The organism is Streptomyces sp. NBC_00557 (assembly GCF_036345995.1).
Lineage (GTDB): Bacteria > Actinomycetota > Actinomycetes > Streptomycetales > Streptomycetaceae > Streptomyces.
The window spans coordinates 1,486,248-1,543,918 of record NZ_CP107796.1 but is presented as its reverse complement, the minus strand read 5'-3'; the positions used below and the strand labels follow the sequence as shown (position 1 = coordinate 1,543,918).

The 57,671-nt window shown below is 71.7% G+C and carries 42 protein-coding genes, 1 tRNA gene and 2 pseudogenes (2 of these 45 cut by a window edge); 19 read left to right on the top strand and 26 right to left on the bottom strand.

Annotated features, from left to right (window positions below):
- Window positions 1-273: the end of a glycoside hydrolase family 6 protein gene (locus OG956_RS06070; RefSeq protein WP_330336905.1), read on the top strand. 1,473 nt of this gene lie to the left of the window's left edge; the window shows 273 of its 1,746 coding nt (coding positions 1,474-1,746); its start codon lies beyond the left edge, outside the window; its stop codon occupies window positions 271-273.
- A gap of 38 nt (window positions 274-311) precedes the next feature.
- Here OG956_RS06070 and OG956_RS06065 read toward each other — a convergent pair whose 3' ends face one another.
- The gene (locus tag OG956_RS06065; RefSeq protein ID WP_330336904.1) at window positions 312-1,076 is read right to left on the bottom strand and encodes a phytanoyl-CoA dioxygenase family protein; all 765 of its coding nucleotides are present in this window, start codon (window positions 1,074-1,076) and stop codon (window positions 312-314) included.
- 144 nt (window positions 1,077-1,220) lie between these two features.
- Between OG956_RS06065 and OG956_RS06060 the strand changes: the two genes are divergently transcribed.
- Both OG956_RS06060 and OG956_RS06055 read left to right on the top strand, forming a co-directional pair.
- On the top strand, window positions 1,221-2,123 hold the full coding sequence (locus OG956_RS06060) for a class I SAM-dependent methyltransferase (RefSeq protein WP_330336903.1): 903 nt from the start codon (window positions 1,221-1,223) through the stop codon (window positions 2,121-2,123).
- Between the two features lie 109 nt (window positions 2,124-2,232).
- A complete protein-coding gene (locus OG956_RS06055) occupies window positions 2,233-2,934 on the top strand; it encodes an SDR family oxidoreductase (protein WP_330336902.1) in 702 nt (233 codons plus the stop codon).
- A 13-nt stretch (window positions 2,935-2,947) separates the two neighbouring features.
- Here OG956_RS06055 and OG956_RS06050 read toward each other — a convergent pair whose 3' ends face one another.
- Window positions 2,948-3,655, bottom strand: a complete 708-nt coding sequence (locus OG956_RS06050) for a glycoside hydrolase family 75 protein (protein WP_330336901.1) — start codon at window positions 3,653-3,655, stop codon at window positions 2,948-2,950.
- Between the two features lie 210 nt (window positions 3,656-3,865).
- On the opposite strand from OG956_RS06050, the gene OG956_RS06045 reads away from it, so the two are divergent.
- Window positions 3,866-4,477, top strand: a complete 612-nt coding sequence (locus OG956_RS06045) for a hypothetical protein (RefSeq protein ID WP_330336900.1) — start codon at window positions 3,866-3,868, stop codon at window positions 4,475-4,477.
- Window positions 4,478-4,552: 75 nt separating this feature from the next.
- Here OG956_RS06045 and OG956_RS06040 read toward each other — a convergent pair whose 3' ends face one another.
- The 3 genes from OG956_RS06040 to OG956_RS06030 all read right to left on the bottom strand — a co-directional run bounded on the left by OG956_RS06040 (window position 4,553) and on the right by OG956_RS06030 (window position 9,573).
- Window positions 4,553-5,389: an aldo/keto reductase gene (locus tag OG956_RS06040; RefSeq protein WP_330336899.1), complete on the bottom strand. Its 837-nt coding sequence runs from the start codon at window positions 5,387-5,389 to the stop codon at window positions 4,553-4,555.
- A 91-nt stretch (window positions 5,390-5,480) separates the two neighbouring features.
- Window positions 5,481-7,307, bottom strand: a complete 1,827-nt coding sequence (locus OG956_RS06035) for an AMP-dependent synthetase/ligase (RefSeq protein WP_330336898.1) — start codon at window positions 7,305-7,307, stop codon at window positions 5,481-5,483.
- Between the two features lie 748 nt (window positions 7,308-8,055).
- Window positions 8,056-9,573, bottom strand: coding sequence for an MFS transporter (locus OG956_RS06030; protein ID WP_330336897.1), 1,518 nt, complete (start codon window positions 9,571-9,573; stop codon window positions 8,056-8,058).
- Window positions 9,574-9,696: 123 nt separating this feature from the next.
- On the opposite strand from OG956_RS06030, the gene OG956_RS06025 reads away from it, so the two are divergent.
- Window positions 9,697-10,668, top strand: a complete 972-nt coding sequence (locus tag OG956_RS06025) for an Lrp/AsnC family transcriptional regulator (protein ID WP_330336896.1) — start codon at window positions 9,697-9,699, stop codon at window positions 10,666-10,668.
- A gap of 101 nt (window positions 10,669-10,769) precedes the next feature.
- Here the strand turns inward: OG956_RS06025 and OG956_RS06020 are convergent, their stop codons facing one another.
- Window positions 10,770-11,639 (bottom strand): LysR substrate-binding domain-containing protein, encoded by an 870-nt coding sequence (locus tag OG956_RS06020; protein WP_330336895.1) that lies wholly within the window; start codon window positions 11,637-11,639, stop codon window positions 10,770-10,772.
- 140 nt (window positions 11,640-11,779) lie between these two features.
- On the opposite strand from OG956_RS06020, the gene OG956_RS06015 reads away from it, so the two are divergent.
- Entirely contained in the window at window positions 11,780-12,823 is a 1,044-nt protein-coding gene (locus OG956_RS06015) for a bile acid:sodium symporter family protein (RefSeq protein ID WP_330336894.1), read from the top strand.
- On the opposite strand, the gene OG956_RS06010 is transcribed toward OG956_RS06015, so the two are convergent.
- The gene (locus tag OG956_RS06010) at window positions 12,773-14,650 is read right to left on the bottom strand and encodes a sialidase family protein (protein WP_330336893.1); all 1,878 of its coding nucleotides are present in this window, start codon (window positions 14,648-14,650) and stop codon (window positions 12,773-12,775) included. The two genes, OG956_RS06015 and OG956_RS06010, sit on opposite strands and share 51 nt — an antisense overlap.
- A gap of 134 nt (window positions 14,651-14,784) precedes the next feature.
- Complete coding sequence (locus OG956_RS06005) at window positions 14,785-15,702, bottom strand: quinone oxidoreductase family protein (protein ID WP_330336892.1); 918 nt, start codon at window positions 15,700-15,702, stop codon at window positions 14,785-14,787.
- Window positions 15,703-15,829: 127 nt separating this feature from the next.
- Between OG956_RS06005 and OG956_RS06000 the strand changes: the two genes are divergently transcribed.
- Both OG956_RS06000 and OG956_RS05995 read left to right on the top strand, forming a co-directional pair.
- On the top strand, window positions 15,830-16,267 hold the full coding sequence (locus tag OG956_RS06000; protein WP_330336891.1) for a MarR family winged helix-turn-helix transcriptional regulator: 438 nt from the start codon (window positions 15,830-15,832) through the stop codon (window positions 16,265-16,267).
- Between the two features lie 19 nt (window positions 16,268-16,286).
- Complete coding sequence (locus tag OG956_RS05995; protein ID WP_330336890.1) at window positions 16,287-16,808, top strand: isochorismatase family protein; 522 nt, start codon at window positions 16,287-16,289, stop codon at window positions 16,806-16,808.
- A 284-nt stretch (window positions 16,809-17,092) separates the two neighbouring features.
- Here OG956_RS05995 and fdhD read toward each other — a convergent pair whose 3' ends face one another.
- The 5 genes from fdhD to OG956_RS05970 are packed head-to-tail and all read right to left on the bottom strand — an operon-like array spanning window position 17,093 to window position 23,543.
- Window positions 17,093-17,941, bottom strand: a complete 849-nt coding sequence (fdhD, locus tag OG956_RS05990; protein WP_330336889.1) for a formate dehydrogenase accessory sulfurtransferase FdhD — start codon at window positions 17,939-17,941, stop codon at window positions 17,093-17,095.
- Window positions 17,942-17,948: 7 nt separating this feature from the next.
- Window positions 17,949-18,809 carry a 2Fe-2S iron-sulfur cluster-binding protein gene (locus OG956_RS05985; RefSeq protein ID WP_330336888.1) on the bottom strand — a complete coding sequence of 287 codons (861 nt, stop codon included), beginning with the start codon at window positions 18,807-18,809 and terminating at the stop codon, window positions 17,949-17,951.
- Window positions 18,806-20,623 (bottom strand): NADH-ubiquinone oxidoreductase-F iron-sulfur binding region domain-containing protein, encoded by a 1,818-nt coding sequence (locus OG956_RS05980; RefSeq protein ID WP_330342753.1) that lies wholly within the window; start codon window positions 20,621-20,623, stop codon window positions 18,806-18,808. Before OG956_RS05980 ends, OG956_RS05985 begins: the two co-directional genes overlap by 4 nt.
- 5 nt (window positions 20,624-20,628) lie before the next feature.
- Window positions 20,629-22,548: a molybdopterin oxidoreductase family protein gene (locus OG956_RS05975; RefSeq protein WP_330342752.1), complete on the bottom strand. Its 1,920-nt coding sequence runs from the start codon at window positions 22,546-22,548 to the stop codon at window positions 20,629-20,631.
- A 23-nt stretch (window positions 22,549-22,571) separates the two neighbouring features.
- Window positions 22,572-23,543 (bottom strand): 2-dehydropantoate 2-reductase, encoded by a 972-nt coding sequence (locus tag OG956_RS05970; protein WP_330336887.1) that lies wholly within the window; start codon window positions 23,541-23,543, stop codon window positions 22,572-22,574.
- 293 nt (window positions 23,544-23,836) lie between these two features.
- Between OG956_RS05970 and OG956_RS05965 the strand changes: the two genes are divergently transcribed.
- On the top strand, window positions 23,837-24,784 hold the full coding sequence (locus OG956_RS05965; protein ID WP_330336886.1) for a beta-ketoacyl-ACP synthase III: 948 nt from the start codon (window positions 23,837-23,839) through the stop codon (window positions 24,782-24,784).
- A 115-nt stretch (window positions 24,785-24,899) separates the two neighbouring features.
- Window positions 24,900-25,577, top strand: a complete 678-nt coding sequence (locus tag OG956_RS05960; protein WP_330336885.1) for a GntR family transcriptional regulator — start codon at window positions 24,900-24,902, stop codon at window positions 25,575-25,577.
- A gap of 113 nt (window positions 25,578-25,690) precedes the next feature.
- On the opposite strand, the gene OG956_RS05955 is transcribed toward OG956_RS05960, so the two are convergent.
- The 5 genes from OG956_RS05955 to OG956_RS05935 all read right to left on the bottom strand — a co-directional run bounded on the left by OG956_RS05955 (window position 25,691) and on the right by OG956_RS05935 (window position 33,769).
- Window positions 25,691-27,103, bottom strand: coding sequence for an OFA family MFS transporter (locus OG956_RS05955; RefSeq protein WP_330336884.1), 1,413 nt, complete (start codon window positions 27,101-27,103; stop codon window positions 25,691-25,693).
- A 1-nt stretch (window position 27,104) separates the two neighbouring features.
- A complete protein-coding gene (locus tag OG956_RS05950; RefSeq protein WP_330336883.1) occupies window positions 27,105-28,469 on the bottom strand; it encodes an MFS transporter in 1,365 nt (454 codons plus the stop codon).
- 238 nt (window positions 28,470-28,707) lie between these two features.
- A complete protein-coding gene (locus tag OG956_RS05945; protein ID WP_330336882.1) occupies window positions 28,708-30,840 on the bottom strand; it encodes an acetate--CoA ligase family protein in 2,133 nt (710 codons plus the stop codon).
- A 4-nt stretch (window positions 30,841-30,844) separates the two neighbouring features.
- Window positions 30,845-32,074, bottom strand: a complete 1,230-nt coding sequence (gene frc / locus OG956_RS05940) for a formyl-CoA transferase (RefSeq protein ID WP_330336881.1) — start codon at window positions 32,072-32,074, stop codon at window positions 30,845-30,847.
- Window positions 32,075-32,086: 12 nt separating this feature from the next.
- The gene (locus OG956_RS05935) at window positions 32,087-33,769 is read right to left on the bottom strand and encodes a thiamine pyrophosphate-binding protein (RefSeq protein WP_330336880.1); all 1,683 of its coding nucleotides are present in this window, start codon (window positions 33,767-33,769) and stop codon (window positions 32,087-32,089) included.
- A gap of 291 nt (window positions 33,770-34,060) precedes the next feature.
- Here OG956_RS05935 and sucC point away from each other — a divergent pair, with 291 nt between their 5' ends.
- The 5 genes and pseudogenes from sucC to OG956_RS40200 form a co-directional block, all read left to right on the top strand.
- The gene (gene sucC, locus OG956_RS05930; RefSeq protein WP_330336879.1) at window positions 34,061-35,191 is read left to right on the top strand and encodes an ADP-forming succinate--CoA ligase subunit beta; all 1,131 of its coding nucleotides are present in this window, start codon (window positions 34,061-34,063) and stop codon (window positions 35,189-35,191) included.
- A gap of 11 nt (window positions 35,192-35,202) precedes the next feature.
- Window positions 35,203-36,084: a succinate--CoA ligase subunit alpha gene (gene sucD, locus OG956_RS05925; protein ID WP_330336878.1), complete on the top strand. Its 882-nt coding sequence runs from the start codon at window positions 35,203-35,205 to the stop codon at window positions 36,082-36,084.
- A 124-nt stretch (window positions 36,085-36,208) separates the two neighbouring features.
- Complete coding sequence (locus OG956_RS05920; protein WP_330336877.1) at window positions 36,209-37,789, top strand: aldehyde dehydrogenase family protein; 1,581 nt, start codon at window positions 36,209-36,211, stop codon at window positions 37,787-37,789.
- A gap of 175 nt (window positions 37,790-37,964) precedes the next feature.
- Window positions 37,965-38,049, top strand: a tRNA-Leu gene (locus OG956_RS05915).
- Window positions 38,023-38,220 (top strand): annotated as a pseudogene (locus OG956_RS40200) (DUF3459 domain-containing protein); the annotation flags it as partial. The gene OG956_RS05915 and the pseudogene OG956_RS40200, both read left to right, overlap by 27 nt.
- 549 nt (window positions 38,221-38,769) lie before the next feature.
- Here the strand turns inward: OG956_RS40200 and OG956_RS40195 are convergent.
- The 3 genes and pseudogenes from OG956_RS40195 to OG956_RS05900 all read right to left on the bottom strand — a co-directional run.
- Window positions 38,770-39,282, bottom strand: a pseudogene (locus tag OG956_RS40195) (recombinase family protein); the annotation flags it as partial.
- 872 nt (window positions 39,283-40,154) lie between these two features.
- Window positions 40,155-42,311 carry a UvrD-helicase domain-containing protein gene (locus tag OG956_RS05905; protein WP_330336875.1) on the bottom strand — a complete coding sequence of 719 codons (2,157 nt, stop codon included), beginning with the start codon at window positions 42,309-42,311 and terminating at the stop codon, window positions 40,155-40,157.
- An 87-nt stretch (window positions 42,312-42,398) separates the two neighbouring features.
- Window positions 42,399-44,297: a sigma-70 family RNA polymerase sigma factor gene (locus tag OG956_RS05900; RefSeq protein ID WP_330336874.1), complete on the bottom strand. Its 1,899-nt coding sequence runs from the start codon at window positions 44,295-44,297 to the stop codon at window positions 42,399-42,401.
- A 237-nt stretch (window positions 44,298-44,534) separates the two neighbouring features.
- Here OG956_RS05900 and OG956_RS05895 point away from each other — a divergent pair, with 237 nt between their 5' ends.
- Genes OG956_RS05895 through OG956_RS05885 form a run of 3 tightly spaced genes read left to right on the top strand, consistent with a single transcriptional unit; the run spans window position 44,535 to window position 50,644 of the window.
- Window positions 44,535-47,669: a helicase-related protein gene (locus tag OG956_RS05895; protein ID WP_330342751.1), complete on the top strand. Its 3,135-nt coding sequence runs from the start codon at window positions 44,535-44,537 to the stop codon at window positions 47,667-47,669.
- Entirely contained in the window at window positions 47,666-49,516 is a 1,851-nt protein-coding gene (locus OG956_RS05890) for a DUF1998 domain-containing protein (RefSeq protein ID WP_330336873.1), read from the top strand. The genes OG956_RS05895 and OG956_RS05890 overlap by 4 nt, the downstream gene beginning before the upstream one ends.
- A 6-nt stretch (window positions 49,517-49,522) precedes the next feature.
- Entirely contained in the window at window positions 49,523-50,644 is a 1,122-nt protein-coding gene (locus tag OG956_RS05885; RefSeq protein ID WP_330336872.1) for an ATP-binding domain-containing protein, read from the top strand.
- 23 nt (window positions 50,645-50,667) lie between these two features.
- Here OG956_RS05885 and OG956_RS05880 read toward each other — a convergent pair whose 3' ends face one another.
- The 4 genes from OG956_RS05880 to OG956_RS05865 form a co-directional block, all read right to left on the bottom strand.
- Window positions 50,668-51,924 carry an McrC family protein gene (locus OG956_RS05880; protein WP_330336871.1) on the bottom strand — a complete coding sequence of 419 codons (1,257 nt, stop codon included), beginning with the start codon at window positions 51,922-51,924 and terminating at the stop codon, window positions 50,668-50,670.
- Window positions 51,917-54,019, bottom strand: a complete 2,103-nt coding sequence (locus OG956_RS05875; protein ID WP_330336870.1) for an AAA family ATPase — start codon at window positions 54,017-54,019, stop codon at window positions 51,917-51,919. Before OG956_RS05875 ends, OG956_RS05880 begins: the two co-directional genes overlap by 8 nt.
- A 335-nt stretch (window positions 54,020-54,354) precedes the next feature.
- Window positions 54,355-54,864 carry a hypothetical protein gene (locus tag OG956_RS05870; protein WP_330336869.1) on the bottom strand — a complete coding sequence of 170 codons (510 nt, stop codon included), beginning with the start codon at window positions 54,862-54,864 and terminating at the stop codon, window positions 54,355-54,357.
- A 72-nt stretch (window positions 54,865-54,936) separates the two neighbouring features.
- Window positions 54,937-55,314, bottom strand: coding sequence for a hypothetical protein (locus OG956_RS05865; RefSeq protein WP_330336868.1), 378 nt, complete (start codon window positions 55,312-55,314; stop codon window positions 54,937-54,939).
- A gap of 129 nt (window positions 55,315-55,443) precedes the next feature.
- Here OG956_RS05865 and OG956_RS05860 point away from each other — a divergent pair, with 129 nt between their 5' ends.
- Window positions 55,444-56,082 (top strand): hypothetical protein, encoded by a 639-nt coding sequence (locus OG956_RS05860; RefSeq protein ID WP_330336867.1) that lies wholly within the window; start codon window positions 55,444-55,446, stop codon window positions 56,080-56,082.
- A gap of 1 nt (window position 56,083) precedes the next feature.
- On the opposite strand, the gene OG956_RS05855 is transcribed toward OG956_RS05860, so the two are convergent.
- A protein-coding gene (locus OG956_RS05855; RefSeq protein ID WP_330336866.1) for a DEAD/DEAH box helicase crosses the window boundary here: on the bottom strand, window positions 56,084-57,671 show its 3' end. 1,598 nt of this gene lie beyond the right edge of the window; 1,588 of the gene's 3,186 nt are visible here — the last part of the coding sequence; the start codon falls outside the window, past its right edge; its stop codon occupies window positions 56,084-56,086.

The following is a 57,671-nucleotide window of genomic DNA, read 5'->3' as shown; positions in this document are numbered from 1 at the left end:
GCCGGCCTCGGCGAACGCCCTGCCGCGGCTCCGGCCGCCGGGATCGACGCCTACGTGTGGGTCAAGCCGCCGGGGGAGTCGGACGGGTCCAGCACCGCCATCTCCAACGACGAGGGCAAGGGCTTCGACCAGATGTGCGACCCGACGTACGGCGGCAACTCCCGCAACGGCAACAACCCCACCGGCGCCCTGCCGAACGCGCCGCTGGCCGGGCACTGGTTCTCCGCCGAGTTCCAGCAGCTGATGCAGAACGCCTACCCGCCGCTGTCGTGACCCCCTGACGCGGTGAACGTCCGCCGGGGCCCCGGGGGTCAGCGCCCGAGGCCCCGGCGGATCGCGCGTTCCACCGGCGAGTACGCCCCGTCCGCCCGCTCCAGCGCGCAGGGCGCCGCCGGATACAGCGGCGGCTGTGCCATGAACCGCGGCCGGGCGCCGTGGTGCGGCTGAGCCGCGTGCACCAGGAAGGGGTGGCAGAGGTAGACGTCGCCGGGGCGCCCGGTGGCGTGGGCGAGCGGGCGGTGGGCCGAGGCCTCGGCCAGCCGGGGGCCGAGCTCCAGGACGGACGCCCCCGCCTCGCCGTACGGCGCCAGCATTGGTGGCACGTCCAGATGGGAGCCGACCCGGATCCGCGTCGGGGCGTCGGCGTCGGTGACCTCGCTGAACAGGAACAGCATCAGCAGCGCACGGTCCCGCGAGCGCAGATTGGCGAAGTACCAGCTCTCGCCCTCCGGCAGATAGCTCCCCTCGATGTGCCAGCCCGCGTCCTCAGGCTCCTCGGCGTGCGGGAAGCGCAGCGGGAACGAGTCCAGCGAGTGACGCGGCGCCCACCGGCCCTCACCCACGAGCAGATCGAACGCCTCGTGCAGCACCGGGGAGTTGGCCGCCGCGTCGAACGGCTCCTGGGCCATGTCCCCGACCCACACCACCGGGTCCTTCCAGGTACCGGGGTCGTCCGGGTCGTACCCGGTCTGCCGCCACAGCAGCGCGGCGCACTCCCGCGCGACGGCGGCCGGGACCGCGCCCTCGATCTTCACGAAGCCGTCGGTGAGAAAGCGGTGCACCAGTGCGTCGTCCACGGAGCCCCATGCTGGTCCCCTCCCCGCTCCCGCGCATCCCGTTTTTTTGCGGCACCCGCAACTTTTTGCGGCACCGGCAACGAAACTGGCACCCCGCCGTGCGCCGTCGCACCCTGGCCGCACCCGAGCGAGAGGCTGACCGCCATGGCACACGACCACCACGCCCACTCCGGGCACGACGCCCGTCACGGCCACGCCCACGGCGACGACATCGACTGGGGCGCGATGGCCGCGACACTGGAGACGGAGGCCGAGGTGTTCGCCCCGGCGTACGCGCGCGCCCTGGCCTGGCTGGGCAAGGAGGTGACGGAGCCCGGTCTGGTCGTGGACGCGGGCAGCGGGCCCGGGGTGATCTCCTGCCTGATGGCCGAGACGTTTCCCGGCGCCCGGGTGGTCGCCGCCGACGGCTCCGCGCCGCTCCTCGAGCGCGCCCGGGACCGGGCCGCCCGCCAGGGCGTCGCCGACCGCTTCGACACGCTCACCGGCGAACTGCCGGAATCCCTCGCCGAGTTGGACTACCCGGCGGACCTGCTGTGGGCCAGCCGCAGCCTGCACCACCTCGGCGACCAGAGGGCCGCGCTCGCCGCGTTCGGCGCCCGGCTCGCCCCCGGCGGCACGCTGGCCATCCTGGAGGGCGGCCTGCCCGCCCGCTATCTGCCCCGTGACATCGGCTTCGGCCGCCCGGGACTGCAGGCCCGGCTCGACGCCGCCCAGGAGGACCGCTTCGCCCGGATGCGCGCCGAGCTGCCCGGCGCGGTCGCCGAGACCGAGGACTGGCCGGCCCTGCTGACCGCGGCCGGCCTGAAGCACACGGGCACCCGCAGCTTCCTCCTCGACATCCCCGCCCCCGTACCGGACCGGGCCCGCGCCTTCGTCGCCGCCGCGCTGACCCGCTTCCGGGACGTCCTCACCGACACCCTCGACGCCGACGACATCGCCACCCTCGACCGCCTCCTCGACCCCGCCGACCCCCGCAGCGTCCACCGGCGCCCCGACGTGTTCGTCCTGGCGGCCCACACGGTGCACCGGGCGGTGCGGCCGGTGTGAGCGACGACGCCCGCAGCCGCGGGCCCGTGCCGCCGGCGACCGCGCTTGACATGGAGAGCGCTCCAAGTGATGGACTCCCCGTCTCACCGACGCACAGGGGGACCTCACCATGAACGACTCTCCGGTCGCACTCGTCACCGGCGGCGCCACCGGCATCGGGGCCGCCGTGACCCGGCAGCTGCTGGCCGCAGGGCACCGGGTCACCGTCACCGGCCGCACGGAGTCCCGGCTGCGGGACTTCGCCGAGGCGCTCGGGAATCCCGGGGAGCTGCTGACGGTCGCCGGGAACGCGGCGGTGTTCGGCGATGTGCAGGACGCCGTCGGCCGGACGCTCAAGACGTACGGCCGGCTGGACACGGTCGTCGCCAACGCCGGTTTCGCCACGCATGACACCGTCGCCGACGGAGACCCGGCCGGCTGGCCCGAGATGGTGCTCACCAACGTCCTCGGTCCCGCCCTGCTCATCCGGGCCTCGGTCGAGGCGCTGAAGGAGTCCCGCGGCCGGATCGTGCTGGTCGGCAGCGTCGCCGGGTTCGTGAACACCCCGGGCAACCTGTACGGCGCCACCAAGTGGGCGGTCACCGGGCTCGCCGAGAACACCCGGCGGCAGGTCACCGAGTTCGGGATCGGTGTGACGCTGGTCGCCCCCGGCCGGGTGGAGACCCCGTTCTGGGACGGCCTGGGCAGCCTGCCCCCGGGGCACCTGCTGACCGCCGACCAGATCGCCGACTCGGTGGTCTGGGCGATCCGGCAGCCGGCCGGGGTCGACGTCAACACCGTGGTCGTACGCCCGCTGGGCCAGCCCAACTGACGTACGCCGCAGGTCAGTTGTTAGCGATGAACTGCCTGGCCAGCCGGTCGCCGAGAGAGACCGCGGCGCTGTGGCTCTCGATGGGGGAGACCTTGGAGTTCTTGAACAGGATGTAGGTCACGCCGGAGTCGGCCCCGCCGGTCTTCGGGTCGGGGTCGATGCCGAGCGCCTTGGCGGTGGCGTACGACGCCTCGCCGATGATCTTCGTGGGCCCGGTGTCGCCGACGACGGCGTACTCCACCTTGTTGTGGTAGATGACCGCGACCACGCCGCCGCCCTTGATGCCGGCGCTCGAGTAGTTCCAGATGCCGCTGGAGCTGGGCACCACGACGTACGGCAGCGACTCCGCCTTCAGCGGCTTGCCGTCGGACTGGTGGAAGGCGGTGTCGTCCTGGTACCAGGGGTCGCGGTTCTCGTTGCAGTTCGTGGTGCGCTGGCCGTCGCAGTCGATGTCCATGTCGGCCTTCCAGAACACCGCGCCGTTCTTGCCGCACACGGGGACGGTGGCCGACGTCTCGTCGTCGGTCTTGTACTTGCCGTTCGATATCTGCGAACACGACGTGACCTTGGCGAGCAGGTCGGCCGCGCTGACCGAGCCCTCCTGGGCGGAGGCCGGGGCGGTGCGGGCCGCCGAGCCGGCGGAGGCGTGCGCGGGCAGCACTCCCGCGGCGAGCAGGGCGGCCGAGGAGGCCGCGGCGAAGGTCAGGGTTCGAAGGCGCACTGTGGGGGCCCTTCTGTTAGGAAAGTTTCCTTACTTTGTGCCGTACACCGTGGACCCGTGTGCATGTCCGCGTCAACCCTTCGGCTGCCGGCTCCCGAAACCTCTGCGCATTGCGGCGATTTGTGACCGTGGCAAGACTGGAGAAAACCACTATTCCGGATATATAAGCCACCGTCGGCCACACGGTCGCGGTTCCGGGAGGCGAGGCGCATGTTCGTACGCACGGTGTACGCGACCGGAGATCCGGCACGGCTGGGCCTGGCCGTCGGGGCCCTGAACACCCGCGGGCGCGACCTGCTGGAGGAGCGGCCCGGCTACCGCGGTGCGGGCCTCTTCGTCGACCGCGAGCTGGGCAAACTGCTCACGGTCAGCTGGTGGGAGTCCGCGGAGGCGCGCCGCAACAGCGACGAGGTGATGAGCGTGCGGCGGCCGGAGCTGCTGCAGCCCTTCGCCGGTACCGTCGCCGTCGAGAACTTCGAGGCCGCCGTCCTGCACGCCGGACGCGGGCCCCTCACCGGCGGCGGGGTGCGGATCACCCGGTTCGAGTGCGACCCCGCCGACGCGGACCTCGCCGCCGACACCTTCCACGCCGGAGTGCTGCCCCGGCTGGAGGTGCTGCCCGGATTCGCCGGCGCGGCCCTGTTCCTGGACCGCGAACGCGGCCGGGGCATGACCGGCGTCCTCTTCGCCGACCGCCCCTCGCTCGCCGGGAGCCGCGCCCGCCAGGCCGCGGTACGGCGCGAGAGCGCGGCCAAGGCGCACGCCACGGTGGTCACCCTGGAGGAGTTCGAGGTCCTGCACGCGGACGTGCGGGACGAGTGACCCGCCCGCGACGGCGTACGGCCGTCCGTCCCGCTGTGCCGCGGGGCGGACGGCCTCGGTGCGCGGGCGCCGGCGTCAGCCCATGTCGAACGTGGCCGGATCCGGACCCAGCCGCCGGTCCTCGTTGAGCGCGCTGATCGCCGCGAGGTCCTCGTCGTCCAGGCTGAAGTCGAAGACCTCGATGTTCTCCTTGATCCGGGACGGCGTCACGGACTTCGGGATCACGATGTTGCCGAGCTGGATGTGCCAGCGCAGCACGACCTGCGCCGGCGTACGGCCGTGCTTCTGCGCGATGGCGACGATCGCCGGCACCTCCAGCAGGCCCTTGCCCTGGCCCAGCGGCGACCAGGCCTCGGTCGCGATGCCCTGCTCGGCGTGGAACTCGCGGGCGGCGTGCTGCTGCAGGTGCGGGTGCAGCTCGATCTGGTCGACCGCCGGGATGACGGAGGTCTCGGCGATCAGCCGCTCCAGGTGCTCGTTGAGGAAGTTCGACACGCCGATGGCACGGACCCGGCCGTCGGAGAGCAGCTTCTCGAGCGCCTTGTAGGTGTCGACGTAGGCGTCACGGGCCGGCAGCGGCCAGTGGATCAGGTACAGGTCGATGTAGTCCAGGCCCAGCCGCGCCAGCGACGCGTCGAACGCGCGCAGCGCCGCGTCGTACCCGTGGTCGGCGTTCCAGAGCTTGGTGGTGACGAAGATCTCCTCGCGGGGCAGGCCGGAGGCGGCGATGGCCCTGCCGGTGCCCTCTTCGTTGCCGTAGACGGCCGCGGTGTCGATGCTGCGGTACCCGGCCTCCAGCGCCAGGGCGACGGTCCGCTCGGCCTCGTCGTCCGGCACCTGCCAGACGCCGTAGCCCAGCTGGGGCATCTCGATGCCGTTGTTGAGGATGATCGGGGGGACCTTGCTGCTCACGAGCCTCTTGATCCTTCGGTTGTCGACAGCTGGTACTCCCATGGTCAACGATCACGGGCCGCACCGCATTCCTGACGGCGCCGACGATGTCTCACGTCCGGTAAAGCGCCTCGACCTCGTTGGCGTACGCCTTCTCGATCGCCTTCCGCTTCAGCTTCAGCGACGGGGTGAGCAGACCGTGCTCCTCGGTGAACGGCTGCGCGAGGATGCGGAAGGTACGGATCGACTCGGCCTGGGAGACGAGGGTGTTGGCGGCGACCACCGCGCGCCGCACCTCCGTCTCCAGATCCGGGTCGCGCACCAGCTCGGCCGGGCTCATGCCGGGCTTCCCGCGCATCTGCAGCCAGTGCTCGACGGCCTCCAGGTCCAGGGTGACCAGGGCCGCGATGTAGGGGCGGTCGTTGCCGACGACGATGCACTGGTTGACCAGCGGGTGTTCGCGGACCCGCTCCTCCAGCACCCCGGGGGAGACGCTCTTGCCGCCGGAGGTCACCAGGATCTCCTTCTTGCGGCCGGTGATGGTCAGATAGCCGTCCTCGTCCAGCGAGCCGAGGTCGCCGGTGGCGAGCCAGCCGTCGTGCAGGGACTCGTCGGTGGCCTTGGGGTTGTTGAGGTAGCCCTGGAAGACGTGCCCGCCGTACAGCCAGACCTCGCCGTCGTCGGCGATGTGCACGGTCGTCCCCGGTATGGCCTGGCCGACGGTGCCGAAGCGGGTGCGCTCGGGCGGGTTGGCGGTGGCCGCGGCGGTCGACTCGGTCAGGCCGTAACCCTCGTAGATCTGCACACCCGCGCCCGCGAAGAACAGCCCCAGCCGGCGGTCCATCGCCGAGCCGCCGGACATCGCGTTGCGGATACGGCCGCCCATCGCGGCGCGGACCTTGGAGTAGACGAGTTTGTCGAAGATCTGGTGCTGCATGCGCAGGCCCGCCGACGGTCCGGGCCCGATGCCCCACGCCTTGGCCTCCACGGCCTCCGCGTACTTCACCGCGATGTCGACCGCCTTCTCGAACGGCCCCGCCTTGCCCTCCTTCTCCGCCTTGCGTCTCGCCGCGTTGAACACCTTCTCGAAGATGTACGGCACCGCGAGGATGAACGTCGGCTTGAACGCCTGCAGGTCCGGCAGCAGGGCGGCGGCGTTCAGCTGCGGCTGGTGCCCGAACCGGACCCGGCCGCGGATCGCGGCGACCTCCACCATCCGCCCGAAGACGTGGGCGAGCGGCAGGAACAGCAGCGTGGACGCCTCGTCGCCCTTCTTGGAGTGGAACACCGGCTCCCAGCGCCCGATCATGGTGTCCGCCTCGAACATGAAGTTCCCGTGCGACAGGACACAGCCCTTGGGGCGGCCGGTGGTGCCGGAGGTGTAGATGACGGTGGCGGTCGACTCCGGGGTGACCGCCTGCCGGTGCCGGTGCACCACGTCGTCGTCCAGATGCGCCCCGGCGTCGTACAGCTCCTGCACACAGCCCGAGTCCAGCTGCCACAGCTGGCGCAGCTGCGGGAGGCGGTCGATGACGGTGGCGATGGTCATCGCGTGGTCCTCGTGCTCCACGATCGCCGCGGACACCTCGGCGTCGTACAGCATCCAGAAGCACTGCTCGGCCGAGGACGTGGGGTACACCGGCACCACCTGGGCGCCGATCGACCACAGGGCGAAGTCGAACAGGGTCCACTCGTAGCGGGTGCGGGACATGATGGCGACGCGGTCGCCGAAGCGGATGCCGCGGGCCAGCAGGCCCTTGGCGAGCGCCATGACCTCGTCGCGGAACTCGGCGGCGGTCACGTCGCGCCACCGTCCGGCGGCGTCCTTGCGGCCGAGGGCGACGTGCGTCGGGTCCGTCAGGGCATGCTCGAAGACCACATCGGCCAGACCGCCCACCGGCGGTGCCGACGTGAGCGGCGGGTTGGTGAACTCGCGCAAACCTCGCTCCCCGATCCTCGCTGCATGGTCACGCCCGTGATGCTCGGCACAGCGCGGTGAAAGCTACCCCACGCCGTCACGGGGCGGGAGAGGGTAGGAAACCGCATAAACATCACGTTTCCCCAGGGCAGTGACCGGAAAATGCCCGTACAAGGGGAGGGGCCGGACACAATACTGACGGGTCAGTAAGTTTCGGTGCCGTAATCTCCACCGAATCTGTACGCGGCGATTACGGCCCACACCACCGCCATCACCGCATACCCGGCGGTCGCCGGGACCGGAAAGCACGCAGGCGGGGGCGGCACCGGGAGGTTCCCGGTGCCGCCCCCGCCGAGGTTGGGCGCCGTGCGTTCACAGCGCTGCCCCCGCTGGGGGCGGGCCGTGCTTCGCCGTGCCGCCCGCGGGCGTCGGGCCGTGCGTTTGCCTTCCCGGCGCCGGGCGCCGGGCGCCAGGCCGGGCCGTGCGTTTCCCGATGCCGCCCCGCTGGGGCCCGGGGCCCGCGTCGCCTGTGTCGCCCTCGCCGGGTGCCGGGGCGTTGGTTCCCGTGCCCCCCGCTGGGGCCGGGCCGCGCCTTCCCGGTGTGGCCCCGCTCAGGGCAGGCCGTGGCGTCCCGGTGCCGCCTCGCTGGGGGCCGGGAGTCACCGGTGCCGCCTCGCTGGGGGCAAGGCCACGCCGCGCCTTCCCGGTGCCGCCCCGCTCGGGGCGCCGTGCCGTCCCGGTGTCGGCTGCCGCGCCCGGGGACCGGCCGTCACCGGCGGGCCGGCAGCGGGCTTCGGGGCTCCTGGGTCTGGTCCGTCGCCGGGCGGCCCGGGCGCACCAGCAGCAGCACCAGCGCCCCCGCGGCCATGGCCGCGAGGCCGGCCGTCAGCAGAGCACCGTTCAGGCCCGACGCGAACGCCGCGCGCAGGGTGTGCTCCGGGACCCGGCCGCGCAACGCGCCCGCCGCGCCGCCGGCCAGCGCGTGCGCCGCGCCGCCCGGCAGCGTGCCGGTCATCCGGGAGGTGACGACGGTGCCGAAGACGGCCACCCCGAGCGCGTACCCGAGCTGCCGCACGGTGTTCACCGCGCCGCCCGCCATCCCGGCCCGCTCCGCCGGCACCGCCGCCAGAGCCGCCCCGGCCACCGTCGGCGAGACGAACCCGGTGCCGACGCCGACCAGCACGAACCCGGGCGCCAGCGCCGTCCAGGAGGCACCCGCGTCCAGCACGGCCTGGCAGAGGTTTCCGGTGCCGATCAGCAGCAGGCCGCCGCCGATGGTCAGCCGCGCCGGCACACCGTGCAGCAGCCGGCCCACCAGCACCGCGACGATCATCGCCGCGACCGTCATCGGAAGCAGCGTGAGCCCGCCGCGCACCGGCGACATTCCCAGCAGCGTCTGCATCCAGATCGACAGGTACGGCGTCATCCCGAACGCCACCCCGTTGAAGGCGAACGCCCCCAGCAGCACCCCGGCGAACGCGGGCCGCCGCAGCAGCGCGAGGTCCAGCAGCGGATACGCCGCCCGCCGCTCCACCACGACGAACAGCACCAGCGCCAGCGCCGCGCACCCGAACGCCGCCAGCGCCCCCGGCGCCGTCCAGCCGTCCTCACCGGCCCGCACCACCGCGTACGTCACCCCGCCCCCGAAACCGGCGAACGCAGCCATGCCCGCCCAGTCGACCCTGCCCCACACACCGCCTCGCTCGCCCGGGGCGCCCCCAGCCGCGAGCAGCCCCTGCGACTCCGGCACCACCCGCAGCGTCAGCCACACCTCGACGACGCTCACCGGCAGGTTCACGAAGAAGATCCACCGCCAGCCCGGCCCCTCGGTCAGCAGGCCGCCCAGGACCGGGCCGACCGCCGCGGCCCCGCCGCTCACCGCGCCCCACACACCGAGCGCCGCCGACCGCTGCCTGCCCTGGTACACCGAGCCCAGCAACGGCAGCGTCGTCGCGAACATCGCCGCCGCCCCCACGCCCTGCACCGCCCGCGCGGCCACCAGCACCGCCGGACCCGTGGAGACCCCGCACAGCAGCGAGGCGACCGCGAACAGCACGACACCCGCCACATGCACCCTGCGGCGCCCGAGGATGTCGGCCGCCGCCCCCGCGCTGAGCAGCAGCGCGGCCAGGGCGAGCGCGTACCCGTCCACCACCCACTGCAGATCGCCCAGCGAGGCGTGCAGCGAGCCGGCCATGTCCGGCAGCGCCACCACCACGATCGTCACGTCCAGCAACAACATGAACGTGCCCAGGCACACGGCCGTGAGCGTCCCCCATCTCCGCATGTCCCACTCCCCGCATCGCCGTACGACTGCTTGTGTCGCTCCGTACGATGGCCTCGTCACGGCCGATTTCCGGAGTGCGCGGCCCGCAGCCGACGGAATCCGACAGGAGAGCCAGTGCTACAGATGGAATCCGACACGTTCGACCGGCTCGACCTGCAGCTGCTCGCCGCGCTGGAGACGGACGGCCGGGCTTCCTTCAGCCGGATCGCGGCCGTGCTCGGCGTGTCCGACCAGACCGTCGCGCGCCGCTACCGCCGCCTGTGCGCGCAAGCGGGTCTGCGGGTCGTCGCCATGCGGGACGGCTATGCGCTCGGCCAGGACCAGTGGATGCTGCGGATCCGCTGCGCCCCGGACAGCGCCCTGGCCATCGCGGAGGCCCTCGCCAAGCGCCGCGACACCTCCTGGGTCGGGCTCGCCTCGGGCGGCACCGAGGTGCTGTGCGCGACCCGGCCGCGCCATCCCGGCGACCACGACGACCTGCTGCTCGGAAAGCTGCCGCGCACCCCGAGCGTCGTCGAGATCCGCGCCCACCAGCTCCTGCACCGCTTCTACGGCGGCTCCTCGGGCTGGATCCGCAAGTTCGGCGCGCTGACCGGCGAACAGATCGCGGCCCTGCGCACCGCGCCGGAGGCCCACCCCGTACCGCCCCGCCTCGACCCCGAGGACGAACCCCTGCTGGCGGTGCTGGAAAGGGACGGCCGCGCCTCCTACCCGGAGCTGCAGCGGGCGACGGGCCGCTCGGAGTCGGCGGTCAAGCGGCGGCTGGCGCAGCTGCGGGCCTCCGGGGCGGTCTACATCGACACCGAGTACCAGACGGAGACCGTCGGCTACCCCGTGGCCGCCATCCTGTGGATCACCGCCGCCCCCGCCGCCCTGCACTCCGTCGGCGAGGCCCTGGCCGCGCACGAGGAGACGGCGTGGGTCTCCGCGACGGCCGGCCCGTGCAACCTGCTCGTCACCGTGCTGGCCCGCAACGCCGCCGGTCTCTACGCCTATCTGAGCGGCCCCCTCGGCCGGCTCGAAGGCGTCCAGCACGTGGAGACCACGCCGTTCCTGCGCCGCGTCAAACAACTGACGTACCCGGCGCCCCGCTGAAACACCGGCACCGGACCACGAGGAGCCGGCCGCCCCGGCGGCGCGGCCCGCTCACGCGACCGCAGCCGCCCGCCCCCGCCGGCGCTCGCCTCCCGGAGCTCTCAGCCGCCTTGCCGCCGGAGCCTTTCCCCGCCCGCGAGGACCGCCGCCGCGAGCGCGTTCGCGGCCTCCTCCGCCGTCCCCCGGCGGCGGCCGTGGACGAGGACGAAGTCGACCTTGCCGAGGTCCGGCAGGCCGTGGCGGTCGGGCAGCCGGAACAGCCCGGGCGGGATCAGGCGCCGGGAGTGGGCCATCACGCCGAGCCCGGCGCGGGCCGCCGCGATCAGCCCGTTGAGGCTGCCGCTGGTGCACACGATCCGCCAGTCGCGGCCCTGGCGTTCCAGCACGTCGAGCGCGCGGGCCCGGGTGATGCCGGGCGGCGGGTACACGATCAGCGGCACGGGCCGGTCGGCGTCCAGGCGCAGCCGCTCGGCGCCGATCCAGACGAGGTCGTCGCGCCAGACCAGTTCGCCGCGGGGATCCTCCGGGCGCCGCTTGGCGAGCACCAGGTCCAGCTTCCCGGCGGCCAGCTGCTCGTGCAGGGTGCCGGACAGCTCCACGGTCAGCTCCAGGTCGACCTCGGGATGGTCGTAGCGGAAGCTCTCGAGGATCTCCGGCAGCCGGGTGAGCACGAAGTCCTCCGACGCGCCGAACCGCAGCCGGCCGCGCACCCGGGTGCCGGTGAAGAACGCCGTCGCCTGCTCGTGGACCTGCAGGATCCGGCGGGCGAAGCCCAGCATCGCCTCGCCGTCCCCGGTCAGCTCCACCGCGTGGGTGTCCCGGGTGAACAGCTGCCGCCCGGTCGCGTCCTCGAGGCGGCGGACATGCTGGCTGACCGTGGACTGGCGCAGCCCCAGCCGGCGCGCCGCCTGCGTGAAGCTCAGCGTCTGGGCCACCGCCAGGAAGGTGCGCAGCTGCGTGGGGTCGTACACGCCCGTCAGCCTACGCTGTAATCGCGGAACATGATGACAGTCAGAGCGGTATACGGGATTCCCGAACAGCGGTCCGACGGGGATCATGGAAGGGGGCCCTTTCGGCCCCGGACCGAACGACCACACTGCATCGGAGCACCGTGAAACGCCTGCGCTGGCCGACTTGGATGCCGGTCGACCCGTACATCGTGCTGCTGCTCGGGACGGTGGGCCTCGCGGCGCTGTTCCCGGCGCACGGCACGGCCGCCCACGTCGCCTCCGGAGCCTCCACGGCCGCGATCGCCTTCCTGTTCTTCCTCTACGGCGCCCGGCTCTCCACGCGCGAGGCGCTGGACGGACTGCGCCACTGGCGGCTCCACGTCACCGTGCTGGTCTGCACGTTCGTGCTCTTCCCGGTGTTCGGGCTGGCCGCCCGCGCCCTGGTGCCGGTGCTGCTGACCCAGCCGCTCTACCAGGGCCTGCTGTTCCTGACGCTGGTGCCGTCCACGATCCAGTCGTCCATCGCCTTCACCTCGATCGCCCGCGGAAACGTGCCGGCCGCGATCTGCGCGGGCTCCTTCTCCTCCCTCGTCGGCATCGTCCTGACCCCGCTGCTGGCGGCCGGGCTGCTGGGCAACAGCGGCGGCGGGTTCTCCGCCGACTCGCTGGTCAAGATCGTGCTCCAGCTGCTGGTGCCGTTCCTCGCGGGCCAGGTGCTGCGGCGCTGGATCGGGGGGTTCGTAGCCCGGCACAAGAAGATCCTGGGGCTGGTCGACCGCGGGTCGATCCTGCTGGTCGTCTACACGGCGTTCAGCGAGGGCGTGATCCGTGGCATCTGGCACCAGGTCAGCCCTGTCCGGCTCGGCGGGCTGCTCGCCGTCGAGGCCGTCCTGCTCGCCGTGATGCTCGCCCTGACCTGGTACGGCGGCAAGGCGCTGGGCTTCGGCAGACAGGACCGGATCGCGATCCAGTTCGCCGGCTCGAAGAAGTCCCTCGCCTCGGGTCTGCCCATGGCGAGCGTGCTGTTCGGTGCGCACGCCTCCCTGGCCGTGCTGCCGCTGATGCTGTTCCACCAGATGCAGCTGATGGTGTGCGCGGTCATCGCCAAGCGGCGGGCCCGGGACCCGGAGCAGGCCCCGGGCACCGGCCACGGGTCAGCCGCTCACGTGGTCCAGGGGCAGCCACAGCACCGTGTCCTTCGGTGACCTGAGCGCCTTCGGGTCCGCCACCTCCGCGTCGGTCAGGGCCCGGTCCCACACGTGCACCTCGTCGAGGTCGCCGGTGAAGAAGGCCCGGCTGTCCATGCGCTGACCGAGGTGCACGCCGAAGGGGGAGTTGCGGCTCACCGAACCCGGTAGGCCGGCGACGGACGACTGCGCACCGTCGACGAGCAGCGTCAGCCGGCCCCCGCCCCGCCGCAGCACCAGGTGGTGCCATCCGCCGTCGTTGTACGCACTGTCCGTGCGCACGTACGCGGTCTGCGGCGCGACGGCCCCGTCCCGTACGGTGATCAGCCCCTGTATGCGGTGGTTCGCCGGCTCCCCGCGCACCCACACCTGCGGCTGCGTGGTGCCGACCCCGCCCATCCACAGCAGCGGCTGCTCCCCGCCCGTGGCCGTGTACCGGAACCACAGGGACGCCGTGAAGTCCCCGGCGTCCAGCGGGAGCGTGGAGCGGAACGGCAGGCGTACGGCGTCGTCGGCGCCGTCGAACCGCAGCGCACCGCCGAAGACCCCGTCCGTCTCCTCCGCACCGCCGAGCACCGCGGCCGGGCGGGCGCGCGGGGCGAGGTCGGCGGTGACCGGGTCGGGGCCGCGGCGCGGGGCGAGCCAGTCCTCGGTGAAGCGGGCGAAGCGGATCTCGTCGCGGGCGTCCACCGCGCCGCCCTCGTAGACCAGCCCCACCGTGTCCGCGTCGGCGCGCACCAGGTCGGAGTAGCCGGACCAGTCCGTGGTGACGACCGTGCCGCGGTCCACGCCGTCCCAGGTGCGGCCGCCGTCGTAGGAGGAGCGGATCATCATCGTGCGCCGCCGGTCGGGGTCGGCCGGGCAGGCCAGCAGCAGGCGGTCGCCGAGGCGCAGCAGCGAGCCCTGGACCTGCGGGGTGTACAGGTCGGGCAGGCCGTGGAAGGGCGCGGTGAAGCTGGTGCCGCCGTCGCGGCTGACCGCCTGGGTGCGGTGGCCGAGATCGGTGCCGTCCTGCTCCCGGCCGCTGACCAGGATCGAGCCGTCGCCGCGCTCGGCGAGGGTCAGCTCGGACGGTTTCTGCCGGAAGGTGCCGTCCTCGGCGATGGGCCAGGTGTCGGTGGCGCCGACCCGCCAGTGGCCGCCGTGGTCGTTGCTGACGATCAGCGCCGCGTGGTTGGCGGTGACCCGGGTGCCGTCCCAGGTCTCGGCGTTGACCCCGAAGACCAGCCGGCCCGCGTAGCGGCCCCTGGTGAGCTGGATGCCGTGCACCGGACCGGTCGCGTACCAGGAGTTCCAGTCGGCGGGCAGGATCTCCGGGCTCAGATCGCGCGGCGCGGACCAGGTCCGGCCGTCGTCGTCGCTGTACTGCAGGTGCGGGCTGCGGTCGCAGGGGACCGGGCAACTGGCGCTGTCGGTACGGCCGGTGTTGTACGTCTCGGCGAGCCAGATCCGGCCCGTCGCGCGGTCCACGACCGGCGCCGGGTTGCCGTGGGTGTCGCCGCCGCCGTCGTTGACGACCTCCAGCGGGCCCCAGGTGCGGCCGCCGTCGGTGGAGCGCTTCACCACGATGTCGATGTCGGCGGCGTCGCCGCAGTTGAGGACCCGGCCCTCGGCGAACGCCAGCAGTGTGCCGTCGGTCGCCCGCACGAGCGCGGGGATGCGGAAGCAGGCGTAGCCGGGGTCCTGGGACGCCTTGAACAGGATCTGCTGGTCGAACTCGGGGGCGGCTGCGGGGGAGTCGGCGTGTGCGGGGTGGGGGGTTGCGAGCGGCACCAGGAGCAGTGCCGCCGTGCTGAGCGCGGTGGCGAGTACGGCTCTGAGGCGGGCGCGTAGACCTGACGGCATGACGGGACCTGGCCCTTCGTCGGCCGGACATCTGGTCATCCGGACATCCCATGTCCAACGTGCGCACCGTCGACGGTAGTTGGGGCCCGTGGCGCCCCACAAGAAGCGTGCAGCGCACAGAACCCGCGCAGCCCCTACGGGCGCAGCACGACCTTGCCCAGGTTGGCCCGCCGCTCGATCGCCTCGTGCGCCTTCGCCGCGTCCTCCAGGGCGAACTCGGCGTGCACGGCGGGCTTCAGGGTGCCCTCGGCGAACAACCGCCACAGTTCCTGGCGCCACTGCTCGTACAGGTCGGGCCGGCCGCGGGCGATCAGGGCCATCTGGAACCCGATCACCGACTTGGCGCCCACCAGCAGGTCGTACGCCCGTACGGTGCCGCCGCCCGAGCTGTAGGCGACGAGCCGGCCGTGCGGAGCCAGGGCGGCGAGGGCGGGGGTGAGCAGGTCACTGCCGACGGCGTCCAGGACACAGTCGACCGGATCCCCCCAACTGTCGTCGCCATACCGGATACAGTCGTCCGCGCCGAGGGAGCGGACGAACTCCGCCTTCCCCGGATCCGACACGGCCCCCACCACCCGTCCGGCGCCCCGCGCCCGCGCCAGCTGCACGGCGAGGTGGCCGATCCCGCTCGCCGCCGCCGTCACGAGGACCGCCTCGCCCGGTGCCGGCCGCGCCGCCTCCAGCACCCCGTACGCCACCAGGCCGCTGCGCACCAGGGCGATCGCGTCCACGGCGTCGGCGCCGTCCGGTACCGGGGAGGCCATGGCCTCGTGCAGCAGGGCGAAGTCGGCGTACCCGTGCCCGAAGCACAGCCCGGTCACCCGCTCGCCCACCCGGAAGCGGGTGACGCCCTCGCCGGCCGCCACCACCTCGCCGGCGATCTCTCCGCCGAGCGCGATCGGCTCGGCCGCCTCGGTGACCTTGCGGACCACGGGCAGGGTGACCCCGACCGCCGCGCAGCGCACCAGCAGCTCCCCGGGGCCGGGCTCGGGCACGGGGACCTGCTCCAGGAACAGCGGGCCGCCGGCGGACTCGTACCGGACGCGACGCATCGCACACACCTCCACGCCGGACAGGCCCGGCCTCCGACCGTTGGGACTCCCCACGAATTCGTTGGGAGCCCCAACGGTAGCGGAGTTTCGTTGGGGACTCCAACGTTTTCTCGGCTAGGCTCCCGGCATGGCCGAAGCACCCCTGCCCGCGATCCGCTCCCTGCCCAGCTGGCTCCTCGGCCGCGCCGCCGCCCGCGGCCGCGCCCTGGTCGCCGGCGCCCTCGCGGCCGAAGGGCAGAAGATGTGGCACCATGTCGTCCTCTCCGCCGTCCGCGACCTGCAGCCCGTCGCCCAGGCCGACCTCGGCCGCAGCGTGGGCCTCGACCCCAAGGACCTGGTCGGCGTCCTCAACGACCTGCAGTCCGCCGGCCACGTGCTGCGCGCCCCCGACCCACGCGACCGGCGCAAGAACGCCGTCACCCTCACCGACGGCGGCGCCCGTCTCCTCGCCCGCTGCGAGAAGGCCGCCCGCGCCGCCAACGACGAGCTGCTCGCCCCGCTGTCGGCCGCCGAACGCGATCAGTTCATGGGGCTGTTGATCCGGATTTCCGGCACGGACGGCTGACGGCGGCTAACGTTCCGTCATGACCGCAGCTCCCCTCCTCGACCCGCAGCGCACCGCCCTGGTCCTGATCGACCTGATGGAACGCATCGTCGCGCTGCCCCTGGAACCCCGCAAAGGCACCGAAGTGCTGTCCGCCGCCGAAGAGTTGGCCGGTGTCTTCCGTGCCGCCGGGGCGCCCGTCGTCCTCGTCCGGGTCGAACGCCCCGCGGTCGCCGAACAGCCGCCCGGCAGCGGGTTCGTGCCCGGCCTGGCTCGGCCCGGCGACCTGGAGGTGGTCAAGCGGACCATCGGCGCCTTCCAGGGCACCGGCCTGGACGAGCGGCTGCGCGAACGCGGCGTCGCCACCCTGGTGTTCGGCGGCGTCGCCACCAACCTCGGCGTCGAGTCCACCGCCCGGGCCGCCGCCGACCTCGGCTACGACCTCGTCTTCGTCGAGGACGCCATGGCCGCCTTCACCGCCGCCGAGCACGAGGCGTCGGTCCGGCTGGACTTCCCCAGGCTGGGCACGGTGACGAGGTCGTCCGACGTGGCCTTCACCTGACCGCGCCCAGCCCGACCGGGCCCGGACCCGCCCACGGCAAGAGCCCACCAAGTCCGCCTGTCCCTACGCGCCGGCCGCGAAGAGAGCCGAAGGGGGCGCGCCGGTGTGGAGAGACCGAACGCGCGCAGGCGCGAAGCGCTGAGCACGTTCGGTCTCTCCACACCGGCTGAAGCGCCCCCGAAGGCGAACGAAGCCGAAAAGAGGCGGCGCGAAGCGCTGAGCACGTTCGGTCTCTCCGCGCCGGCTGAAGCGCCCCCGAAGGCGAACGAAGCCAAAAACAGGCGTCAGCCCTGGGCGGCCGCCGCCCGCAGGGCGATGCGGTCCTCGCCCGCGTACACGTTCATCGAGCTGCCCCGCAGGAAGCCCACCAGGGTCAGCCCCGTCTCCGCGGCCAGGTCCACCGCCAGCGACGACGGCGCCGACACCGCCGCCAGCACCGGGATGCCCGCCATCACCGCCTTCTGCGCCAGCTCGAACGACGCCCGGCCGGAGACCAGGAGGATCGCCCGCGACAACGGCAGCTGCCCGTCGCGCAGGGCCCGCCCGACCAGTTTGTCGACCGCGTTGTGCCGGCCCACGTCCTCCCGTACGTCCAGCAGCTCGCCGTCCTCGTCGAACAGGGCCGCCGCGTGCAGGCCGCCGGTGCGGTCGAACACCCGCTGGGCCGCCCGCAGCCGGCCGGGGAGGGTTGCCAGCAGCTCCGGGGTGACCCGGAGCGGGGGAGTGTCGGCGATCGGGAAGCGCGCGGTCGTCCGGACGGCGTCCAGGCTGGCCTTGCCGCACAGGCCGCAGGATGAGGACGTGTAGACGTTCCGCTCCAGGGTGAAGTCGGGCAGGGCCACGTCCGGCGCGGTCGTCACGTCGACCACGTTGTAGGTGTTGGACCCGTCCACCGTCGCCCCCGCGCAGTACACGATGTTGCGCACGTCGTCGGCGGTGGCCAGGACTCCCTCGCTCACCAGGAACCCGGCCGCCAGCGCGAAGTCGTCGCCGGGGGTGCGCATGGTGACGGCGAGCGGTTTTCCGTTCAGCCGGATCTCCAGGGGTTCCTCGGCGACGAGCGTGTCCGGCCGGGAGGAGAGCGCCCCGTCGCGGATACGGAGGACCTTGCGTCGTTCCGTGACTCGTCCCATGTCCTGATCAGCCCCGGTTCTGTACGTGCTGGTAGCCGAAACGGCCCTTGATGCAGAGATTGCCGTGGGTCACCGGATTGTCGTGCGGCGAGGTGACCTTCACGATCTCATTGTCCTGCACGTGGAGCGTGAGGGTGCAGCCCACTCCGCAGTACGCGCACACCGTCGACGTCTCCGTCTGCCGTGACTCGTCCCAGGTGCCCGCCGCCCGCATGTCGTACTCCGTCTTCGGCGCCAGCGCCCCCGTCGGGCACACCTCGACGCAGTTCCCGCAGTACACGCACGCCGAGTCGGGCAGCGGGGCGTCGTGCTCGACGGCGATCCGGGCGTCGAAACCGCGTCCGGCCACCGAGATCGCGAAGGTGTTCTGCCACTGCTCGCCGCAGGCGTCGACGCACTTGTAGCACAGGATGCACTTGGCGTAGTCGCGCACGTACAGCTCGTTGTCGATCCTCGGCTCCTCGTTCACGCGCGCCGCGTCGGGGCCGAACCGGTCCGGCTTCGCCTCGTACTCCTTGATCCACTCCGCCGCCCCCGGTGTGGTCGACAGGTCGGCACTGGAGGCGAGCAGCTCCAGGACGATCTTCCGGCTGTGCCGGGCGCGCTCGGTGCCCGTGCGCACCACCATCCCCGGCTCGGCCGTGCGTGAGCAGGCCGGCACCAGCGTCCGGGAGCCCTCGACCTCCACCACGCACACCCGGCAGGCGTTCTTGGGTCGCAGCGTGTCGCCCTGGCACAGCGTCGGGATGTCCTTGCCCGCTGCCCGGCAGGCGTCCAGGATCGTCGAGCCCTCCGGCGCCCGGACCGGCGCGCCGTCGACGGTGAACTCCAGCATCCGGCGCGGGATGCCGAGCGGTGTGACGGTCATGTGTACGCCCCCAGACGGTCGATGACGGATTCCACGGCGTTCCACGCGGTCTGCCCCAGACCGCAGATCGAGGCGTCCCGCATGGCCCGGCCGACCTCCCGCAGCAGGGCGATGTCGTCGGCGGCCGCGGCCCCGGTGCGTTCGGCGATCCGGCGCAGCGCCTCCTCCTGCCGGACGGTCCCGACCCGGCACGGCACGCACTGCCCGCAGGACTCCTCCCGGAAGAACCCGGCGATCCTCAGCAGCAGCCGGGGCAGCGGCACGGAGGCGTCGAAGGCCATCACCACCCCGGATCCGAGCGTGGCGCCCGCCTCTCTGGTGCCCTCGAAGGTCAGCGGGACGTCCAGTTCGTCGGGCCGTACGAAGGAGCCCGCGGCGCCGCCGAGCAGCACCGCGCGCAGCCCAGGGCGCACCCCGGCCAGCCGCAGCAGTTCGCCGAGCGTGGCCCCGAACGGCAGCTCGTACACGCCGGGCCGCTCGACGCTCCCGGAGACGCAGAACAGCTTCGGCCCGGTGGAGCGCTCCGTGCCGACCGCCGCGTACGCCGGGGCGCCCATCGTCAGGATCGGCAGCACGTTGACCAGCGTCTCCACGTTGTTCTCGGCCGTCGGCCTGCCGAACAGCCCCTTCTCCACCGGGAACGGCGGCTTGGAGCGCGGCTCGCCCCGGTAGCCCTCGATGGAGTTGAACAGGGCCGTCTCCTCCCCGCAGATGTACGCCCCCGCGCCCCGCCGGATCTCGATGTCGAAGGCGTAGCCCTGACCGAGGACGTCGTCCCCGAGCAGGCCACGCGCGCGTGCCTGCGCGATCGCGTGCTCCATGCGGCGCAGGGCGCGCGGGTACTCGCCCCGCAGGTACAGGTAGCCCTTGTGGGCGCCGGTCGCGTACCCCGCGATGGTCATCGCCTCGACCAGCGCGTACGGATCGCCCTCCATGAGCACGCGGTCCTTGAAGGTGCCGGGCTCGGATTCGTCGGCGTTGCAGACGAGGTAGTGCGGGTGGTCGGGCCGGGACGCCGTGGCCTGCCACTTGCGGCCGGTGGGGAACGCGGCCCCGCCCCGGCCGGCCAGGCCCGAGTCGGTGACCTCGCGGATCACCCCGGCGGGCCCCAGCTCGAAGGCCCGCCGCAGGGCCGTGTACCCGCCGTGCGCGCGGTAGTCGTCCAGGGAGGCCGGGTCGACGACGCCCACGCGGCCGAGCAGGAGGAGGCCGTCCTGACCGGCCTGGGGCACGGCCAGCACGGCCGGCGGCTCCTCGGGCGCCGAGTCCGGCGCGTCCGCCGCCCGTACGGCCTCGTCCACGGTCGCCGGCGCCGCCACCGCCGTACGCACCGGATCGCCCGCCCTGACGGCGAGGGCGGCCGGAGCCCGCTCGCACAGGCCCAGGCAGGGGCTGCGCTCGACGCTCACCCCGCTGCCCGCGCGTTCCTCCAGACCGGCGCACAGATCACCGGCCCCGGCGGCGGTGCAGGCCAGGTCGGTGCACACGTGCAGCACGGTCGCCGGGCGCGGCCTGACGGAGAACATGGCGTAGAAGGTGGCGACCCCGTACGCCTCGGCCGGCGGCACGGTCAGCCGGCGGCACAGATAGCCGAGGCCGCCCTCGCTGATCCAGCCGACCCGGTCGTTCAGGGCGTGCAGCCCCGGCAGCAGCAGATCGCGCCGGTCGCGGGCCGCCCGGCCGCCGCGCGCCCACCTCAGGTCCGCGTCGCTGCGGTCGGCGCCCTCCCAGGAGGACTCCGGCGGGCCCAGCAGGGCGTCCACCGCGGCGCGTTCCTCGTCCGTCGGCTTGCCGTCGCCGAAGTGCAGGTCCACTCGGGTCACCTCACGTAGGTCACTGCGGGCAGCTTCTCGATGCGGATCGCCGACGCCTTGAACTCCGCCGTCCCCGCGATCGGGCAGTTCGCCTCGATCGTCAGCCGGTTGGTGTCCACCTCGTCGGGAAAGTGCATGGTCATGAAGGCCAGACCGGGCCGCAGCGCGGGATCGATCCACACCGGCGCCACCACCGCCCCGCGCCGCGAGACGACCCGCACCTCCTCGCCGACCACCACGCCGAGGTGCTCGGCGTCCTCCGGGCACAGCTCGACGTACTCGCCGCGGCGCAGCGGGGAGGCGAAACCCCCGCTCTGCACACCGGTGTTGTACGAGTCCAGGCGCCGCCCGGTGGTCAGCCGGATCGGGTACTCCTCGTCGGTGAGGTCCACCGGCGGATCGTGCTGCACCAGCCCGAACGGCGCGGGCCGGCCCCGCCGTGCCGGGTCCGCCTCCCACAACCGGCCGTGCAGGTACGTCGGTTCCAGCCGGTCGGTGCTCGGGCAGGGCCACTGGATGCCCCGGTGCTCCTCCAGCCGCTCGTACGTCATCCCGTAGTGGTCCGGGGACACCGACCGCAGCTCGTTCCAGACCGCCTCGGCGTCCGGGTACTTCCAGTCGTGGCCCAGCCGGGCCGCCAGCGCGCAGATGATGCCGATGTCGTCGCGGGCCTCGCCGGGCGGGGCGACGGCCCGCCGCACCCGCTGTACCCGGCGCTCGCTGTTCGTGGTAGTGCCCTCGGTCTCCGCCCACCCGGCGGTCGCCGGCAGCACCACGTCCGCCAGCTCGGCCGTCTTCGTCAGGAAGATGTCCTGCACGACGAGGAAGTCCAGCGCCCGCAGCCGCCGTACGGCCTGCTCGCTGTCGGCCTCCGACTGCGCCGGGTTCTCCCCGACGCAGTAGACGGCCCGCACGCCGCCGTCCTCCATCGCCTCGAACATCTCGGTCAGGTTCAGCCCGTGGTGCGGCTCGATGACCGTGTCCCACGCCGACTCGAACTTCAGCCGCACGTCCGGATCGAGGATGTCCTGGAAGCCGGGCAGCCGGTTGGGGATGGCGCCCATGTCGCCGCCGCCCTGCACGTTGTTCTGCCCGCGCAGCGGCTGCAGCCCGGAGCCGTAGCGGCCGACGTGGCCGGTGAGCAGCGCCAGGTTGATCAGCGCCCGCACGTTGTCGGTGCCGTTGTGGTGCTCGGTGATGCCGAGCGTCCAGCACAACTGCGCGCGCTCGGCGCGGGCGTACGCGTGCGCCAGCTCCCGTATGGCACGGGCCGGTACGCCGGTCACCTTCTCGGTGAGCGACAGCGTCCACGGCGCGACCAGTTCGCGGTACTCCTCGAAGCCGGTGGTCGCCCGCTCGACGAACACCTCGTTGACCAGCCCCGCGTGGATGATCTCGCGGCCGATCGCGTGCGCCATCGGGATGTCGGTGCCGACGTTCAGCCCGAGCCAGCTCTCCGCCCACTCGGCGGTGGAGGTGCGCCGCGGGTCGACCGCGTACATCCGGGCGCCGTTCCTGATCCCCTTCAGCACGTGCTGGAAGAAGATCGGGTGCGCGAACCGGGCGTTGGACCCCCACATCACGATGACGTCGGTGTGCTCGATCTCCTCGTACGACGACGTGCCGCCGCCGGAGCCGAACACCGCCGACAGGCCCGCCACGCTCGGCGCGTGACAGGTGCGGTTGCAGGAGTCGACGTTGTGGGTGCCCATGACGACCCGGGCGAACTTCTGCGCCACGTAGTTCATCTCGTTGGTGGCGCGGGAGCAGGAGAACATCCCGAACGCGCCCCGGTTGCGCGCGAGGCCCCGGGCCGCCCGGTCCAGCGCCTCGTCCCAGCTCGCTCGCCTCAGGGGTTCGTCGCGACCGTCCCGGACCAGCGGGTGGGTCAGCCGCGTGTAGGTCTTCGTCTGCCGTTTCCTCATGCTGCGCTCCTCAGGCACGTTCCTCATGCGGCGCTCCTCAGCGCGAGCAGGTCCGAGATGGCGTGCACGGTGCGCAGGGTGGGCACCTCGACGCCGGTGATCTCCGCGAGCTCGACGACGGCCGCGAGCAGCACGTCCAGTTCCAGCGGCTTGCCGCGCTCCAGGTCCTGGAGGGTGGAGGTGCGGTGGTCGCCGACGCGTTCGGCGCCCGCGAGGCGGCGTTCGACGGAGACGCCGACCGTGCAGCCGAGGGCCTCGGCGACCGCGAGCGTCTCGCGCATCATCGTCTCGATGACCCGGCGGGTGCCGCCGTGCCGGCACATCTGCCGCATGGTGGCGCGGGCCAGGGCGCTGATCGGGTTGAAGGAGATGTTCCCGAGCAGCTTGACCCAGATGTCCGCGCGCAGCTCCTTCTCCACCGGGCACTTGAGCCCGCCGGTCCGCATGGCCTCGCTGAAGTCCAGACAGCGCGCGGAGACGCTACGGTCGGGCTCGCCGATGGAGAACCGGGTGCCCTCCAGGTGCCGTACGACGCCCGGTCCTTGGAGTTCGGTGGCGGCGTAGACGACGCAGCCGACGGCCCGCTCGGGGGCGAGGACCCGGCTGACCGCGCCGTCCGGGTCGACGCTTTCGAGGCGGTGGCCGTCGTACGGGCCGCCGTGCCGGTGGAAGTACCACCAGGGGATGCCGTTCTGCGCGGCGACAACGGCGGTGCGCTCGTGCAGCAGCGGTGCGATCAGCGGCCCGCACGCCGCGTACGCGTTGGCCTTCAGGCCGAGGAAGACGTAGTCCGCCGGACCGACCTCGCCCGGGTCGTCGGTGGCGTGGGGGTGCGCGGTGAAGTCGCCGCGCGGGCTGAGCACACGCACCCCGTGCTGCCTCATGGCTGCCAGATGCGGTCCACGGGCGATGAGGTGCACGTCGGCGCCGGCGCGGTGGAGCGCGGCGCCGACGTAGGCACCGATGGCGCCGGCGCCGAGAACTGCCACTTTCACGGGAGCACTCCGTTCGGTCGAGGGATACCGCGGAGGAGGAAGGAGAAGAGGAGCTGAAAGAACGTGGTCGGCTGAATCCTGTCGACGAAATATTGTCTACAGTATGAGGATTGGGTCGACAAGGGTCCGCGCGAAACTCCGTGCCGCACGGCCGAAGCACCAGGACGTCCACCAACCTGAGGGGAGCCGACAACCCCGGCGCCCGATTCCTGTGGCGTCGCCTGCCGTCGTACCGGTGGGTCACTGATCACACTGGTGGATCCCGCTACCACGGCAACGAGGGGATCCCCGCCATGAACGGCTCGCGCATCGCCGCCATCGGCCACTACCAGCCCGCCCGGGTGCTCACCAACGAGGACTTGTCCGGCATGGTCGACACCAGCGATGAGTGGATCCGCAGCCGCGTCGGCATCCGGACCCGGCACATCGCGGGCCCCGACGAGCCCGTCGACGAACTCGCCGCGCACGCCGCGGCCAAGGCCCTGGCCGGCGCCGGCCTGAGCCCCGGCGACATCGACCTGGTCCTCGTCGCCACCTCCACGGCGATCGACCGCTCCCCGAACACCGCCGCCCGCGTCGCCGCCCGGCTCGGCGTTCCGCGGCCCGCCGCGATGGACGTCAACGTGGTGTGCGCCGGGTTCACGCACGCCCTGGCCACCGCCGACCACGCCGTCCGGGCCGGCGCGGCGCGGCGTGCGCTCGTCATCGGCGCCGACAAGATGTCCGACGTCACCGACTGGAGCGACCGCACGACCTGCGTCCTGGTCGGCGACGGGGCGGGCGCCGCCGTCGTCGAGGCGTGTCCGCCGGGGCAGGACCCGGGGATCGGGCCGGTGCTGTGGGGGTCGGTGCCGGAGATGGGACACGCGGTGCGGATCGAGGGCACCCCGCCGCGGTTCGCGCAGGAGGGGCAGAGCGTCTACCGCTGGGCCACCACCCGGCTGCCCGCCATCGCCCGCGGCGCCTGCGACAGGGCCGGCGTGGCGCCCGAGGAGCTCGCCGGGGTCGTCCTGCACCAGGCCAACCTGCGCATCATCGAACCCCTCGCCGAGAAGCTCGGCGCCGTCAACGCGGTCATCGCCCGCGATGTCACCGAATCCGGCAACACCTCCGCCGCCAGCATCCCGCTCGCCTTCTCCAAGCTCCTCGAACAGGGAGCGCTCGGCGCCGGCGATCCGGTGCTGCTGTTCGGCTTCGGCGGCAACCTGTCGTACGCCGGGCAGGTCGTACGCTGCCCGTGACGCGACGGGCGGGCGGACGGAGGTGGATTTTGTGCGCAGTAGACTGTAGACAAAAAACAATCCATACTGAGCGTCCAGCATGACCGGCGCCAGACCTGCCCGGAGGGGGACCGCGATGTTGTCGACCGGACTGCCGCAGGGGGCCGTGCCCAAGCTGGAACGCCCCGGGCCGCTGCGCGAGCGTGTCTACGAGGCACTGCTGGAGCTCATCACCACCCGCGCGCTGCAGCCCGGCCAGCACCTGGTCGAGAGCGAACTCGCCGGACACCTGGGCGTCTCCCGGCAGCCGGTGCGCGAGGCGCTGCAGCGGCTCAACACCGAGGGCTGGGTCGATCTGCGGCCCGCGCAGGGCGCGTTCGTGCACGAGCCCACTGCCCAGGAGGCCGACCAGCTGCTCACGGTCCGCACCCTGCTGGAGGCGGAGGCCGCCCGGCTCGCCGCCGCCGACGCCACCGCCGAGAAGATCGGTGCGCTGGTGGAGCTGTGCGCTGAGGGCGAGAGGGCCGTCGCCGCCGACGACGTCGACCGCGCCGTCGCCCTCAACGCGGCCTTCCACGCCAAGATCATGGAACTGGCGGGCAACGCGGTCCTCGCCGAACTCGCCGCCCAGGTCGACCGCCGGGTCCGCTGGTACTACACCCCGGTGGCCCGGCAGCGCGGCCGCCAGTCGTGGATCGAACACCGGGAGCTGATCTCCGCCATCGCCGAGGGGAACGAGGAGCGGGCCGCCACCCTGATGCGCATCCACACCGAACACACCCGCCGCTCCTACCACGAGCGCGGCGGCGCCTGACCGCCGCGCGCGCAGGGCACGCACGTGGTGTTCCCCTTCCGGCGGACCGCGAGCGGATCACCGCAAGGGGAACACCCCAGAGGGACACCCCAGAGAGACACCCAGGGCGCCGATCAGGCCGTCGGCTGTGTCCTCGGCGCCGTGACGGCCTCGCCGCCGGCCCGGCCCCGGCCGGGCTGGCGCAGCAGCAGCGCGATCGCCGCCGCGACCATCGACACCCCGCCGGCCAGCGCGTAGGCGCCGTCGTAGCCCCAGGCGCCGACCACCATGGAGCCGAGGCCGCCGCCGAACAGACCGCTGACCAGCTTGCCGCTGTACACCAGGCCGTAGTTGGTGGCGTTGTAGTTCTCGCCGAAGTAGTCCGGGGTCAGGGCCGCGAACATCGGGTAGAACGCGCCGCCGCCGAAGCCGGAGACGAAGGCGAAGAACAGGAACAGCCACTCGTTCTTGATGTCACCGGCCCAGATGACGCCGAACTGGGAGAGACCCAGCACCACGATGACGAAGACCAGCGACGTCTTGCGGCCCCACAGGTCCGACAGCCAGCCGACGACGGCCCGCCCGACGCCGTTGACGACCGCCATGACGCCCATCGAGGACGCCGCGACCAGCGGGCCGAAACCGATCTCCTTGGCGTAGTCGACCTGGAAGGAGATACCGAAGATCGACACACCGGCGGTCAGGACGATGCTGACCCACATCAGCGGCAGCATGCCGGTCCTGATGGCCTCCTTCGGCGTGAACTGCCGTACCGCGGGCGGGTTCTTGCCCAGGCTCGCGGCACTCTTGCCGTTGCCCGCGAACGACAGCGGGTCGATGCCGGCCGGCCACCAGTTCTTCGGCGGGTCCTTGAAGAACCACGCGCACACCGCGACGACGATCAGCACGTACAGGCCGATCAGATCGAGCACCTCGTCATAGTTGCCGGTGTCGAAGGCGTAGTTGAAGATGAAGATGAACGGCAGCGAACCGTAGGCGAAGCCGCCGTTGACGAAGCCGGTCTTCGCGCCGCGCCGCTCCGGGAACCACTTGCCGACCATGTTGATGCAGGTCGCGTAGATCAGCCCGGAGCCGGCACCGCCGACGACACCGAAGCCGAGGATCGCCAGGAACACGTTGTCCAGGTGGGACAGCGCCAGGAAGCCCAGCAGACACATCGCGGCGCCGGTGTACATCGCCCGGCGCGCGGTCAGGATGCCCCGCTCGCGCAGCCAGCCCGCCGGGAAGGCGATGCCGGCCTGGAAGAACACCCAGACGCTGAGGATCCAGAAGGTGTTGGACTGGGTCCAGCCGTGCGCGTCGGACAGGGTGTCCTCGGCGGAGCCATAGGCGTACTCCGAGACGCTGATGGCCATCATCGCTATCCATGGCAGGTACACCATGAGCCTGCGCGAGTGGCCGAGGATGTCGCGGTCCGTCTCGCCGACGCGGTAGACCCGCCCCCGGGAGTCGGTGACTTCGCGGTACGAGCGGTTCGCCGCGCCGGGATCGGCCGGTGTCTTCCGTGTTGCCGGATCAGCCGTCATGTCAGGCCATCTCCTCGCCGAGGGGGTGGGGATTGGGGACGATGCGCCGGATGCTCTGCCTGCCCGGCGCTCTGAGGAACAGCGCCACTACGGCGCAGGCGAGCCCGGAGCAGCCCGCCAGGAGGAACGCGGTGTGCGGGAACCGGGCGGCGTACCCGGCGCCGTCCGTGTCGCAGGCCGCGGCGACCGGCAGGAGCCAGGCGCCGGTGAGCAGTCCGTGGACGCTCGGAAGGTGGTTCTCACCGAAGTGGTCCGCGGCCAGTGCGGTGCCCAGCACCGGCACCGCCGTGCCGGCGGCCGCCGTGGCCGCCGCGCACCCGAGGAGCAGCGCACCGCTCCCCGCGCGGACCGCGGCCAGGGCGCCGAACTGCGCGGCGCCCAGCAGGACACAGGCCGCGATCAGCGTGCCACGCCGCCCCGACCGGTCCGACAGCGCGCCGACCGGTGCAGCCGCGGCGCCGCCCGCCACGGCCACCGCCCGCAGCGACTGCGCGGACACGCCCAGCCGCCCGCCGTACCGCGCCTGCACGACGATGCCCAGCACCGCGGCCCCGGCCGCGCCGAGCAGGCAGAGCCACAGCAGCCACAACGCCGGGGTGCGCGCGGCCTGGCGGAGGGTGCGGTGGCGTACGGCGGGCGGGTTCTTCTCGAGGGCGCGGCGGACGGCGGGGTCCGCCGGCACGGACAGCGGGCCGGGCCGCGGCGGCCACCAGTTCCGCGGCGGATCCCGGAAGAACAGTCCGGACCCGGCCACCACCAGGGACGCGGCGCCGCCCGCCACCGCGAGCAGCACCCGCGGGCCGGCGTCCACGACCGGACGGAAAAGAAACGGTACGGCCCCGACGGCGAGCCCGCTCGCCACCACCGCCGTGGGGCCGCCCCGGCGTTCGGGCCACCAGCGGCCCGGCAGCGTCAGACAGGTGGCGTGCACCAGTCCGGCCCCGGCACCGGCGCACACCGCGAACACCAGCCGCGCAAGAGCCTGATGCGGGGCGAGGGCGAGCACGTGGTACCCGGCGAGGGTGCCGAGCGCCCCCACCGCCATGGCCCGACGGACGGGGAGCCGGCCGCTCTCCCGCAGCCGCCCGGCCGGAACGGCGACGGCCGCCTGGGCGAGCGCCCACAGTCCGGCCGGCCAGTACGGGTCCCCGTCCCACCGGTGGGCGGCACGGAGACCGGCCTGCGCGGCGAAGAACGCGCACGCGGCCCAGCCGATGCCCGCCATGCCCGCCCAGGGCAGGACGGCCATCCAGATCCGGCCACGGCCCAGCAGATCGGCGTCGCTCTCACCGACCCGGTACACGCGGCCCCTGCGGTCCCGCACCTCCCTGCACAGCACGGAGGCGGGGGGATCGATGGTCACCATCGCGATGTGCACCCCTTTGCGTCGAAAGTTCTGGCCGGCGCCCCCTGTCCCTTGCCTTTCGTGCGCGCGCGGGTCCCGGGACCGGCCGACGCGCACCGCCCGCCGGCCCCTCGCGTCACTCAGCCCATGAACCACCCCTCCAGAAGCCCCGCCGCTCGCGCCCGGCGGCCGGTGTTCCGCTCCGGGACACCCCCGGACCCCGACCCCGACCCGACCGCGGTCGCAGCCGCAGCCGCCGTCACAGCAGCCCCGCCGCCCGCGCCCACCGGTACTTCGCCCCCAGCACGGCCACCGGCTTCTCGGTCGTGTACGGGTAGGCCACGACCCCCCGCTCGAACAGGTACCGGCAGGCCTCCTCGACCTCCACGTCGCCCGCCAGGGACGCCACGACCGGCTTCTCGATCCCGCGCTCGCGGAACTCGGCGACCACACGCGCCGTCAGCTCCGCGAAGACCATCGGCGGGGTGACGATGGTGTGCCAGTAGCCGAGCACCAGCGCATGGATCCGCGGGTCCTCGAGGCCCAGCCGGATCGTCGCCTCGTACGTCGACGGCGGCTCGCCCCCGGTGATGTCGACCGGATTGCCGGCCGCACCGAACGGCGGGATGAACCGGCGGAACGCCTCGTCCAGATCGGACGGGATCTCCATCAGCGACAGCCCGTTGTCCGTCACCGCGTCGGACAGCAGCACCCCGCTGCCGCCCGCGCCGGTGATGATCACGACGTTGCCGCCCTTCGGGGCGGGCAGCACGGGCAGGGCGCGGGCGTACTCCAGCATGTCGTTCAGGCCCGGCGCCCGGATGACACCCGCCTGCCTGAGGATGTCGTCGTACACCGCGTCGTCGCCCGCGAGCGCGCCGGTGTGCGAGCCGGCCGCCTTCGCGCCCGCCGCCGTACGGCCCGCCTTGAGCACCACGACCGGCTTCTTCGGCACGGTCGCCCGCGCCGCCGCCACGAACGCCCGCCCGTCCTTGAGGTCTTCCAGGTGCATGGCGATGCACTCGGTGTGCGGGTCCTGCCCGAACCAGGTCAGCAGGTCGTCCTCGTCCAGGTCCGACTTGTTGCCCAGGCCGACGATCGCCGACACACCCGTCTTCGTGGTGCGGGCGAAGCCCAGGATGGCCATGCCGATTCCGCCGGACTGCGAGGACAGCGCCACACCGCCCTTGACGTCGTACGGCGTGCAGAACGTGGCGCACAGGTCCTGCCAGGTGGAGTAGTAGCCGTAGATGTTCGGGCCGAGCAGGCGCACGCCGTGCCGCTCGGCGATCTCCACGATCTCCGCCTGGAGTTCGTGCTCGCCGGTCTCCGCGAAGCCGGAGGGGATCAGCACGGCGTTGGGGATCTTCTTCCGCCCCACCTCCTCCAGCGCGGCGGCCACGAACCGGGCGGGAATGGCGAAGACGGCCACGTCCACCTCACCGGGAACGTCCGTGACACTCTTGTACGCCTTGCGGCCCAGGATGTCGTCGGCCCTGGGGTTCACCGGATGGATCTCCCCGGAGAAGCCGCCGTCGACGAGGTTGCGCATCACCGAGTTGCCGATCTTTCCGGGCTTGTCGGAGGCGCCGATCACGGCGACCGAGGACGGCTGCATCAGCCGGCGCATGGAGGTGAGGATCTCCTCGCGCGTGTACGTCCTCCTCGGCGCAGGCTGCCCCTCGGCGAGGATCACCCGGATGTCGGCGGCCGTCGCCCCGTGCGGCGTCGCGATCACCGGATTGAGGTCGACCTCGGCGATCTCGGGGAAGTCCGCGACCAGTTGGGAGACCCGCCGGATCTGCTCGGCCACCGCCCACCGGTCCACGCCGGCCTGCCCGCGCACCCCGCGCAGGATCTCCGCCGACCGGATGGAGTCCAGCATCGACAGCGCCTCGTCGGCCGTGACCGGCGCCAGCCGGAACGTCACGTCCTTCAGCACCTCGACCAGCACCCCGCCGAGCCCGAACGCCACCACCTTCCCGAACGTCGGGTCGGTGACCGCGCCGACGATGACCTCCTGCCCCTCGGGCAGCAGCTCCTGCACCTGCACGCCCTCGATCCGCGCCCCGGCGTCGTAGGCGCGGGCGTTGCCGACGATCCGGCAGAACGCCGCCCGGACGTCCGCCGCGCCCTCCACCCCCACGACGACACCACCGGCGTCGGTCTTGTGCAGGATGTCCGGCGAGACGATCTTCATCACCACCGGCCCGCCGAACCGCGCCGCCGCGGCCACCGCCTCGTCCACGTCCCTCGCCAGCACCTCGCCCGGCACGGCGATCCCGTACGCGTCGGCGATCACCTTGCCCTCGGGCGCGGTGAGCGCGGTACGGCCCTCGGCGCGCACGGCGTCGAAGAGTGCACGCACCCTCAGCTTCCGGTCCTCCGCCATCACGTCAGATCACCCCGTTCGACTTCAGCAGGCGCAACTCCTCGTCGCCGAGACCGAGTTCGCCGACGTAGACCTCTTCGTTGTGCTCGCCCAGCAGCGGTGAACCGGTCACCTCCACGGGCGAGTCGGACAGCTTGAGCGGGCTGCCGACCGTGATGAACTCGCCGCGCTCGGGGTGCGGGACGCGCACCACCATCTCGTTGGCGGCGAGCGAGGGATCCTCGATGATCTCCTTGGTGGACAGGATCGGCCCGCACGGGATGCCGTGCGCGTTCAGCCTCTCCAGCACCTCCCACTTGGGCAGGGTGGACGACCACTCCTCGATCAGCTGGAACATCTTGTTCAGCTTCGGCAGCCGGGCCTCGGGGGTCGCCCACTCGGGGTCGTCGGCGAGTTCCGGCCGGCCGATCAGCTCGGTGATCGGCTGCCAGCCGACCGGCTGGACGATGACGTACACGTAGTCGTTCGGCCCGCCCGGCGCGCACCTGACCGCCCAGCCGGGCTGACCGCCGCCGGAGGCGTTGCCGGAGCGCGGCACCTCGTCGCCGAAGTCCTCGTTGGGGTACTCCGCGAGCGGCCCGTGCGCCAGGCGCTGCTGGTCGCGCAGCTTCACCCGGCACAGGTTGAGCACCGCGTGCTGCATGGCGACGTTGACACGCTGGCCGCGCCCGGTGCGCTCCCGCTGGAACAGCGCCGCCAGTATCCCGGCCACCGCGTGCACCCCGGTGCCGGAGTCACCGATCTGCGCGCCCGTCGCCAGCGGCGGCCCGTCCTCGAAACCGGTGGTCGCCATCGACCCGCCCATGGCCTGCGCGACGACCTCGTACGCCTTGAAACCGGTGTACGGCCCCTCGCCGAAGCCCTTGATGGACGCGTACACGATCCGCGGGTTGATCTCCCGGATGCGTTCCCAGGTGAACCCCATCCGGTCGACCGCGCCCGGCCCGAAGTTCTCCACCATGACGTCGCTGCGCCGGATCAGCTCGGTCAGGATCTCCTTGCCGCGCGCGGTCTTGGTGTTCAGGGTGATGCTGCGCTTGTTGCAGTTCAGCATCGTGAAGTAGAGGGAGTCGACGTCCGGCAGGTCGCGCAGCTGCCTGCGCGTGATGTCCCCGGCCGGCGCCTCCAGCTTGATGACGTCGGCGCCGAGCCAGGCCAGCAGCTGGGTGGCGGAGGGCCCGGACTGGACGTGCGTCATGTCCAGCACGCGGATGCCGTCAAGAGCCTTGGTCATGACTGGCGCTCCTCACTTGTACATGGTCTGGTTCATGGTTCCGGGGGCGTACGCGTCCGGGTCGACCCAGACGTTGATCAGCGACGGCTTGCCCGACTCGCGGGCCCGGCGCAGCGCGGGGCCGATGTCGGCGGGGTCCCGGACCTCCTCGCCGTAACCGCCCAGCATCTGCGCGAACCTGTCGTAGGCGACGTCGCCGAGGGTGTTGCCGACCCGCTCGCGCTCCTTGCCGTACTTGGCGGCCTGGCCGTAACGGATCTGGTTCATCGAGGAGTTGTTGCCGACGATGCCGACGAACGGCAGGTCGTAGCGGACCAGCGTCTCGAAGTCCCAGCCGGTCAGCGAGAACGCGCCGTCGCCGAAGAGCGCGACGACCTCCTTGTCCGGGCGGGCCTGCTTGGCGGCGAGCACGAAGGGCACGCCGACGCCGAGGGTGCCGAGCGGGCCCGGGTCCATCCAGTGGCCGGGCGACTTGGGCTGGACGACCTGCCCGGAGAAGGTGACGATGTCGCCGCCGTCGCCGATGTAGACCGAGTCCTCGGTGAGGAAGTCGTTGATCTCGCTGACCAGCCGGTACGGGTGGATGGGGGAGGCGTCCGACCGCAGCTGCGGCAGCCGCCTGTCGATCGCGGTCTGCTCGGCGGCCCGCAGCTCCTCCAGCCACTCCTTGCGCCGGGCGGCCCCGCCGTTGACGCGTCCCGAGGCCGCCTCGGTGACGGACTTCAGGACGAGGCCGGCGTCGCCGACGATCCCGAGGCCGATGTCGCGGTTCTTGCCCACCGTCCGGTAGTCCAGGTCGATCTGCACGACCGTCGCGTCGGGGGAGAGGCGCTTGCCGTAGCCCATGCGGAAGTCGAAGGGCGTGCCGACGATCACGATGACGTCCGCGTTCGAGAAGGCGTACCGGCGGGAGAGCTGGAAGTGGTGCGGGTCGCCGGGCGGGAGGGTGCCGCGTCCGGCGCCGTTCATGTACGCCGGGACGTTCAGGGTGCGCACCAGCTCGACGGCGGCCTCGGTGCCCCGGGTCGTCCACACCTGGCTGCCCAGCAGGATCGCCGGCTTCTCGGCGTGCACCAGCAGGTCGGCGAGCTTCTCGACCGCCTCGGGGTCGCCGGCCGAGCGGGTGGAGGCCCGGTAGGCGCCCGCCTTCGGGATCCGTGCCTTCGCGGCCGGCACCTTCGCGTCCAGGACGTCGCGCGGGATCTCCAGGAAGGAGGGGCCGGGCGCGCCGTGGTAGCACTCGCGGAACGCCATCGACACCATGTCGGCGGCGCGTGCGGTGTCCGGCACGGTCGCCGCGAACTTGGTGATCGGCGTCATCATGTCGACGTGCGGCAGGTCCTGCAGGGACCCCATCTTGTGCTGGGTGAGCGCGCCCTGGCCGCCGATCAGCAGCATGGGGGACTCCGCGCGGAAGGCGTTGGCGACCCCGGTGACGGCGTCGGTCGTGCCGGGGCCGGCCGTGACCACCGCACAGCCCGGCCTGCCGGTGATCCGGGCGTAGCCGTCGGCGGCGTGCGCGGCGACCTGCTCGTGGCGTACGTCGACGACTTCTATGCCCTCGTCGACGCAGCCGTCGTAGATGTCGATGATGTGGCCGCCGCACAGGGTGTAGATGCGGTCGACCCCCTCGGCCTTCAGCGCCTTGGCAACGAGATGACCACCGGAGATCACTTCCTGGGTGTCGTCGGGCATGGCGGAGTCCTGTCCTTTTCGTAGGGGGTTGGGCGGCTCGCGGTGTCCCTGTATGCGCACTACGGCAGCGGTCTGCACTGCTCGGCATGCTGTATGCAGTAGATTGCATACAGTCGACGAATACTGTATGAAGCTTGTTATCCCCCATCCCGGTGGGTGGTGTCCAGGGGGCGGACACACTTTTCGGTCGCCGGGAACCGGCCAACTCCCCGTCACCGGCCCGGCGGTGACCCACCCGCATCAGCGCAGGCGTCACGGAGGCCGTGACGACCCGCCGGACAGGAGCCGCACATGGACCTGTACGAACACCAGGCACGGCAGCTCTTCCAGGAACACGGCATCCCCGTGCCCCGGGCCGAGATCACCGACTCGCCGCAGCAGGCCCGCGAGATCGCCCGCCGGCTCGGCGGCCGGGCCGTCGTCAAGGCCCAGGTGAAGACCGGCGGACGGGGGAAGGCCGGCGGGGTCAGGCTCGCCGCCGACCCCGCCGCGGCCGAAATGACGGCACGACAGATCCTCGGCATGGACATAGGCGGCCACCGCGTCGGCACGGTCATGCTGGCCGAACCGGTCGACATCGCCGAGGAGTTCTACGTGTCCTACGTCCTCGACCGCGCGTCCGGCGGCTTCCTCGCCATCGCCTCCGCCCAGGGCGGCATGGAGATCGAGGAGGTCGCCGCGACCCGGCCGGAAGCGGTGGCCCGCATCCCCGTCGACCGGGCCGAGGGCGTCACCTCCGCCAAGGCCGGCGAGATCGCGAGCGCGGCCGGGCTGCCGGCGCGGACCGCCGACGTCCTCGTACGGCTGTGGCAGGTGCTGGTCCGCGAGGACGCGCTGCTCGTCGAGGTCAACCCGCTGGTCCGCACCGCACAGGGGGGAATCCTCGCGCTCGACGGCAAGGTCACCCTGGACGACAACGCCCGCTTCCGACAAGCCGGTTCGGGCGCGCGGGACGAGGAGCACCGGGACCCGCTGGAGGCGGCCGCCGCCGAGCGCGGCCTCACCTACGTCAAGCTCGACGGCGAGGTCGGCGTCATCGGCAACGGCGCGGGCCTCGTCATGTCCACCCTCGACGTCGTCGCCGGCTGCGGCGCCCGCCCCGCCAACTTCCTCGACATCGGCGGCGGCGCCTCCGCCCGGGTGATGGCCGACGGACTGTCGGTGATCCTGTCCGACCCGGCCGTGAAGTCCGTGTTCGTCAACGTCTTCGGCGGCATCACCGCCTGCGACGCGGTCGCCCACGGGATCGTGACCGCGGTCGACCGCGTCCGCCTCACCAAGCCGCTCGTCGTCCGCCTCGACGGCAACAACGCCGCACGCGGACGCGCGATCCTCGCCGAGCGCGCCCATCCGCTCGTCGAGCAGGCCACCGGCATGGACGGCGCCGCCCGCCGTGCCGCCCAACTCGCCCACACCGCCTGAGGAGCCCGGACATGGCCATCTATGTGACCAAGGAGAGCAAGGTCCTCGTCCAGGGCATGACCGGCGCCGAGGGCATGAAGCACACCCGGCGCATGCTCGCGGCCGGCACGGACGTGGTCGGCGGGGTCAACCCGCGCAAGGCCGGCCAGAGCGTCGACTTCGACGGGCGGGCCGTACCCGTCTTCGGCTCGGTCGCCGACGCCGTGCGCGCGACCGGAGCCGATGTCACCGTCGTCTTCGTGCCGCCCGCGTTCGCCAAGGCCGCCGTCCTGGAGGCCGCCGACGCCCGCATCCCCCTCGCCGTCGTCATCACCGAGGGCATCCCCGTCCACGACACCGTCGCCTTCACCGCCCACGCGCGCCGCACCGGCACCCGGATCATCGGGCCCAACTGCCCCGGACTGATCACCCCCGGCCAGTCCGACGTGGGCATCATCCCCGCCGACATCACCAAGCCGGGCCCGATCGGCCTGGTCTCCAAGTCGGGCACACTGACGTACCAGCTCATGTACGAGCTGCGCGACACCGGCTTCTCCACCTGCGTCGGCATCGGCGGCGACCCCGTGACGGGCACCAGCCACATCGACTGCCTCGCCGCCTTCCAGGACGACCCCGACACCGAACTGGTCGTCCTCATCGGGGAGATCGGCGGCGACGCCGAGGAACGCGCCGCCGCCTACATCCGCGACCACGTCACCAAACCGGTCGTCGGCTACATCGCCGGTTTCACCGCGCCCGAGGGCCGCACCATGGGCCACGCCGGAGCGATCGTCTCCGGCTCCGCCGGCACCGCCCGCGCCAAGCAGCAGGCGCTGGAAGCGGCCGGAGTCCGCGTCGGCCGCACCCCCACCGAGACGGCCCGACTGGTCCTGGACACCCTGCGCACCGGCTGACACCGGACACACCCACCGGGCCGGCCCCTGCCGCCGGTGCGGCACCACCGCTCACCGCAACGCGCCCCAGTTCCGAAAACGTGCCCCACCCCGCCCCGACCGTGCACCGAGAGCGGAGCCGACAATGCCACCCACCCTCACCCCGAACCCGCCGCCGACCCCCGCGACCGCCCCCACCCTCCTGAAACCCGGCACGGCCTACCCCGACGCCTGGCGGCGCTGTCTCGCCGCCGCGCCCGAGGCCTTCCGGGACGACCGCGTCCTCACCCTCTGGGGCGCCGACTGGCGGCCCGACGGCCGTACGGCCTCCGCGACCACGCCGGTCGACGGCACCCCGATCGCCGGCGCCCCGCGACTCGACGGCGCCACCGCCCAGCGGGCCGTACGCGCCGCCCTGGACCAGCACCGGGCCTGGCGGCACGTCCCGCTGCCCGAGCGGCGGGCGCGCATCGCCGCCACCCTGGACGCGCTCGCCGCCCACCGCGACCTGCTCGCCCTGCTGCTCGTCTGGGAGATCGGCAAGCCGTGGCGGCTGGCCCTCGCGGACGTGGACCGGGCGATCGACGGCGTGCGCTGGTACGTCGAGGGCATCGAGCCCATGCTCGCCGGCCGGGCCCCGCTGGACGGACCGGTCTCCAACATCGCCAGCTGGAACTACCCGATGAGCGTGCTCGTGCACGCCGCCCTCGTCCAGGCGCTGGCCGGCAACGCCGTGATCGCCAAGACCCCGACCGACGGCGGCGTGGCCTGCCTCACCCTCGCCATGGCGCTGGCCGCCCGCGAAGGGGTGCCGGTCACCCTGGCCGGCGGCAGCGGCCGCGAGCTGAACCAGGCTCTGGTGCGGGCGCCGGAGATCGGCTGCGTGTCCTTCGTCGGCGGCCGCGACACCGGCGCCGACGTGGCCACCGCGGTCGCCGGCCTGGGCAAACGGCACATCCTGGAACAGGAGGGCCTGAACACCTGGGGCATCTGGGACTTCTCCGGCTGGGAGCGGCTGACCGCGGTGATACCCAAGCTGTTCGACTACGGAAAGCAGCGCTGCACCGCCTACCCGCGCTTCGTCGTGCAGCGGTCCCTGTTCGACGCGTTCCTCGCCGCCTACCTCCCCGCCGTCCGCTCCGTCCGCGTGGGCCACCCCCTCGCCGTCGCCGACCCGGCCGACCCGCCGCCCGAGCTGGACTTCGGCCCGCTGATCAACGCGGCCAAGGCCAAGGAGCTGACCGACCAGGTCGCCGAGGCCGTCGACCGGGGCGCCGTACCGCTGTACCGGGGCCGCCCCGACAGCACACGGTTCCTGCCCGGCCAGGACACCTCCGCCTACGTCCACCCGGTCACCCTGCTGAACCCGCCGCCGTCCTCCCCCCTGCACCACGCGGAACCCTTCGGCCCGGTCGACACGATCGTCCTGGTCGACACCGAGGCCGAGCTGCTGGCCGCCATGAACGCGTCCAACGGCGCGCTGGTCGCCACCCTCTCCACCGACGACCGGGCCGCCTACGACCGGCTCACCCCGCAGATCCGCGCCTTCAAGACCGGGCACGGCGTTCCCCGCTCACGCGGCGACCGCGACGAACTGTTCGGCGGCTTCGGCGCCTCCTGGCGCGGCGCCTTCGTCGGCGGCGACCTCCTCGTACGCGCCGTGACCCGGGGCCCGGCGGGGGAGCGGCTGCCCGGGAACTTCCCGGAGTACCAGCTCATGCCGTGACCCTCACGGCCCGCACACGCGATCTCGCCATGCGTACACCCTCACCGGCACGGCGGCCCGCTCCCTGCGGGCCGCCGCCCACAGGACGGAATACGCAGGTGAAACGCACTCCGAAACCTTGGTATTGTTGTTCCTGTCGCCACGGGGACCACCCCCGCAAGGCGACACACACCTAGTCCGGGTGGCGGAATGGCAGACGCGCTAGCTTGAGGTGCTAGTGCCCTTTATCGGGCGTGGGGGTTCAAGTCCCCCCTCGGACACAACGATTGACGATACGGCGACGAGGGCCTCGACTTAACGGTCGCGGTCCTCGTTGCGTGTTCGTAGCTGATAGTGATGCCCAGGGCGTCGTAGAGCGGGCCTTTCTTCTCGACGGCGGCAGTCTGGAAGTTCCGTGCAATATCTCCAACACTCTCAGTGACCTCCCGGATCTGTCGCGCGTCGAGCGGCGATTGCTTCTTCCGAGTGACGGCGGGGTGCGCGTCGAGTTTCCTCTGCGCCGCGTCCTTGTCCCGCTGGGCCTCGTTGATCCACTGGGTGACGACGGCGGGGGCGGCTCCGGCGTCCAAGGCTGCCTGGTAGCGGGCGAGGCGCCGCTCGCACTCCTTGATCACCTGGCCTGCTTGAGTCTGCTCGGGGGTCTGGGGCTCTGCGGTGCTTGCTGCGGCGCTGGCATGGGTGAGCGCTTCGATGGTGGCGGAGAGCCGGTCGGGGGCGAAGGCCCGGGCGATCCACTCATCCAGGGCCTGGCAGACGATGTCTTCCCGCAGGTAGACGGTGCGCGGGTGGGTGAGGTCGGGATAGAGGGCGGCTTCTTCCTCTTTGAACACGCAGCGGTAGTAAACGCGGTTCCGGATGGTGGCGGGCTGCATCTTGCGCCCGCACAGGCTGCACCGGACCCGACAGCGCAGAGCGTAGGGGAGCGCGCCCCGCTTCCCGGCGCGCTCCTGCCGCCCCTGGTTGCGGGCGCGCTGTGTGCGCACGGTGCGGGCGGCATCGAAGAGGTCGGGGCTGATGATCGCTTCGTGGGCGGGTTCGTTGGAGTGGATCCACTCCTCAGGAGGGTTGTGGGTCATGTGGGTGCGGTGGCCGAGGGTGACGTCGTCGACGTCGAGGAGGCGTTCTTCCTTGCGCTGCTTGTTCCAGACCTCGTGGCCGGTGTAGCGGGGGTTGAGGAGGATGGCGCGAACGGCGCCCTGCTGCCATGCGGTCTTCTTGCGGTGCGGATTGCGGGTGGCGTCGTGGGCGGAGGGGCAGGGGATGCCTTCCCGGGTGAGCTGGGTGGCGATGGCGCTGTAGCTCATGCCGTCCACGTACAGACGGAAGATCCGCTGCACGACGGGTGCGGCGGCGGGGTCCAGCTCGAGTTTGTGGACGCGCCGGCCGACGACGGCCTTCGAGGGGTTGGGGTGGGGGCCTGCGTCGGCGATCCGGTAGCCGTAGGGTGGCCGCCCGCCGAGATAGCGGCCCTGAAGCTGGGCCTGAGAGCTCATCGCGGTCCGCACCCGGATCTTGATGCGGTTGCGTTCCCCCTTGCTCATGCCGCCGAAGACGGACATGACCAGGTCGTGGGCCTCGTTGTCCGGGGCGATGGGGCCGCCCACCTCCGGGACCCACAAGGGGATGCGGAAGTGGACGAAGACAGGGAAGGTGTTGCCGAACTGGTTGCCGTAGAACGTGCGCTGCGGCTCCCCGATCACGACAGCGTCGAATCCGCGGTTCGGGTCGCGGAGGGCTTGGAGGAGTTCGTTGGCGCGGGGGCGGCGCTTCCAGGGGAGGGAGCGGCTGTGTCCGACGTCGAAGTACTCGGCGACGATCTGGCCGCCGGCGGGTTCGATCAGGGCGCGGGCGCGGGTGAGCTGCCAGTTTCTGGAGGCCTCCGGGTCTTGGAGGTCCTCGGTGGAGCAGCGGCCGGCGAACGCGAAATGGATCATGTCCGGTCAGACCCCCGGGGTGTAGGCGTGGAGCGCTTTGCGGGTGTTATGTGGCGCTCTGTCGTACCTCGGATGGGCGAGAAGAGCCAGCGGTCCGCCCTTGCTAGCCGTTTCCGGCTTCGGGGCACGCCTGGACGGGATCGGCGACCAAGGCGTGCAGGAGGTGTAGGAGGGCGGCCCTCGGATGCGGGCTGGGGCATGCGCTGTTGGACGCCGTGGCCAGGTGACTCGTCAGTGCTGACACATCCCGTATAGAGATGTCGCACGTCGATTTTGACGTCCTGTGTCGGCCAATGATCGTTTGGGTAAGCGGCTGGCTGTGGGCCCCGTTGGTCCATTCCCGGTCGGACTGAACCCGGCGTACAGCCCGACTCGTCTGCCTTTCGTTGACTCCACCAACCATCGTGCTGTGAGCCCGTGCAGCGGAAGACTCAGCCTCCCGCCTCGGATGCCGCCGGCAGGAATCGGCTGACCTGGCCGCTGTACGAGACATACAGCTCCTCGCGGGCGCGCGTGCAGGCCACGAAGAGGAGGCAGCGTTCGGCCAGCATGTCCGCCTCGTGCTGCAGTCGGTCCACATCCGGTGGTGTGACAGCTGGCGGGAACGGGAAGGCGCCTGCCGTCACGCCGATCACCGCGACGCAGCGGAATTCCAGGCCTTTCATCGCGTGCAGAGTGGCCAGCCGGACCCCCACGTCCTGCTGGGCTGGCCCCTCCCTGACCAGAGCCGCGGGCAGCCCGGCGCGTTCCAGTCGCGCCTTGACCTTGTCCAGCGTCTGGTGGAACCGGGCGGCTACCGCGATCTCCGCCGGCGCCGCGCCGCCTGCGACCCACTCACGTATCCTCGCGACGACCGCGCTCAGTTCGGCGTCCTCACTCCCGAAATCCCTCAGGGCGGGCCTACGGCCGTGCAGGAGGGAACGGTAACCGGCCAATGAGTCCTTGCCGTCGCCCGACAGAGACTCCACCGGTTCGTCCTCCATCAGGGCCGCCGCCCAGCGGAGGATCTCCTCTGTGCTGCGGTAGTTGATGCGCAGCCGACTGGAACGGCCCGCGACCGGGATACCGAGAGAACCCAGCGAGACGCGCGAGTCGTAGATGCGCTGGTGCGGGTCCCCCGTGATGAACAGGTCGTCCGGCCCCGGCGCGACGGCTCCGCGCAGGACCCGCCACTGGACCGGGTGCAGGTCCTGCGCCTCGTCGACCACGACATGGGCGTACGGCGGGTCACCTGCTCCTGGTTCGCCCAAGAGTCTGGCGGCCTCCGCGCACAACTGCAGGTAGGTGCACTTCCCGTCCTTGCGCAGGCCCTGCTCGAACATCTTCATGGCCCGCCATACCCGCGCCCGCTTGACCGGACCCAGGGCCGAGCCCCTGCCCCGCCGCACCGCTCGCAGATACTCGTCCTCGGTGGAGATCGACTGGGCGAGCACCACGTGCCGGTACTCCTGGGAGAGGAACTGCTCGTTCCACTCCAGGCCGAGCATCTGCTGGATCTTGCGCCAGCGGAAGCGTTCGTCCGCGTCGTCGCACAACCGGGGCACCGAGCCCCGGCGGCGGCGCACGACGTCCCGGGCCAGGGCGTCGACCGTGGTGACATCGACCCTTTTCAGCAGGGCTTCGTCCTCCAGGAGGAGCGCGAGGTTCTCCCTGAGGGACTTCGCCAGCGCGGTCGTGTACGTGGTGAGAAGGATCCTGCCTGCGTGCGGCGACCTCTGGAGCAGGTGCTTGACGCGGTGCAGGGCCACCACGGTCTTGCCCGTGCCAGGGCCCCCGGTGACCTGGGCGGGGCCGGCATAGGTCGCCCGGTAGGCCACCCGGCGCTGGGCGGGATGGAGGAAGATGCGCCAGGCGGCGAACGGCTTGGTGAGGATGTCCTCCAGTTCCTCCGCTCCCGTGACCACGGTGATACGGCTGTGCGTGTTGGCGATGGCGGACGACAGGTCGTCGGGGTCGTAGGGCCCGGCGTCCGCAGGACGGCGCACGGCTACGACCTCCCGCCAGACCGTGTCCTCGTCGAACCCCTCGGCGAGGAACTGCAGTACCTCGAACTGGTCCTCGGGGAACAGCGAGGCGAACGCCTCCAGCTGGGCCTGGTCGGTGATGGTGCGGGCCGCGCGCAGCGTTCCCTCGTCGATGCCGAGCCGGGTCAGGGATGCGTCCGCGAAGCCGTCGAACAAACGCTCCTGTGCCTTCGCCGCCGTCTGCTCCAGCACCGGGGTGAGCTGCTCGATGGCGACGACATTGCGGACCTCCAGGCCACGCGTCGCGGTGTTGACCGTGTAGAGCCGCTTGGCGGCCCACTCGTAAGCCTTGTCGTGCTGTACGACGTTCACCAGGAGGAAGGTGTCACCACCGTCCTCGGGCGCGAGGACGACGCCCCGCCAGAAGTCGGTGATCCTGATGGTCCGCAGGCGCGGATCGCGGGCGTTTTCCACGGACTCCAGGTGCAGACCCTTGTCGGCGTGCAGTTCGGCGACGGTGAGTTGCTGAAACTTCTTCATCGCCTTCCGTACCCCTGCCCGGACCGGCTTCTCCAGCTGCTCGTACTTGTCCCAGAAGGTGTTGGCGAATGCCAGCTGCGGCAACGGACCGTCCTCCCCACGCGGTGCGATGTGCACACCCTACTCAGGGACCTGCTGGGCGGCAGGCCCCTGACCGGCGGCGACGAGGCGCTATCGGTATTCCAGCAGGATCCTGCGCAGTCGTGTGGACGCCGCCGAACCGGAGAGTCTGCCGTCCGCCATCGCACGGATGATGTGTGCACCGTGGTGTCCCGCCTGCCGGATGAGGGCAGTCCGACCGAGGCGGGACGCCATGCGCCGGGCGGCCAGCTCCACTCCCTGCGCTGAGAAGTCGTCGTTTCCGGCCGCGGGCCGCAACGCGCGGGGGCGCGGCTCCGCGGTGCGTGGGCGACGCTCCGGCCGCTGCCTGGAGGCGGGGCGTGAGGGGGTTTGCTCTTCCTCCGTGAGGATTTCCTTCAACCGGTTGCGGGCCTTGGTCTCCAGCTGTCGGATCCGTTCCCTGGTGACGCCGTACACGGAGCCGATCGCGTCGAGGGTCTGCACTTCCTGGTCGATCAGGCCGCTGCGCCGCCGCAGGATGTCCGCCGACTTGACGTCGAGCTTGGCGAGCAGCCGTTGCTCGATGTCCTCCCGCGACCACTGCGGGTACAGCAGCTCTTCGGGCCCGAGGGAAGGCAGGTCGTAGGAGAGGGCGTCGCCGAGGTTGGCGCCCTCGAACAGTTCACGGTCGAGAGAGGCGGTCACCCTGCTGATCCCACGGATCTCCGTTACGCGGGTCACGGTGAGACCCGTGGCGACGGCGACAGCCTCCTTGGTGGCTGCACGGCCCAGCGCATGCAGCTTTGCTTCGGCTGCGGCCACCTTGTGCATCTCCTCGTGCAGGTGCACCGGAATGCGGATGGCACTGCCGAAGTCCGCGATCGCGCGTGTCATCGCCTGGCGGATCCAGTGGTAGGCGTAGGTCGAGAGCTTGAAGCCCCGGGCGGGGTCGAACTTGCAGACCGCGTGCATCAGGCCGAGCACGCCGTGGTGAAGTAGATCCTCGTCCTCCAGGCCCTGGCCCGTGTACTTCTTGCGCAGCTCGTGGACAAGGCCCACGTTGTGCTCGACGAGAGCCTCGTAGGCCTGGCGGCGGACGTCGCTGCGCGGCAGGGCGGCGAGTTCCTCCTCGGCCGGCTCCGGGGATGGTGAGGTGGTGGGCCACCCGCGCATCAGAAGGGTCAGCCCCGTTTCCTCCTGTGCCGTCAGGATGCGTTTGGCCGGGCGGCGCAGGAAGCGGCGCTCCGCCAGCAGTGATCTGGCGGCGGAGATCTCGGCCGGCTGCTTCTCCCTGACGGGTGGGGAAGGCTGGGTAGGGATGGCGGGCAAGGGCTCCAGGCCCCGTTTCGCTTTCTGCCCGGCCTGCTGCGGCTGCGCAGTGGGCGACGGGGACGCCGGCGCGGGCTGCTCCGTGGGTGTGGCTGCCCGCCCGGCCTGCTTCGTCTGCTCGTCGCGGCTGGGCGCCGGGCGCGGTCGTTCCGCGTGCGTCGCGTTGTGCCCGGCCTGCCGCGGCTCGGTTGGCCGATGGACCGGTACCGGCGACTCCACGTGTGCCGGACCAGCCAGCGCCGCTGCCAGCCGGTCGGTCTCGTTGTCGTCGAGCCCGCACAGTCGCGCCAGTCCCGGTACGAAACGAGAGGCAGGGGCGGCAGAGCCGACGTAGCGCTGCGCCAGCTTCAGGACTGCCGTCATCCTCGGGCCGAGATCTTCCCTCCGCACTGTCGGTTCGATCGGGTCGGGCGACCGGTTTTCGGCGGCGCGCCCCACGTCGGTCGCCCCGGCCGGGCCGGTGTGAGCCGTCCTGCTCCGCGTCGGAGTGTGGACCGCCGTCGCTGCCCTGGTCACTGCCGCAGCCCGCAGCGGCGACGGGCGGCCGCCGACCTCGGCCGCCGCATGGCGAGGAGCCGCGACTCTGATGCCCAGTTTCTTCAACTCGCCTGTCAAGCGGTCCAGTTCGGCGTCGCTGAGACCGAGGCCGGAAGCGGCCGCGAGGAACTCCTCGCGTGTCACCGCTCCGTCCGCCGCCAGCTCTCGCAGCCGTCTCAGCAGCGCCCCCAGCGCCAGCCGCAGCCCCTGCTCCCTGTCCCCCCGGAAGCCCGGCGTCATGCCTGCCATGGGACGACTGTGCCACGGGGATACGACAACTGGCCCTGACGTGCCGGAATCGACGCTAGGATCCCTGGCCCCGGCGTGGGGACGCCGGGTGGGGAACGGCCGTGCACGTACCGGCCGCTGCAAGGGGGCATGATGGATCCACGGGACGAGTTGACCGCGTACCTGCGCGGGCAGCTGATGGGTCCGGCGGACGGTGAACGTGAGGTCCTGCTGTTCCCGCCCGACCGCCAGTACCTCGTCGGCACCCTCTACCCACGCGATGCGGACCTGCACGGGCAGCTGCGCCTGGTGGGCGACATGGACGACGAGGACGAGGGCCGTGGAACGGAGGAGGCCCGCGAGGACACGAACCCGGCCGTCGACCCGCTGCCCTCCGTCAACTCCTGGCTGCCCTCCTCACTGGGCATCAGTTTCTACACCGACGCCACGGAACTTCAGGTCACCTGCTCCGCGGCCCGCTACCTCACCGAACAGGGGGAACGGGCCCGGCAGTGGCGGCGCGAGCCGCTGCCCGAGGAGACCATCCCCCTCGGGCCCAAGGACGACAACCCGAAAAAGGTCTTCGACGGGCGGGGTGAACTGACCGTGCACTGGCGGCCGTTCAGCGAAGGGCACCTCGTCACCGTGGGCCTGGCGAACGCCGTTCGGGCCGGTGACGAGGACAGTCGCACACCCGCCTGGGACCGCATGCTGTTCCAGGCGTGCCTGGGTGTCACCGTGCCTGGCGGCCGGATCCGTCAGTACCCCAGCATCACGCTGATCAGCCGGGACGAGGAGGAGCAGGAGCTGCGCCTGCAGTACCGCCACGTCCGCACCTACGCCATCGGTCACGGATGCGCGGTCGGAGAGGTGCTCGCCGACGGGCGAGTGGTGGGTCTGAAGACCGAGCTGCTGCCGCACGTCGATGTTCCCGACGTCCGGGCCGCCGGGCCGACCGATCTTCCCGTCCTGCGGCTGGCCCGTCTCGCGGACGACCAGGTGGCCGTCGGCGACCTGCGTGAGGAACTTCGCGCGTTCGCTGCCGGCTATCGGGCCTGGTACGAGGAGCAGTGCAGTCTCGACGTCCCGCCTTGGGGACGTTCGGCCGCCGACCGCATCCTGGCCAGGATCGAGGCCGCCGTCGCGCGCATCGAGTCGGGCATCGAGACGCTCTGCGATCCGCGGCGCCCGGAGATCCTCGCGGCCTTCAGGATCGCGAACCGGGCCATGGCGCTCCAGATGCGACACAGTGCACGCGATCAGGCCGGTGAGCGCCGGGAACGCCGCACGGCCATACTCCTCGAGCCCGACCCCGATCCGGAAGCGGCGTGGCGTCCCTTCCAGTTGGCCTTCTTCCTGCTGGCGCTGGACGGCACGGTGGATCCCAGCCACCCCGACCGGGACACCGTCGACCTGATCTGGTTTCCCACGGGCGGCGGCAAGACCGAGGCCTACCTGCTGCTGGCCGCGTTCGTCATGGTGCTGCGCCGCTTCCAGGAGTACGGCGGCGGTACCGCCGTACTCAGCCGCTACACCCTGAGCCTGCTCACCACCCAGCAGTTCCAGCGGGCCGCCACCATGGTCTGCGCTCTGGAACGGCTGCGCCGCCCGGACGAGCGCCGGCTCGGCAGCGAACCGTTCTCCATCGGCCTGTGGGTCGGCGACACCACGGTGCCCAACCGCTACGCGGACGCGGAGCAGGCCTTCGACGACCTACGGGACGCGGCGCACCCGGGGGAGGCCTTCATCCTCGACCGCTGCCCCTGGTGCGGTACGCGCATCCTGCCGCATGCCAAGTCCGCGGACCGGGGCGACTACGGCATCCGCGCCACGGCCACGTCCTTCGCGTTCTACTGTCCGCGCGACGAGTGCTTCTTTCACAAGGAGCTGCCCGTCGCCGTCGTCGACGACCACCTCTACGATCGGCCGCCGACCTTCGTCCTGGGCACCGTCGACAAGTTCGCGCGTCTGGCGTGGGAGGCCAGGGCCGGACGGCTCTTCGGCGCCGAAGGAGTGGGCAACCGCCCGCCCAGCTTGGTGATCCAGGACGAACTCCACCTGCTCACCGGCCCGCTCGGCTCGCTGACCGGGCTGTACGAGTCGGCGGTGCTGTCCTTGTGCGTGCATGGGGGCAGGGGCCCGAAGGTGGTGGCGTCGACGGCAACCATCCGTCGTTCGGGAGAGCAGGTGCGCCGGCTGTACGGCCGGGACGTGCAGTTGTTCCCGTCCGCCGGTCTCGACGCACGCCACTCGTACTTCGCCGAACCCGACACCAGCCATCGCGGCCGGCGGGGCCGTCGCTACCTTGGCGTCATGGCCCAGGGGCACACCGCGGGCCGGGCCTCCGTCGCCACCGCGGCGGCGATGCTGCAGGGTGCGTACGAACTGCCGGAGGAGCACCGGGACGCGTACTGGACCCTCGTCGCCTACCACCACAGCCTGCGCGAGCTCGGCCGGACGATCACCGCAACCGGGGACGACATCCCCGCCCAGCTCGCCGGCATGGGCGGTGCCGCAGGTACCCGGGAGCTGACCGACCAGCAGGTGCAGGAACTCACCAGCAACCTGAACCGAGCCGAACAGCCCGTGCTGCTGGACCGGTTGGCCAAGCCCTGGACCGAGCCGGGTGCCATCTCCTTCCTCGCCTGCACCAACATGCTCTCGGTGGGTGTGGACGTGAAGCGGCTCGCGCTGATGCTGATGCTGGGGCAGCCGAAGACGACCGCCGAGTACATCCAGGCCACCAGCCGCGTGGGACGTGACAAGGTGCCCGGTCTCGTCGTCACCTTCTTCAACGCCACCCGCCCGCGCGACCGGTCGCACTACGAGACCTTCGGCGTCTACCACCGCTCGCTGTACCGGCACGTCGAGCCGACCAGTGTCACGCCCTGGTCGGTGCCGGCCCGCCGGCGCGCCCTGCACGCCGCGCTGGTGGTACTCGTCCGGCACCGTCTCGGACTCGCGGCGGAGGACCAGGCGGGTGAGCTGCTGGACCACCTGCCGGGGGCCGTGGTGCTCGCCGAGGAACTCGTCGCCTGGGTGCGGGCGAGCGACCCGCGTGCCGCGCAGGCCGTGCGGGACGAACTCGACGGGCTGCTCGCCGCATGGCAGCAGCGCGCCCAGGAGGCCCGGGACGCGAACAAGCCCCTGTACTACCGGAGCCAGGGCAAGGGGCACCTGAACCTGCTGAAGAACTTCGAGCAGTACGGCGGGCTGTGGGAGACCCCGCACTCCCTGCGCACGGTCGACCGCGAGTGCCAGGTCACGGTGAAGGGAGCCGACCGGTGAGCCGCAAACTGAGGGTGCGCCAGGCGCAGACCGTACTGCCGTTCGGGGTCGGGGCCGTCCTGGACATCCAGGGCGAATCGTTCGTCGCCACCGGCATCGGGGACTGGCCGCGCAAACGGCAGCCGGTCGACTCACCCCGGCTGGCCGCACGGCTGCGAGTGAGTGGCTTCTTCGCGGCCCCACCGACCCTCAACGACCGCTACGACAACCAGGATGCGCCCGGAGCTCCGTACATCCGGTTCCCGACCTGGCTGTTCTGCGGCAGCTGCCGCCGCATGCGGCGCTGGCGCATCGCCGACGAGACCCCGGGCACGCCTCCGCAGTGCCCCCAGTGCTCACCGAGGCGCCCGCTCGTCCCGATGCGGTTCGTGCAGATCTGCAAGGTGGGACACCTCTCCGACGTCGACTGGTGGTTCTGGGCGCACTCCCGGCTGGACCCTGAGGACCGTCAGGCCTGCACGTCCCGGGAGTCCCGGGACTCCCGGGCACAGCTGAGCTTCCGCGTCGAACAGCGCGCCGCGGGCCTGGAGGCTCTCTCGGTCGTCTGTACGGCGCCGAAGTGCCGGGGCACCCGGGACCTCCTCGACATCCTCGGTACGCACGGCCTGCGCTGCTCCGGACGCAACCCGTGGCAGCGCGCGGCGGAACGGGTCGACTGCCGCGAGACCGTTCAGGTCGTGCAGCGCACCGCCGGAAACCTCTACTACCCCGTGGTGCACTCCGCGCTGGACATTCCGGAGGCCGAGGGACCTCCGGCCTGGGAGGGCGAGGCGGCCGAACGGGTGCGGGCCAGCACCCTGTGGCTCGCCTTGTGCAGCGCGCCGGACGGCCCGAACGCGCTGGCCCTGCGCGAGATGATCAAGCAGGAGACCCAGGCCGACGACGCGCTCCTTGACGCCCTGCTGGCCGAGGAAGTCGGCACGCCCGTCACTGCCGCCGCCCCGGACAAGCCGGTCTACCCGGACCTCAGCAGCGAGGAGTGGGCGGCGCTCACCGCGCCCGCGCCCGAGGCCACCCGCGACTTCGTGGTCCGGCATACCGACCTGGGGCTGGCCGGGGAGAACCAGGCGCCGTGGACGACCCTGCGGGAGCGGTTCGGCAAGGTGGTGCTCGTCGACCGGCTGCGGGAGGTGCGGGCGCTGCAGGGGTTCACCCGGGTCGCCCCCGACGCCACCTTCGTGCCTGCCGACACCTCCCGCCGCCTACGCTGGCTACCGGCGGTCGAGGTCTACGGCGAGGGCGTCTTCCTCACCCTCGACGCCGCACGTCTGGCTGACTGGGAACGCGATATCGCCGTACGCAACAGGGTGTTCGGCATCCGGGCCGACCTGGACCGCAGCTTCCAGAAGGACCGGCTGGAGGCCCACACCGGCACGGTGCTGGCTCCACGATTCGTCTTGCTTCACACGCTCGCGCACCTGCTCATCCGGCAGCTGTCGTTCGAGTCCGGCTACACCACTGCGAGTCTGCGGGAGCGTGTCTACGCTCGCGCCGACCGTGACCAGGCAGGGCTGCTCGTCTACACGGCGGCCGGCGACGCGGCCGGCACCCTCGGCGGCCTGGTCCAGCAGGGCGAGCCGCCGCACCTCGCCGAGATCCTGCTGCGCATGATCGAGACCGCGGCCTGGTGTTCCGCCGACCCGCTGTGCGCCGAACACTCCGGGCAGGGCTTCGGCAACCTCAACCGGGGTGCCTGCCACGCCTGCGCCCTGCTCCCGGAGACCAGCTGCGAGACGGGCAACACCCTCCTGGACCGGGTGCTCGTGGTCGGCGGTGGCGAGGTCCCCGGCTTCTTCGAGGACGTGATCACTTCTGCCCGTGCGACCGCGGTGGACCAGGAGGAGTAAGGGCCGTTGGTACTGGACTTTCTCTCGCTGGACCCGGACCAGCAGGACGTACTGGCTTCCCTCCCTTTCGACGGCCATCATCTGGTCACCGGGCCACCGGGATCGGGCAAGAGCGTCCTCGCGGTACAGCGCGCGGTGATGCTCGCGCTGACCGGAGAGCCGGTCACCCTCCTGACCCGCTCGAATTTGCTCCGCCAGTCACTCGAGCCACTGGCCGCGGCCCTCGGGCCGGACCAGGGCCTGGACGTGTCGACCGTCCACGGCTGGTTGTACTCCTGGCACCGCGCCCGTACGGGCCGCCCGGCTCCGCGCACGGAGGGCGACGGCTGGTTCGACTGGGCAGCCGTTTTTCAGGTGGCCGCGTCTGAGTACCGCCGCCCCGGTCCGCTCCTGGTGATCGATGAGGGCCAGGACCTGCCGCTGGACTTCTACCGGCTGTGCCGGCTGATCGGCGCCCGTACGACCGTCTTCGCCGACGAGTGCCAGCGCATCACGGACACCCAGTCCACGCTCGCCGAGATCGGCTCCCTGCTCACCGGCCCTAACCGCCACGACCTGACGGCAACCCACCGCACCACCCGCCCGGTGGCAGTCCTGGCAGCCCGCTTCCACATCGGCGGAGCCCGGCCGGCTCTCCCGGACCGTGCGGGCCCGACACCGACCCTGCGCCGTTATGACCACGCACAGCAGGTGGCGGCACACGTCGCCGAGTACGCCGGGACCCGTCCCGGTGAGCGCGTCGGGGTCATCCTCCGCCACACACGGCACCAGATGGACCTGACAGAGCGTCTGGAGCGCCTGATGCCCAGCTCACGCCTCCAGACCTACGTGGGGGAGGGCACGGGCCGCTACCGCACGCTGGACCTGACCCGCCCCGGCGTCACCGTCCTGAACCGGAAGAGTGCCAAGGGCCTGGAGTTCGACACGGTGTTCGTCCCTGACACCCATCTCGACGCGGGCGACGACCCGACCAGCGCCGGTCTGCGGATGCTGTACTACGTCCTGGTCACCCGGGCCCGCACCCGGCTGCTCTTGGGATACGCGGGGGACAAGGAGCCGCCGCTGCTGGCGCACATTCCGGAGACAGAGCTGGTCAGGGATCCGAGCGCGGATACGGTCGCCTCATGAGCACCGCGGAGATACTGAGAGAATCACCCGTCGGTCAACGGCAGCACCGATCCCACCCATGCCGCCGCCTCCTGGGGGAGTGCGTGGGTGCCGATGCCGAGGACATGGATGTTTCCGAGGCGCCCGCGCGGGCTGTCGACCCGGAGGGCACGGTAGGAGTGCCCACCGGCGCGGGGGTGGACGATTACGGCACGCCTATCGTCGCCGGGGGTGTAGGCGGCGCTGTAGGTGAGGAGCTGGTGAACGTCTTCGGCGCCGACGCCGTGGCGGTCGTAGCGCTTGTACTTGGCGTCCACCGGTAGCAGCGCGCGCACGGTCGGGTCCCGGTCGGGAAGGCTGAGGAGTACGTCCGGCCGGAAGGCAGAGGTGATACCGAGGTCGCCCCGCACGGTGATGCCTGCCGCGCCGCTGCTGGGGACGCCGCGCCCGCCGTGCGGGGCGGCGGCGTCGGTGACCAGACGCCGGACGACGGCCTCCCAGAGAGCGGGCATGGCGAGCAGGAGTCCGTCCGCCGCGGTGCCGCGGTCGGTGAGGATGTCCGTCACGCCGCCGCCGCGCAGCAACAGCCGGGACCAGATGTGTGCGGCGCGGTAGCGGGCGTTCAACGGGGTGTACCGGGTTCGGTCCAGGGCGCGGAGGGCGGCGTCGGGAGGCGTGGCCTTCGGGAACGCGTCGGCGATGGTGTGGAGGTCGCGGGTCAGGTCGGGACTCGTGGTCAGGGCGCTGGCCACCTGCAGCGCGGTTCCCAGGACACGGTTGTCCCAGATGTCCGTCTCCCGGTCGAAGGTGCGGATGTGTAGCTTGTCCAGCTGTCCGTAACGGAGAGTCGCCTGGGCCGCGACGTCCAACCGTCCCCGCAGGACCGGTTCCAGGCTCTGGCGGCGTACGTAGTCCCGACGCAGTCCCTCCCGCAGCAGTCGCTCGCACTGCTCCAGTAGGGCCGCGGCCACAAGGTCGGCGTAGCCCTCCGGGCCGGTGGCCCAGTGCCGTGACGCCACCGGAAGCGGAGCCGGCGCACCGAGGGCGTATGCCAGCCAGTCCATGAGCCGATCGCCGGGAAGGGCGAACTTGGGCTCCATGACCAGACGGACGCGGTCGAGGACCAGTAGGCCGACCGTCGCACCGGCCTTGAGCCGCCATCCTGTCGGGGTCTGGTCCAAGCCGAGACGACCGTGCGCCTGCAGGGCACGCAGACGCTTGACGTCACGGGGCGTGAGCTGTGAGTACGCCAGCAGGGCTGAGCCGTACTCCCCGATCCGTACCTCGGTGCGATCAGGCATCGGGACCCGGTGTACCACTGGTGAACTCGCTCGCCAGCGCGGCGACGAGGTCCTGCGGCGACATCAGCGCGGGGCGCCCGGTGTCCGGGTCGACGAGGCCGCCGAGGATGCGGTGCAGCAGGTCGGCGCGACCGAGGCAGTAGTCCTCCAGCAGCGGAATCACCTCGTGGTGGAAGGCGGCGGCCAGGTCGTCCTCGGTGGCGATCGGCTCGCCGTCGCGGAGCAGGTAGGCGTGCCCGATCTGATGGTCGGCGTCGAGGTGCCGGGCGATCCGGGTGTTGAGGGACTCGAAGAACTGCGCCAGGTCCAGTGGACCGACGGTGCCGGACACGACATCCGGGTCGGGGTCGATCGGCAGGAACGCGAAGCGGCGGCGGACGGCGGCGTCCAGGTGGCTGATGCTGCGGTCCGCCGTGTTCATGGTCCCGATGATCCGCACGTTCGGCGGTACGGAGAACGTGCGTCGACTGACGGGCAGCGTGAGGGGCAGGCCGCGCTTGTCGAGTTCGAGGAGCGTCACCAACTCGCCGAAGATGCGCGGCAGGTCACCTCGGTTGATCTCGTCGATGATCAGGAGGAACTTCTCGTCCGGGCGGGCAGAGGCCTGGGCGCACAGTGTGTGGAACACACCGTCGATGAGCGCGAGAGCCAGTCCCGGGCCCGTGACGTTCATGTCCGGTTTGAAGCCCTCGACGAAGTCCTCGTATCCGTAGGAGGGATGGAAGGTCACCATGTGGACACGACCGGCCCGCAACATCTCCGCATGGGCGGCTGCGCGCTCCTCAGGCGGAGAACTCAGAGCGTCCGCCCGGCCGGTGAGGGCAAGGGCGGTGCCGAGCGCGAGCCGGGTCTTGCCCGTCCCTGGAGGCCCGTGCAGGATCACCTGCCCCTTGCGCTCCAGGGCCTCCAGTACGCTCTCGACGTCCTCGGGCAGCATGACGGGATCACCCACGTGTGACTGCGCGGGTTGTGTGCCCGGAACTGCAAGACCCGCGGAGATCTGCGCGAAAAAGGCCGCGTCGACCTTGGCGAACGTGGACCGCCAACCGTGTTGCGGCTCCGACAACTTCCGTGCGTGCGAAACGTCCCACGCCACCGGAACGACGTGCCGGTATTCGGCATAGCCGGGTTCGAAGCGGTAACTCCCGCTGACGGTGCCGGTCGCGAGGACCTCGTCCGTGCCGCGGTTGGCGACGATCCGGTCTCCCGGCTCCAGGTCCCGGAAGGCGAGCAACCGCCGGGCAAGTGTCAGGCTGCCTCCGCTGCTGCGCGGCCAGCGCGCGTCGAGCGCCTGCTTGAGCTCGGTGTCGCTCTGGTACTGACCCAGATCACCGAGCTCGTCCCACCCGACGCGGATCACCCCGCCGTCACGGCATTCCTCCCACAGCCGGCCGCGCTCACCAGGGGCGATCTTCCAGATCGTGTTCTGCCGCGGGCGCGGATCGAATCTCAGGTACAGGAAGCGCATGACCTCCTGCCCGCTCCATCCGTCGAACTCCGGGCGGGAGCGGACGAGTTCCAGCAGACGACGGTTGTTGCTCCAGGCCGGTGCATCGCTCTGGGCGGCGCCTCCGAGCAGGGTGATGAACCGGCGCAGGTGCTCGGCCGCGTAGATGGGCAGAAAATGCTCGGGGAAGTATGTGGCCAGGGACTTGGTCACCAGTGTCGGTCCGAAGCGCAGCACCTCCAAGTCGTCCACAGCGTCGAAGTACCCGGCACCCACGGCCTCGAAGGCTCGCACGAACTGCCCGCGCAGTGCCTCCCACGCTTCCTGCGGCTCCATCCCACGCAGCGGGGCGGCCAGTCGCCACTCGCCGGAGTTGTGGTAGTACATGATGTGCTTCGCGGCGCTGCCGCCCTTGATGCTGCCGAGGTTCGGGGTACCGAACTGCAGCAGCCGGCAGTACGTCGGTCCGTCCGCGGAAGGTGCGGGCTGCCCCAAGGCGTAGCGCGACAAGGGCATCGTCGCCCACTCTTCCAGGGGGAACTGCGACAGCACCTGCTTGCGTTCGTCTTCGGCGGCCCTCTCGGCCTCCGTCACCGTGCTTCGGTCGAATTGCGCTGCTGCCGCCTGCAGGTCCGGTTCGTCCGCCATGAAGGTCATGATGCCGGATCATCGGCACCCGGGGGCTGGGCTGGGGAACTCCGTGGCCGGTGCCGGAACGGGGAGCCCCGGTGGAGCCCGTCCCGTCCCGGCTGTGCGGTCACCAGGGTTCGAGCTCCCGCGTACCGGGTGCTTCGGTGGGCAGCGACACCTCATGAGCGCGGGAGTTGAGTGGGGTCAGCCTGCCTGTCGTCCGGCCCAGGTGAAAGGCGTACGCCTTGGCCTTGTCGGCGAACTCCGCTGCCGGGCGGGTGAGACCGCCGCCCGTGACGACCACTGGACGGACGGCGGTGTCGTGGCGCCTTGTCGTAGCGTAGGCCGCCCCGTTACCGGCGTTTGAGGGAGTAGTCACCCACCACTGAGCCGTAGGGCTTCAGGAGCGGCTGCAGCTCCCGCTTGATCAGGGCCGCGTCGGCGTCCGGCAGCCGGAGCGAGGCCCGGCGCATGCGGAAACTCCAGTGAGCGGGGTCGGGGAAAACCTGGAGATCGTTGACGAGATCGCGCAGGACGACGCCCTCGCGGAAGGGCGTGAGACCGTGGACGCGCAGCCGGCACCCTTCGGTGAAGCGGCGCTCCTGGAAGACGACGGGGGCGTCCAGGGTATGGACCTCGCTGGTGATGGTGGCCAGGCCGATCACGCGTCCGAGGTCCCGGGTCGGATTTCCGAAGCAGCCGCGTGTGGTGTACAGCAGGAGCTCGTCGCCCTTTCGGAGGGAGAGGGACTGCTGGCTGCGGCCGGCGGGAAAGGCCATCCGCTGGTTTTCCAGGACCCAGGCGAGGGGCTCGTGGGCGTTGATGATCAGCAGGTGGGTGGCGGGTGCGTCCGAGGTGGTCATGAAGCTGTGTCCTTGTGAGAGGTGGAGGTTCTGCCGGAGGGCTGCGGAGAATCGGCTGCTGCGTGAGTCCGACTACCTGCGCAGGGACTTCAGCTCGTCGCCGCTGCTCGTGACACGCCAGAACAACCAGCCGTTCGTGTTGGGGGACCGGTCCGGGTTGAGTTCCTGGATCACCGCCATGGCGGCGGCGCTTGGCGAGGAGAAGGACTGACCGGCCCCCGGTCCCCGGGTGACCGTCAGGGAGCGTGTTTCCGGGTGGAAGAGGCCCTGGATCCGCTCGCCCCGGTACACCGCGTGGACGCGGACGCCGTCCGGCTCTTCGTCGGGCTCCTCGGGGGTGCTCCATGACTCCACTAGCCGCCGTACCACTTCGGACGGTGTGCACGCCATGAGGCGCGCGGCGAACACGACCTTCTCGTGAGTCTGCTCATCGAGCTCAATAGACGGCATAGTGCTAATAATGCTCAAGCTGCGTTGGGTGTCAAGGTGATCGGCGTTCCAGCGTTTGCCCGTGTCGTCAGGCGATCGCTGGGTGTCCTTATGATCAGTCGCGGGGACTGGAACAAAAGGGGGAACGGCGTGACCACGACGTACGGCACAACGCCCGACGCGGAGGTTCAGGGCGACCGCGAGGACGACGACCTGAACCAGTCACTGCGGAACATCGAGCAGGCGGTGCGCACCGCACAGCGGGCCTTCGACGAGATCGGCCGATGCAACCAACTGCTCGCTCACGCGCAGGAATCCGGTGAGAAAGCGGTCCAGGAACTCGATGTGGTGCTGCGTCGCCGCGAGCATGCGGCCGTCCCGGCCCTCCTCGACCGGCTCGACGCGCTCGCGGCCGAGGTGGCCAGGTCGGAGGCGGACCGCACGGTGGTGCGTCGCATTCTCTTCGGCGAGGAAGAGGACGACGAACTCCCCGACGCCGTCGGCGCATGCGCGGTCCCGCGCCTCACCGCGGACGACCTGCCCCGGATCCCCACGGTGCACGACGTGGAGGACCCGGGGGACAGCACGCTGGAGGACATGTGGGAGCGGGACCAGGCGCTCGCCTCACGGCAGCACGAGGTCCGGCGCGAGCGGACCGGAATCGCAGCCGACCACCTGCGCACGGTGACCGCGAGGGCCGTGGACTCCTACGGCACTCCGGCCGCCACGGCCGCACTGCTCGCGGAGGCTCGCCGGGCGTACGAGCTGTGGGTGTCCTGCGTCCGGTAAGTCACTGCACCCCGTCGAGGATCCGCCAGACCGTCCGGTACGCCGGGCCCTTGGAACCCAGGGCCGACCGCCAGGCCGTCTCGGGCAGAGCGGCGAGCCGGCTGCGCGCCGCCGCGAGGCCGCTCGTGCGGTCCTCGGCGGCGATCGTCGCGGCCATGCGGGCCGCCGCCGACCGCGGTACGCCGGCGAGCCGCATCGCGATGGCGTCCTCGGAGCGGACGCCGTAGAAGGCGTACGACGGGATGTTCCGTAGCTCGCGCTGCGCCTCGGCGGTGAGGGTCGCGAATTCCTGGCCCAGGGTCAGTGACTGGAGCGCCGACAGGCCCCAGGAGACCGTGGGGGCCATCTCCCCGAAGAGTCGCTGGCAGCATCGGGTGATGGCCTTGAGACTGTCCTTCTCACCGTCCTTCATGAAGTGGTCTTCGGCCAGCTGCGGTACGGAAGCGCCGCCCACCCAGTCCTGGATGACGCGCGCGATGTAGTCACCAGCACGGCCCTCGTGCTCCGCCGTGATGTCCTGGAGATTCTCCCGCAGTTCGGGCACCTGGAGCATGACCCCGATCAGCTGGGCGAGGGGCCGGCGGTCCCCCTCGAACAGGGGATTGCCCCACACGTCGCGGTCGATCTGCGCCTCGCCGAGCCGTTGCAGCGTGCCCGCGACGCTCTCCCATGAGAAGCCGGTGCTGTCGACCAGTCCCAGTGCCTTTCCGGACAGGCGTTCCGCGTACTCGCGCACGCTGCGTGTCAGCTGGGCCGCCCAGTCGCGGTTCGCCTGACGCAGGTCCTGGAAGCCCAGCGTGCCGCGGAGGATCTGCTCGGCCTCCTCGGCGAACTCCTCGTGGTCGCCGATCTGCCGGTAGGTGTGGGCCAGGTACTGCACGAAGGACGACCACTCGGGGATGTGCGCCAGGGTGTGCAGGTCGAGGCGACCGTATTCCTCGATGGCCTTGCGCACCATCTCGACGAGGGTGGAGTTCAGCTCCGCCACCTGCCGGCCGACGAACTGCCGCAGTTTCCCGGCGCGCAGCTCGTCCTCCGCGGCCAGCGCGATCAGGCCCACCTCCCCCTGCTCGACCCGTCCGGCACGCCCGACGAGGTTCCAGAAGTCGGGCGCCGGAATGTCGTTGCCGTACGGGAACTGGTGCGAGGCCAGGACGACGTTCGCCACCGGGAAGTTGACGCCCTGGGCGATGGTCGTGGTGGACACCAGGTGGGCCAGGTCACCGGTCTCCATCAGGTACTCCGTAACGACCCGGATCTCGTCCGGGAGACCGCGGTGGTGGACGCCGATCCCCTTGGCGAGAAGGCCCATCAGCGGGAAGTCCGCGCCGAACTCCTCCTCGACCACCTCCCTGACCGCCCGCAGGTCTTCGCCCTCGTCCGTCAGCTCGGCCCGCCCGCCCGCGAGGGTCTGCGCGATCGACCAGGCGTGGCCCGGCTGTTGCGCCAGCGTGATGGTCTGGCCGCGGGCCGCGAGAACCGTCGCCGTGGCCGCGGCGAGTTTGCCCGGGCTGTTCACCTGCGACCAGGACAGTCCGAGCGGCCGGTATCCGTCCAGGGGCAGCAGGTCCGGCACGCTGAGTGTTCTC

Coding starts and splice junctions, on each gene's coding strand:
- OG956_RS05950 (WP_330336883.1), bottom strand. CDS start 28,469: ATGGTGACCATCGATCCCCCCGCCTCCGTGCTGTGCAGGGAGGTGCGG.
- OG956_RS05955 (WP_330336884.1), bottom strand. CDS start 27,103: ATGACGGCTGATCCGGCAACACGGAAGACACCGGCCGATCCCGGCGCG.
- OG956_RS05870 (WP_330336869.1), bottom strand. CDS start 54,864: ATGACCACCTCGGACGCACCCGCCACCCACCTGCTGATCATCAACGCC.
- OG956_RS05875 (WP_330336870.1), bottom strand. CDS start 54,019: ATGGCGGACGAACCGGACCTGCAGGCGGCAGCAGCGCAATTCGACCGA.
- OG956_RS06045 (WP_330336900.1), top strand. CDS start 3,866: ATGTTCGTACGCACGGTGTACGCGACCGGAGATCCGGCACGGCTGGGC.
- OG956_RS06030 (WP_330336897.1), bottom strand. CDS start 9,573: ATGCGGAGATGGGGGACGCTCACGGCCGTGTGCCTGGGCACGTTCATG.
- OG956_RS05960 (WP_330336885.1), top strand. CDS start 24,900: ATGTTGTCGACCGGACTGCCGCAGGGGGCCGTGCCCAAGCTGGAACGC.
- frc (WP_330336881.1), bottom strand. CDS start 32,074: ATGACCAAGGCTCTTGACGGCATCCGCGTGCTGGACATGACGCACGTC.
- OG956_RS05895 (WP_330342751.1), top strand. CDS start 44,535: ATGGATCCACGGGACGAGTTGACCGCGTACCTGCGCGGGCAGCTGATG.
- sucC (WP_330336879.1), top strand. CDS start 34,061: ATGGACCTGTACGAACACCAGGCACGGCAGCTCTTCCAGGAACACGGC.
- OG956_RS05985 (WP_330336888.1), bottom strand. CDS start 18,809: ATGACCGTCACACCGCTCGGCATCCCGCGCCGGATGCTGGAGTTCACC.
- OG956_RS05880 (WP_330336871.1), bottom strand. CDS start 51,924: ATGCCTGATCGCACCGAGGTACGGATCGGGGAGTACGGCTCAGCCCTG.
- fdhD (WP_330336889.1), bottom strand. CDS start 17,941: ATGGGACGAGTCACGGAACGACGCAAGGTCCTCCGTATCCGCGACGGG.
- OG956_RS05935 (WP_330336880.1), bottom strand. CDS start 33,769: ATGCCCGACGACACCCAGGAAGTGATCTCCGGTGGTCATCTCGTTGCC.
- OG956_RS06010 (WP_330336893.1), bottom strand. CDS start 14,650: ATGCCGTCAGGTCTACGCGCCCGCCTCAGAGCCGTACTCGCCACCGCG.
- OG956_RS06005 (WP_330336892.1), bottom strand. CDS start 15,702: ATGCGTCGCGTCCGGTACGAGTCCGCCGGCGGCCCGCTGTTCCTGGAG.
- OG956_RS05920 (WP_330336877.1), top strand. CDS start 36,209: ATGCCACCCACCCTCACCCCGAACCCGCCGCCGACCCCCGCGACCGCC.
- OG956_RS05945 (WP_330336882.1), bottom strand. CDS start 30,840: ATGGCGGAGGACCGGAAGCTGAGGGTGCGTGCACTCTTCGACGCCGTG.
- OG956_RS05965 (WP_330336886.1), top strand. CDS start 23,837: ATGAACGGCTCGCGCATCGCCGCCATCGGCCACTACCAGCCCGCCCGG.
- OG956_RS05865 (WP_330336868.1), bottom strand. CDS start 55,314: ATGCCGTCTATTGAGCTCGATGAGCAGACTCACGAGAAGGTCGTGTTC.
- OG956_RS05995 (WP_330336890.1), top strand. CDS start 16,287: ATGACCGCAGCTCCCCTCCTCGACCCGCAGCGCACCGCCCTGGTCCTG.
- OG956_RS06000 (WP_330336891.1), top strand. CDS start 15,830: ATGGCCGAAGCACCCCTGCCCGCGATCCGCTCCCTGCCCAGCTGGCTC.
- OG956_RS06060 (WP_330336903.1), top strand. CDS start 1,221: ATGGCACACGACCACCACGCCCACTCCGGGCACGACGCCCGTCACGGC.
- sucD (WP_330336878.1), top strand. CDS start 35,203: ATGGCCATCTATGTGACCAAGGAGAGCAAGGTCCTCGTCCAGGGCATG.
- OG956_RS06055 (WP_330336902.1), top strand. CDS start 2,233: ATGAACGACTCTCCGGTCGCACTCGTCACCGGCGGCGCCACCGGCATC.
- OG956_RS05975 (WP_330342752.1), bottom strand. CDS start 22,548: ATGAGGAAACGGCAGACGAAGACCTACACGCGGCTGACCCACCCGCTG.
- OG956_RS06025 (WP_330336896.1), top strand. CDS start 9,697: ATGGAATCCGACACGTTCGACCGGCTCGACCTGCAGCTGCTCGCCGCG.